44 protein-coding genes are annotated in these 57,671 nt (G+C 60.7%); 17 read left to right on the plus strand and 27 right to left on the minus strand.

What is annotated here, in order from left to right; translation table 11 throughout:
* The 3 genes from BGC09_RS08180 to pyk all read right to left on the minus strand — a co-directional run.
* Nucleotides 1–565 (minus strand): NAD(P)-dependent oxidoreductase (locus BGC09_RS08180; RefSeq protein WP_275935501.1); only part of this gene is annotated, 565 nt, incomplete at its 3' end.
* Between the two features lie 36 nt (nt 566–601).
* Complete coding sequence (locus BGC09_RS08185) at nt 602–1,765, minus strand: pyridoxal-phosphate-dependent aminotransferase family protein (RefSeq protein WP_084658168.1); 1,164 nt, start codon at nt 1,763–1,765, stop codon at nt 602–604.
* Between the two features lie 302 nt (nt 1,766–2,067).
* Nucleotides 2,068–3,573, minus strand: coding sequence for a pyruvate kinase (gene pyk / locus BGC09_RS08190; protein ID WP_069803403.1), 1,506 nt, complete (start codon nt 3,571–3,573; stop codon nt 2,068–2,070).
* Between the two features lie 609 nt (nt 3,574–4,182).
* On the opposite strand from pyk, the gene rpsP reads away from it, so the two are divergent.
* The 3 genes from rpsP (at nt 4,183) to rimM (ending at nt 5,398) form a co-directional block, all read left to right on the plus strand.
* Entirely contained in the window at nt 4,183–4,476 is a 294-nt protein-coding gene (rpsP, locus tag BGC09_RS08195; protein ID WP_069803404.1) for a 30S ribosomal protein S16, read from the plus strand.
* 27 nt (nt 4,477–4,503) lie between these two features.
* Nucleotides 4,504–4,734, plus strand: a complete 231-nt coding sequence (locus BGC09_RS08200; protein ID WP_069803405.1) for a KH domain-containing protein — start codon at nt 4,504–4,506, stop codon at nt 4,732–4,734.
* A gap of 61 nt (nt 4,735–4,795) precedes the next feature.
* On the plus strand, nt 4,796–5,398 hold the full coding sequence (rimM, locus tag BGC09_RS08205; RefSeq protein ID WP_069803406.1) for a ribosome maturation factor RimM: 603 nt from the start codon (nt 4,796–4,798) through the stop codon (nt 5,396–5,398).
* 378 nt (nt 5,399–5,776) lie between these two features.
* Here rimM and BGC09_RS08210 read toward each other — a convergent pair whose 3' ends face one another.
* Nucleotides 5,777–7,591 (minus strand): hypothetical protein, encoded by a 1,815-nt coding sequence (locus tag BGC09_RS08210; RefSeq protein WP_141727693.1) that lies wholly within the window; start codon nt 7,589–7,591, stop codon nt 5,777–5,779.
* Between the two features lie 182 nt (nt 7,592–7,773).
* On the opposite strand from BGC09_RS08210, the gene BGC09_RS08215 reads away from it, so the two are divergent.
* The 6 genes from BGC09_RS08215 (at nt 7,774) to eccCa (ending at nt 15,832) form a co-directional block, all read left to right on the plus strand.
* Entirely contained in the window at nt 7,774–8,523 is a 750-nt protein-coding gene (locus tag BGC09_RS08215; protein ID WP_069803408.1) for a vWA domain-containing protein, read from the plus strand.
* A gap of 33 nt (nt 8,524–8,556) precedes the next feature.
* Nucleotides 8,557–9,435 carry a protein phosphatase 2C domain-containing protein gene (locus BGC09_RS08220; RefSeq protein WP_069803409.1) on the plus strand — a complete coding sequence of 293 codons (879 nt, stop codon included), beginning with the start codon at nt 8,557–8,559 and terminating at the stop codon, nt 9,433–9,435.
* Between the two features lie 128 nt (nt 9,436–9,563).
* Nucleotides 9,564–10,496 (plus strand): serine/threonine-protein kinase, encoded by a 933-nt coding sequence (locus BGC09_RS08225; protein ID WP_069803410.1) that lies wholly within the window; start codon nt 9,564–9,566, stop codon nt 10,494–10,496.
* Between the two features lie 300 nt (nt 10,497–10,796).
* Nucleotides 10,797–11,105, plus strand: coding sequence for a WXG100 family type VII secretion target (locus BGC09_RS08230; protein WP_069803411.1), 309 nt, complete (start codon nt 10,797–10,799; stop codon nt 11,103–11,105).
* A gap of 180 nt (nt 11,106–11,285) precedes the next feature.
* On the plus strand, nt 11,286–11,690 hold the full coding sequence (locus BGC09_RS08235) for an EsaB/YukD family protein (RefSeq protein WP_069803412.1): 405 nt from the start codon (nt 11,286–11,288) through the stop codon (nt 11,688–11,690).
* Between the two features lie 23 nt (nt 11,691–11,713).
* Nucleotides 11,714–15,832 carry a type VII secretion protein EccCa gene (gene eccCa, locus BGC09_RS08240; RefSeq protein WP_084658170.1) on the plus strand — a complete coding sequence of 1,373 codons (4,119 nt, stop codon included), beginning with the start codon at nt 11,714–11,716 and terminating at the stop codon, nt 15,830–15,832.
* Nucleotide 15,833: 1 nt separating this feature from the next.
* Here eccCa and BGC09_RS08245 read toward each other — a convergent pair whose 3' ends face one another.
* The 11 genes from BGC09_RS08245 to rpiA all read right to left on the minus strand — a co-directional run bounded on the left by BGC09_RS08245 (nt 15,834) and on the right by rpiA (nt 28,510).
* On the minus strand, nt 15,834–17,093 hold the full coding sequence (locus tag BGC09_RS08245) for an ROK family protein (protein ID WP_069803413.1): 1,260 nt from the start codon (nt 17,091–17,093) through the stop codon (nt 15,834–15,836).
* 392 nt (nt 17,094–17,485) lie between these two features.
* Nucleotides 17,486–18,967, minus strand: a complete 1,482-nt coding sequence (gene glpK, locus BGC09_RS08250) for a glycerol kinase GlpK (protein ID WP_218103995.1) — start codon at nt 18,965–18,967, stop codon at nt 17,486–17,488.
* A 188-nt stretch (nt 18,968–19,155) separates the two neighbouring features.
* Complete coding sequence (locus tag BGC09_RS08255; protein ID WP_069803414.1) at nt 19,156–20,703, minus strand: amino acid permease; 1,548 nt, start codon at nt 20,701–20,703, stop codon at nt 19,156–19,158.
* A 270-nt stretch (nt 20,704–20,973) separates the two neighbouring features.
* Nucleotides 20,974–21,441, minus strand: coding sequence for an SRPBCC family protein (locus BGC09_RS08260; RefSeq protein ID WP_069803415.1), 468 nt, complete (start codon nt 21,439–21,441; stop codon nt 20,974–20,976).
* Entirely contained in the window at nt 21,438–22,334 is an 897-nt protein-coding gene (locus BGC09_RS08265; RefSeq protein WP_176728877.1) for an NAD(P)/FAD-dependent oxidoreductase, read from the minus strand. The genes BGC09_RS08260 and BGC09_RS08265 overlap by 4 nt, the downstream gene beginning before the upstream one ends.
* An 86-nt stretch (nt 22,335–22,420) precedes the next feature.
* A complete protein-coding gene (locus tag BGC09_RS08270) occupies nt 22,421–23,860 on the minus strand; it encodes an NAD(P)/FAD-dependent oxidoreductase (protein WP_069803475.1) in 1,440 nt (479 codons plus the stop codon).
* Between the two features lie 430 nt (nt 23,861–24,290).
* The gene (locus BGC09_RS08275; RefSeq protein WP_069803417.1) at nt 24,291–25,130 is read right to left on the minus strand and encodes an energy-coupling factor transporter transmembrane component T family protein; all 840 of its coding nucleotides are present in this window, start codon (nt 25,128–25,130) and stop codon (nt 24,291–24,293) included.
* A 22-nt stretch (nt 25,131–25,152) separates the two neighbouring features.
* Nucleotides 25,153–26,037, minus strand: a complete 885-nt coding sequence (locus BGC09_RS08280; protein WP_069803418.1) for an ATP-binding cassette domain-containing protein — start codon at nt 26,035–26,037, stop codon at nt 25,153–25,155.
* On the minus strand, nt 26,022–26,861 hold the full coding sequence (locus BGC09_RS08285; RefSeq protein ID WP_069803419.1) for an ATP-binding cassette domain-containing protein: 840 nt from the start codon (nt 26,859–26,861) through the stop codon (nt 26,022–26,024). Before BGC09_RS08285 ends, BGC09_RS08280 begins: the two co-directional genes overlap by 16 nt.
* Nucleotides 26,862–26,881: 20 nt before the next feature.
* Complete coding sequence (locus tag BGC09_RS08290; protein ID WP_084658174.1) at nt 26,882–27,502, minus strand: ECF transporter S component; 621 nt, start codon at nt 27,500–27,502, stop codon at nt 26,882–26,884.
* Nucleotides 27,503–27,751: 249 nt separating this feature from the next.
* A complete protein-coding gene (rpiA, locus tag BGC09_RS08295) occupies nt 27,752–28,510 on the minus strand; it encodes a ribose-5-phosphate isomerase RpiA (protein WP_069803420.1) in 759 nt (252 codons plus the stop codon).
* A 624-nt stretch (nt 28,511–29,134) separates the two neighbouring features.
* On the opposite strand from rpiA, the gene BGC09_RS08300 reads away from it, so the two are divergent.
* Nucleotides 29,135–31,189, plus strand: a complete 2,055-nt coding sequence (locus BGC09_RS08300; protein ID WP_069803421.1) for a response regulator — start codon at nt 29,135–29,137, stop codon at nt 31,187–31,189.
* A gap of 75 nt (nt 31,190–31,264) precedes the next feature.
* Nucleotides 31,265–31,396: a hypothetical protein gene (locus tag BGC09_RS23395; protein ID WP_275935502.1), complete on the plus strand. Its 132-nt coding sequence runs from the start codon at nt 31,265–31,267 to the stop codon at nt 31,394–31,396.
* A gap of 151 nt (nt 31,397–31,547) precedes the next feature.
* Here the strand turns inward: BGC09_RS23395 and BGC09_RS08305 are convergent, their stop codons facing one another.
* From BGC09_RS08305 to BGC09_RS08330, 6 genes are all read right to left on the minus strand, one after another.
* A complete protein-coding gene (locus BGC09_RS08305; RefSeq protein ID WP_069803422.1) occupies nt 31,548–32,609 on the minus strand; it encodes a PspA/IM30 family protein in 1,062 nt (353 codons plus the stop codon).
* A 239-nt stretch (nt 32,610–32,848) separates the two neighbouring features.
* On the minus strand, nt 32,849–34,411 hold the full coding sequence (locus tag BGC09_RS08310) for a flotillin family protein (RefSeq protein ID WP_069803423.1): 1,563 nt from the start codon (nt 34,409–34,411) through the stop codon (nt 32,849–32,851).
* Between the two features lie 41 nt (nt 34,412–34,452).
* Nucleotides 34,453–35,337, minus strand: a complete 885-nt coding sequence (locus BGC09_RS08315; protein ID WP_069803424.1) for a hypothetical protein — start codon at nt 35,335–35,337, stop codon at nt 34,453–34,455.
* A gap of 214 nt (nt 35,338–35,551) precedes the next feature.
* Complete coding sequence (locus tag BGC09_RS08320) at nt 35,552–35,959, minus strand: helix-turn-helix domain-containing protein (RefSeq protein WP_141727694.1); 408 nt, start codon at nt 35,957–35,959, stop codon at nt 35,552–35,554.
* 227 nt (nt 35,960–36,186) lie between these two features.
* A complete protein-coding gene (locus BGC09_RS08325) occupies nt 36,187–36,834 on the minus strand; it encodes a LysE family translocator (protein ID WP_069803426.1) in 648 nt (215 codons plus the stop codon).
* A gap of 91 nt (nt 36,835–36,925) precedes the next feature.
* Nucleotides 36,926–37,624, minus strand: a complete 699-nt coding sequence (locus BGC09_RS08330; RefSeq protein WP_069803427.1) for a dienelactone hydrolase family protein — start codon at nt 37,622–37,624, stop codon at nt 36,926–36,928.
* Between the two features lie 375 nt (nt 37,625–37,999).
* Here BGC09_RS08330 and BGC09_RS08335 point away from each other — a divergent pair, with 375 nt between their 5' ends.
* Together BGC09_RS08335 and BGC09_RS08340 are read left to right on the plus strand one after the other, a co-directional pair.
* Nucleotides 38,000–39,955, plus strand: a complete 1,956-nt coding sequence (locus BGC09_RS08335; protein WP_069803428.1) for a HEAT repeat domain-containing protein — start codon at nt 38,000–38,002, stop codon at nt 39,953–39,955.
* A gap of 210 nt (nt 39,956–40,165) precedes the next feature.
* Entirely contained in the window at nt 40,166–41,647 is a 1,482-nt protein-coding gene (locus tag BGC09_RS08340; RefSeq protein ID WP_069803429.1) for a serine/threonine protein kinase, read from the plus strand.
* A gap of 173 nt (nt 41,648–41,820) precedes the next feature.
* Here the strand turns inward: BGC09_RS08340 and BGC09_RS08345 are convergent, their stop codons facing one another.
* On the minus strand, nt 41,821–43,587 hold the full coding sequence (locus BGC09_RS08345; RefSeq protein ID WP_069803477.1) for a CocE/NonD family hydrolase: 1,767 nt from the start codon (nt 43,585–43,587) through the stop codon (nt 41,821–41,823).
* Nucleotides 43,588–43,854: 267 nt separating this feature from the next.
* Here BGC09_RS08345 and BGC09_RS08350 point away from each other — a divergent pair, with 267 nt between their 5' ends.
* On the plus strand, nt 43,855–44,640 hold the full coding sequence (locus BGC09_RS08350) for an IclR family transcriptional regulator (protein ID WP_069803430.1): 786 nt from the start codon (nt 43,855–43,857) through the stop codon (nt 44,638–44,640).
* Nucleotides 44,641–45,153: 513 nt separating this feature from the next.
* Complete coding sequence (locus tag BGC09_RS08355; protein WP_069803431.1) at nt 45,154–45,849, plus strand: FHA domain-containing protein; 696 nt, start codon at nt 45,154–45,156, stop codon at nt 45,847–45,849.
* Here the strand turns inward: BGC09_RS08355 and BGC09_RS08360 are convergent.
* The 5 genes from BGC09_RS08360 to BGC09_RS08380 all read right to left on the minus strand — a co-directional run bounded on the left by BGC09_RS08360 (nt 45,821) and on the right by BGC09_RS08380 (nt 53,496).
* The gene (locus BGC09_RS08360; protein ID WP_069803432.1) at nt 45,821–46,645 is read right to left on the minus strand and encodes a hypothetical protein; all 825 of its coding nucleotides are present in this window, start codon (nt 46,643–46,645) and stop codon (nt 45,821–45,823) included. The two genes, BGC09_RS08355 and BGC09_RS08360, sit on opposite strands and share 29 nt — an antisense overlap.
* Nucleotides 46,646–46,872: 227 nt before the next feature.
* Nucleotides 46,873–47,349, minus strand: coding sequence for a DinB family protein (locus BGC09_RS08365; protein WP_069803433.1), 477 nt, complete (start codon nt 47,347–47,349; stop codon nt 46,873–46,875).
* 371 nt (nt 47,350–47,720) lie between these two features.
* On the minus strand, nt 47,721–50,414 hold the full coding sequence (acnA, locus tag BGC09_RS08370) for an aconitate hydratase AcnA (protein WP_069803434.1): 2,694 nt from the start codon (nt 50,412–50,414) through the stop codon (nt 47,721–47,723).
* Nucleotides 50,415–51,205: 791 nt separating this feature from the next.
* Entirely contained in the window at nt 51,206–52,771 is a 1,566-nt protein-coding gene (locus BGC09_RS08375) for a sensor histidine kinase (RefSeq protein ID WP_069803435.1), read from the minus strand.
* Nucleotides 52,772–52,776: 5 nt separating this feature from the next.
* Nucleotides 52,777–53,496: a response regulator gene (locus BGC09_RS08380; RefSeq protein ID WP_069803478.1), complete on the minus strand. Its 720-nt coding sequence runs from the start codon at nt 53,494–53,496 to the stop codon at nt 52,777–52,779.
* A 448-nt stretch (nt 53,497–53,944) separates the two neighbouring features.
* Between BGC09_RS08380 and BGC09_RS08385 the strand changes: the two genes are divergently transcribed.
* Complete coding sequence (locus tag BGC09_RS08385; RefSeq protein WP_069803436.1) at nt 53,945–55,657, plus strand: tetratricopeptide repeat protein; 1,713 nt, start codon at nt 53,945–53,947, stop codon at nt 55,655–55,657.
* Nucleotides 55,658–55,782: 125 nt separating this feature from the next.
* A complete protein-coding gene (locus BGC09_RS08390) occupies nt 55,783–57,582 on the plus strand; it encodes a serine/threonine-protein kinase (protein WP_069803437.1) in 1,800 nt (599 codons plus the stop codon).
* Nucleotides 57,583–57,671: the final 89 nt, after the last annotated feature.

The following is a 57,671-nucleotide window of genomic DNA, read 5'->3' on the forward strand; positions in this document are numbered from 1 at the left end:
CTGTCGAGACGTAGGGATCGAAAGCGATCACTTCCATCTCCAGGCCGCGGGCGCGCTTGGCCACCTCGCTTCCGACCTTGCCGAGACCAATGATCCCGAGCACTTTATTGCGGACCTCGCTGCCCAGAAAGCGGCTCTTCTCCCACTTCCCGGCCTTCATACTCCGGTCGGCAGCGGGAATATGGCGAGCCAGGGCCAGCAGCATGGCGATAGTGTGCTCGGCGGCAGCGATCACGTTGCCCAGCGGGGAATTCACCACCATGATGCCGAGGCGCGTCGCTGTCTCCAGATCGATATTATCCACGCCCACCCCGGCGCGCGCTACAATCTTCAGACGCTGGCCGGCGGTGAGTACCTCGCGTGTCACTTGCGTCTCACTGCGCACGACGAGGGCAGCGTAGTCGTCAATGATCGAACACAGCTCAGCGGGAGAGAGACCGGTGCGCACATCGATCGTGGCCTCTGGCAGATGGGTGCGTAGAAAATCGATGCCCTCCTGAGCCACGCGATCAGCAATCAAAATTTTAACAGTCTCTGTTGGCGCAGGCTGTCTATCCTCAGCCATCACCATAGCCTTGCTCCCCTCTTCCAGCAGCGGCGTTCAGTGGCCTGTGAAGCCGAAAGAGCGCAGGCGCTGCTCCACCTTATCCATTGCCTCGGCCAGATCCTCCTCGCGGAAGTAGCCCAGGTGGCCGACGCGGAAAATCTTGCCCTCCAGGTGCTCCTGGCCGCCGCCCAGCACGACGCCATCCTGCTCGCGTAGGGCCTTCATAAAGGCCTTACCATTGAAGCCCTCTGGCAGACGGACCGCTGTCACCGTATTCGAAGCATAGCGCGGATTAGCGAACAACTCGAGGCCCATCTCGCGAGCGCGGCGGCGCACATAGTCACCGGCCTGGCGATGGCGCTCAAAGATGGCCTCGCGGCCCTCTTCCAGCATCAGCTCCAGAGCGCGATCGAGGGCATAGAAGACGGAGACTGCCGGTGTCGTTGGGTGCTGGCCAACCTCCAGCTTCTTGCGCGAGCTGGCCCAATCGAAGTAGAAGCGCGGCAGTTTGGCGCTCTTATTAGCCTGCCAGGCGCGCTCGCTGGCGGCAATCATCATCACCCCGGGGGGAGACATCCAGCCCTTCTGCGAACCTGTAAAGACAACATCCAGGTCCCACAGATCCATCTCCAACGGGATGCAGCCCAGGGAGCTGACGGCGTCCACGGCGATCAGTGCGTCGGGATTATGCTGTCTGATCAGGGAGGCCAGTGTCTGGATATCGTTGGTCACTCCCGTTGATGTCTCATTATGGGTAACCAGCACGCCGCGGTAGGGGGGCAGCGTCTTCAGGCGGCTCTCTACCACATTCGGGTCGGCTCCCTCACCCCAGGGAAACTCGATACGGCTCACCTGTAGCCCATAGGTCTCGGCGATACGTGCGAAACGATTGCCGAAGGAGCCGATCGTAATCGCCACCACATGGTCGCCCGGGGAAAACAGATTCACAATAGCGCTCTCCTGGCCGCCGGTACCAGAGGCGGGGTACGTCAGAACCGGTGAGCGCGTCTGGAAAAAGTATTGCAGCCGTGCTGTGACACGGCGCAGAATAGCGGCGAATTCCGGCCCGCGGTGGTTGATCATCGGGCGGGCCATCTCTGCCAGGATCTCATCCGGCACCACGGTGGGGCCGGGGATACGGAGATTCTGCTTAGGGATCGGAGCCCGTGGCTCAACCTGGGGAACGGGGATTGAATTCTTTTCCTGCTGAACAGTCATGCACACCTCTTCTTCCTGAAACAGGACTCAAAAGCCGAGCCAGCCAGGCGGTACGTGCCAGCCAATATCTTGCCCCGTTGCAATAAGGCGCGGCGGGATAACATCGCTATTACCCGCCGCAGCCGATGGCGCTGGTCTGATGTTTTCCAGTATAGTCCTATTCAGCGAGGATGTCAAACGAAACGAGCCTCTGTCGACCTGCCGCTGCCCTCCTCAGCTCAACGGCGTCGCGGCGAGGAGGGGAGAGGAGGAAGAGCCCAGAGCAGGCGCTAAGGCGCAGCAACCTTGCTGGCCTGAGTAAGTTAGCTGGAGCGGGAGGTGCGCCCCTCGCCGATGCGATGCAGTTTGACAAAATTCGTGCGTGCGCGACTGGCGACCGGGAGTCCTCCCATGATCACCACGTGCTCACCTTCGCCGAGCAAGTGATCGCTCAAGAGGCGCTGCTCAACAGTGGCGATCAGCTCCTCGGTCGTCCCATGCATCTCGATCAGACGCGGCCAGACGCCCCACCAGAGAGCCAGCTGGCGATAGACGCGCTCCGAGGGAGTGTAAGCCAGGATCGGGCGGCGTGGTCGGTCTTTGGAGATCAGGCGGGCCGAGTTGCCTGAGCGCGTAAAGACCACAATCGCGCGCACACTGGCCTCCTCGGAGAGAGCGCGGGCCGCGTGGCTGACGGCATGCTCCTGAGAGAGGCGTTGGCAATGTGGCGGCTGCGCGGTTCGATCCTCGGCCTCTGTCTCCTGAATAATGCGCACCATCATCGCCACGGCCTCCACCGGATAGGAACCACTGGCTGTCTCGGCGCTCAACATCACGGCGTCAGTGCCATCGAGGAGAGCATTAGAGACATCAGCGACCTCAGCGCGCGTTGGCGTTGGGTTGGTCACCATCGACTCCAGCATTTGCGTAGCCGTAATCACTGGTAGCCCTAGCTGGTTGCACCGAGCGATGACACGCTTCTGGATCAGCGGCACCTTCTCTAAGGACATCTCGACCCCGAGATCGCCGCGGGCCACCATCAAACCATCGGCCACCTCCAGAATCTCGTCGAGACGCGCCACGGCCTCCGGCTTCTCCAGCTTAACAATCAGAGGGATATCGCCCGCGGGCTGCCTCCTACCTGCCTGGGCGGCCATCTCGGCCTGCAGCTTCTGGAGAAAGCGGCGGGCCTCAAGCACATCTTCTGGCCGACGGACGAAGCTCAAGGCCACGTAGTCAATGCCGTGTTGGACGCCGAAACGCAGATCGGCGCGATCCTTCTCACTCAGTGCTGGGGCGCTGACAGCCACACCTGGCAGATTCATGCCTTTGTGCTCCTTGAGCAAACCCCCGTGGACCACCTCGCAGCGCACCGCCTGGCCATCGCTGGCAAGCACCCGTAGCTCCATCAGGCCATCGTCAAGCAGGATGCGATCGCCGGGCTTGACGTCTTGAGCGAGCAGCCCATAGGTGGTAGGAATCACTGTCAGCTCAGTGCTCTGCTCTGAGAGAGGCGTGCCCTCGCCATTGGTGGCCGGTTCGCGCGTCGTGATAATCACCTGCCTGCCAGGCACCAGGCGCAGCGGCTGCCCGCCAGGCAAACTGCCAACACGGATCTTCGGCCCCTGCAGATCCTGCAGGATGGCCACGGGCCAGCCCAGCCGTGCCGAGATGCGTCGGATGCGCTCGATCACAGCGGCGTGCTCCTCGTGGGTGCCGTGAGAGAAATTGAGTCGGGCGACGTTCATCCCTGCCAGCATCAGCTGCTCCAGGCGCTCCTCACTGCTGCTGGCCGGTCCGATAGTACAGACAATCTTAGTACGGCGCATGAACAAACTATGCCCCCTCGTACTCTGCATTCGCGCCCCATTATAGCAGAGAGCTGGCGAGCGGAGTGCTCCCTTTCCTGCCTGCCGGACCCAGGGCTGCCAGCCCACCTTCGTCCCGTTCATTGTCCTCTGTAATCCGGGCCTGATGGTCGGAACGGCCAGTGATAAGCAGAGCAGGCGCGGACCTTTGCCCTGGGCAGACAGGGACGCCTCCATTCCATCTGTTGACAAAATTTTTCGCCCGTGCTATCCTGATGACGCCATTGGGGCCATGCCCTATGCCTTGTTCTGCATCTACTGCGTACGCCACCTAGGCAGCGGCACAGCGTTTGCTCCAGCTCTCTTGCTTCGGCGTTGTCTGTGCATGAAGCGCGCTCTCTGCCTCCGTATCGAACTGGGTAGAGGGGCAGGCGCGTCGTCCCCTGTGCCGGCTGGCTGGAGTGAGTGGAAGGGCAACTTGACGGGCGTGGTTCCGGCATCATATCAATGAGGGTGCTCGCTGGCTCTGTGGGAGCTGGCCACAAGCGTATGGGGCCCGGAGCAAGCTGGCGAGAGAGCAAGTACTGTTGAGGACTTTCTCCCGTTGGGGAGAGGTGAGAAGAGGGAAGCATGGCTGTTAAGATTCGTTTGATGCGTGTGGGTAAGAAGAAGGCGCCCAGCTATCGCATTGTTGTTGCAAACGCTCCTTCGCCGCGGGATGGGCGCATTATTGAAAATATTGGCTGGTACAATCCGTTGCGCGAGCCGGCGGCGGTGCAGATTGATGAGCAGAAGGCGCTGCGCTGGTTGCAGAATGGCGCACAGCCCTCAGATGCCGTGGTCGCGCTCTTCAAGAGCGCTGGAGTGCTGGAGCGCTTTGAGCAGAGCAAGACTGGTTCCGCCTCCACTGGTAAGGCAGAGTAGCTAGCTATGGCCATGAGAAATTCCTCAATGCGCCGCTTGGTGGAGTATATTGCGCAGTCGCTGGTTGATAACCCGGCGGCGGTGCAGGTGCGCGAGGTGCGCAACGACCGTCAGGCGGTGGTCCTTGAGCTGCGGGTGGCGCCCGAGGACTACGGCAAGGTGATCGGGCGAGAGGGCCGTGTGGCCAAGGCCCTGCGTACGCTAATGCGCGCTATGGGCACGCGCGAAGGCCGTCATACCTCCCTGAAGGTCGTCTAGCCTGGTCCCGCTGGCCCTCTTTTTCTCTCGGAAACTCCCAAGAGGAGACAGTGAGCGGGCAATGGCTACCAATTCTATGCAGCGTGATATGGAATGGGCGACCGTGGGACGGGTAATTGCTCCCTTCGGACTGCGCGGCGAGGTCAAGGTCCTGCCGATGAGCGACCTGCCCAATCGCTTTGCGCAGCTGGAGGCTGTCTATTGCGGTTCACCTCCCCGGCGCCATCGCATCGAGCATGTTCGCCCTTACAAAAGCGGCCTCGTCTTGCTGAAGCTGCAGGGCTTCGATTCGCTGACGGCTGCCGAGGCCCTGCGCAACTGCGCGCTACAAATTCCGCTAGCCGAATTACCTCCCCTGCCTCCCGATTCGTATTATCAGCATGATATCCTGAACCTGCGGGTCTTGACCCTCGATGGCCAGGAAGTAGGCTTGATTACTGAGATCTGGCTGACTGGTAGTAACGATGTCTACGCGATCCGCATGCGAGATGGCAGGCAGGTCTTGATCCCTGCCATCAAAGAGGTGATTAAAGAGATCGATCTGGTGCGCCGCACCATGTACATCGATCCCCTGCCAGGCATGCTGGATGATCGTGAGGCCATTATCGATCGTGGCGAATCAGAAGAGGTGGCAAACGAGACAGGCGAAGCGCTTGACCGCTAAGAGCCGCCTGCCTCTTGCTGGTCCCTCTTTCCCTGCCGGGCGCTGACGGCCCTGCTCTTCTGCATCTCGGTCTCTGAAGCTGCGCGTCAGAGTGTTGGCCTCCTGTAGCTCTCCTTCTTTCTCTCCTCTGCATCTGCCTCAGCGAGGGCCAGGCGACGAGCGGATCAAGCAGCCTGCTGTACCGGCTGCCAGATCAGACCTGTCCAGAGCCTCGGCCTGCGCTCCTCTCGACTGATAACCCCAGTTTTGAGGCCGATCTGCTTCTGATAGCTCGAGGAGGCCAGGCGCGCTGCGCTGCCCAGGTAGCGGAGACGAGAGCCGTCGGGCAGCTGTCCCCTGCCAGCTGAGGGTGGCGTTGACCGGATTGGGAGAGAGCTTTTAGACCTTATAAGGTGCCACATTCAGGGCCGCCAGTTCTGGCAAGTGATCGAAAATCCAGACCGCACCGCCGCTACGGAGGCCTGTGGCCGGATTCACCTCACCAATAAATGCCGTACGTGCCTGACTGAGCAAGTCGTCGAGCAGAGGGATGGTCGACGATGCCAGCAGCTGCTTGGGAGCCATATGGACCAGCTGGCGTGCATCCTGGCGTACCTGATCGAGATTAGCCTTCACGCGGTTCAGCTCGCTGTCGATCTGTCCGGCGAGCTGGCGCTGAGTGACCGAGGAATGGGGAGAGCTTGTCAGCGCGATCAGGTCCAGCTCGATATGGCGGATATAGCCGGGCACGGGCAGGGCCTTCTCATCCAGCGTTAGCAAAGGAACGCGCCCCACAGTTGGATCGACCAGGACGGGTGTGCCGCGGGGGACATCGTGGGAGACCAGCTCGGTGCCATCCAGGTAGTCCAGAATCTTCACCAGGGCCTGGTGCATCTCCGTGGCATTGCGCGGAACCCCGGTGCCGCGGGCTGCCGAGGCCCACTCGAAGATCTTGCTCACGTTCTCAAAGAACCAGACGCTGAGCCCTCCGTGGAGCGATAACTGATCCAGCTGAGGCTCGCTGCTAAGCAAGTGTCGCAGATGGTCCAGATTGCTATAGTGGACCATAGTATTGCCGACCGTCTCAGCCTGGGGATCTGGCACCTGGGGGATCTCTGCGTAGTAGCGCCAGTGGGTCAAATCAGCGGTTGGCGAGTCGGGCGTCAAAGCCGCGCTTTCCTCTGTGATCAGAAAGCGACTATAGCTATTCAGGAGATTTTGGTGATTGGGGCTGTTGTAGCGCAGATCGAGGTGGCCATTCACGGGAGTGAACTTCGCTAGCAACAAAGCGCCCCCGAGCTGACTTTTATCGCGCAGCAGCCAGGCGTAGAAACTCTGGCCGCTCTGAGGGGAACGTAGATTCTGCAGATGAATATCGAGTCCATCACAGATCCCGGTCGTATTATCGGCTCCGGTCAGACCAGTATTAAAAAACTCCAGGCGGCCATAGCTGATAGCGGCGGCGCTGCCAGTGGCGGGCGTCTGAGCGGAGTGGGTCAGGAGCAGAGCCATGACGGTGCCGAGAACCAGCGTAGCGACCAGCAAGAAAGAGAGGCCAATGATGGCTCGTCCTCGCTCCGTAGTTCCAAAGTAGAACTCCTGCAGAGGGCTGGCGGAGGAAACGAGCCTGCCAGGGGGGAGAACTGGGCGATCGTAATGAGCTTGAGCCGAAGGGCGGGAAGGAAAAGCTGCGAGCCCGCCTGGAGCGGAGCCAGGCGAAGGGGTAGGCGTCAGGGCCTGAACCGTCTGAGGGGGAGCAAGCAACGGCGCTCGCTCTTTTTCCAGCGTCAACACCAGCTTCTCGATGGCCCGCGGATAATCGTAGGAGCCGTCGAAAGTGGGCAGAGCGGTCCACTCAGAAGGTGTCTCCGTCGACGACCCCTCGGGACTGGCCAGGAAGCGGAGCGCCCCCTGCAAGCGGTGCTGCTCCAGGAGCTTCAAAGCCGTATTGACGGCCATGCGTACCTGATAGGACTGAGCCGTTGTAGAAGTCTGAAATAGGATGAACCACTGGAGATCGGGCAGAGTCTGATTCAAAAAGGAGAGAAAGCCATCGTCGCTGACATGGCTCGGATACACAATGACGGTAGCACCCACCTCCTCAAGCCGCTGGCGCAAACGAGTTAGAATTTGTAATTCCTGATGAGCCTTTGTATCAAGGTCATGACAAATGAAGACGCCAGGCGAACTCATGACGTGCCCTCGCTTTGGCATAGGATATGGCTCTTCTTAACCAGCAAGAATATCTCTGTGAGTATAACATGGTGTGGTATCATATTCAAGCTGAGGGTGTTTTGAGAGGCCGCGTTACTGGCAAAACGGGAGGCTGACGGGTCATAAGCGCAGCGGTCTTCAGCGGCCCGACTAATTTCTGGACCGGAGAGGAGGCAGAGACGATGTACTACACGCAGCCGGCGACCTCCCTCACGCCGGCGCTGGTCATCTACCTGATTGATGCCAGCCACTCCATGAATGACCCCTGTGGCCCCACCACCAAGATGGGGCTGGTCAACCGGGCATTGAAGGAAGCAATCAAAGACATGGTCCGGCGTTCCATTCGCGATGGCATTGTCCAGAGGCGCTACAAAGTAGCGATCTTTGCCTATAGCACAGCAGTTGTCGACGTGCTGGGGGGGGTCCGCGACTTGCCGGAGCTTGTCAAGCACGGCGTGCCAGTCATCAGCGCTGGCGGAGAGACCGACACCGCCGTCGGCTTCGCAGCAGTTGAGAGCCTCCTGCAAAAGCACCTTACCGAATTTGACGCCTGTCCTGCCCCTCTAGTCTGTCATCTGACAGACGCACTCATCACAGCCAGCGATCCCACGCCGATCGTGCGCCGTATTCAAGCGATGGCCGTACGTGATGGGCCGGTGCTCGTTGAAAACGTCTATGTGGCCGATAACATGTTGCGCGCGCCAGTCCGCGACTGGCATCAGTGGGGAGGGGTCACCCGTCCTGGCCAGCTCACGAACGACTATGCGCGCTTTCTCTTCTCCCTCTCCTCACCGATGCCGGAGATCTATCGGCAGAATATCAACAACTACGGCTACAACCTGCAGTCGGGGGCGGCCCTCTTCTTCCCGGGTGTTCACACCGACCTGGTGCGTCTGGCCTTCACCATCTCGACCGCGACCCAGCTGAAATAAGATCGTCTCGCGCCAGAGGAAGGAGCGAGAGCCATGCTATCCGAGGACATCGAGCGGACAGAGCAGCCTGAGCCAACGCATCTACGCTTTGAGACCGATCGAGAGAGCGAGTACTTTACCTCGCACACCATCAATAACCGGGTCGTTTTACGGCTGCTATCGCTGCGCAGCCGCGAAGCCCAGACCCAGGCGCTGGCCAATCAAGACTATGCTCGAGTCGTGGCCAGTCGCGATGGCACAGCCCTCTACTTCTGTGTCTGCGACGGCGTGGGCAGCTCATATCGCGGCGACTTTGCGGCCCGGTATCTGGGCCGCGCCGTGGTTGCCTGGTTACAAGAGCAAGAGGCGCGCACAGGTACGGTCAGGACCATAGCGGCCCGCCTGCGCCAGCGCATGGACGAATGGGCGCGAGCTGCCCAGGAAGAGCTGAGGAGCCTGCCCCTGGCGCCAGAGGCGCCGGCGCTTGTACGCGAGGTGCTGGAAGAGCTGCGGGAGGACTACGGTAGCGAGACCGTCTTTCTGGCTGGACGCATCGCTCTGGCTCCCTGGGAGGCCCAGCTACAGATAGCTCGCCCCACTGAAGCCTTGCTCTGCTGGATGGGCAATGTCGCTGCCCGCCTCTTTGTCTCCGGCGAACACTCCTTTACACTCGGGGGCAGCACCGATGATGAAGGACGCTGGTCAACGGTACGCGGCACGCGCGGCTTGCTCAATGCCTGGAGCGTGGGCCTTTCCACCATTGAGCGCCTGATCGTCTACACCGATGGCCTGCTGCCTCTGGCCTCCTCTCTAAGCGAATTAAACGATCAAGAGCTGCAAGAGCGCGCTCGTGAGCTGCTGCTGCTCCCGGAAAACGACGATATGACCGCGCTCGATCTGCACTGGCTGCCAGCGGGCCACCCGCCCGGGTAAGGCCCTGCGAAAGGCGGGATGACCGTAGAATCAGCAACTCCCTCCTGGTACGCACTGGCCTGCCTCACACCTGGCCTGGTGCCGTTCGCACTGTGAGAGAAGAAGAAGAAGGAGAAGGAGATTGAGCGGTGACACGCTTTCAACCGTTTCCTGGCATGTTTTTGCGGATTGGCTCATCCTATTTCGAATTTCTGCCCCATCCCCTGCTGCCAGCTGACAAAGAAGCCGTATTTGTACTCGAAGGGGGAGAAGCGCTCGTCTATCAGGTGCGCAATCTGGATACGCAGGAACGCTGGGCCCTCAAAGTCTTCAAAGCCTCCTATCGTGGGCCACACCTGATGCGTGTGACGGAGGTGTTGCAGCGCCATGCCCATCTGCCAGGTCTCTATCTGGGCTACCGCATCTGCCTCACACAAGCCCACTATCCAGAAGCGATCGGAGCTTTTCCCGAGTTAGAGTACGCCGTGCTGATGCCCTGGATTGAAGCACGCACCTGGGCTGGTCTCATGCTGGATCAAGCGGCCAGCGTGAATTACAGCTTTGAACAGGCGCGCCAGCTGGCGCTCGCCACAGCTCAGGTACTCTGGAACCTCGAGATTCACAGCCTGGCTCACGGGGACATCGCTGGGAGCAATATCTTGCTCACGCCACAGCTCAGTGGGGTCCAGCTGCTGGACCTGGAGGGCCTCTATGCCCCTGGCCTGCCTCAGCCCAAGAAAGTCAGCTGGGGATCACCGGGCTACCAGCATCGCAATCTACCGCGTCAAGGTCAATGGGGCCCCCACGGGGATCGCTTCGCGGGCGCTGTGCTGCTCACCGAAATGCTTACCTGGTGGGAGCCGCGCGTTCGCGCCTACGTCGCCGACCACGCGGAAACGCTTTTTTCCCCACAGGAATTGCAACAGATTCAGACTCCTCTCTGGCGAGTGGTGCGTGATGTACTGCTCTCTCTCAGTCGAGACTTGCTCTACCTCTTTGATCAAGCCTGGGCATCCTCAAGCCTGATAGAATGCCCTGAACTGGCGACATGGGCCATGACACTCTATTCAATTTTCGTGTAGTCGCATTGCTTTTTCGGAGAATAATCGGTATCATTTTGTCTAAAGCATGTTATACGAATGCTTCTTGAATTGATGTATTGATATGCTTGAGCCGCTGCAAGACAAGGAGGGCTCGCAAGCGGAGAGGCCGGGCAAGGCGCTCTCGCCTGGTAAAAGAGATGGGGGAGACAGGCGGAGCAAGCGAGGTATCTTGGGCGTGAGCTTTGCCGAGCTGACCTCAGCTGTTTTGTGTGCTTCTGGGGGCTGGTCTCAAGCATTCCTGGGTTTGGTTGTCACATTCACAGCGAGGAGGAACCTGCCATGTCCTCACAGGGGGATCTGATTGGTGGTCGTACCCATCAGATGGATGCTGCCGCTCAGCGCTTTCTCACGGAGCTTGCGAACTTTGAGCCGGCTGTCCAGCGCATTACCGCTGCGGTTGCGGACCTGGAAGCCGACTGGTTTGGACGCGGCAGCGTGGCCTATCAGAATGCCATGACTATCTGGAATACGCATATGAGCGCGGTCCTGCGCGATCTTGAGCAGCTCACCAGGGGCTTGCAGGGCAGCTCGACAGCCTTGCAGGATCTGGACCATACGATGGCCTCCCTGTTCAGCGGCTACGAGTGATCGCAGGGAAGCAAAGCAGCACAGTCAGCAGAGACATCCCCTCTCGCAGCCTATTCTCTGGCGGCCTCTGGCTACAGTCGACGGAGGCCGCCAGCACTCTGAGCACCTCAATTTGCAAGAGTGGCAGGGCATCGCAGTCCAATCCCACCGGGTACTGCCGGGGAAAGGGAGGGAGAAGCTATGCGTAACAGAGCACTGGTAACCGTTGTAGGGCCGGACCGTGCTCTCGATCTAGAGCTGCCGACTGATTACACTATCGGTGAACTGCTTCCTTTTCTGTGTGAACTCTGTGCTGCCCCCATGAGCAGGTCGACAGGAGGCGAAGGGGAGGAAGACGGGGAGGCAAGGGCAGAAGAGGAGTGGCTGCTCTTCATCGAAGGGTTCCCTGATCCGCTGGCTTCAGGGCAGACGCTGAGCGAGGCCGAGGTATGCGATGGCATGCGTCTGCTGCTCCGGACTCTTCCTCCCAACAGCGACCAGGTTGCTGCCGCTGACACGCAGGAGCTATTCTTGCCCTCCTTCATTGTCCCAAGCGACAGCACGGGCGGTATTGGAGTAACCTGGGAACAGCTCCCGTTATCCTGAGCTGGCCATGATGAGAAGGTGTTATGCAGAAGCAGGCTACTACCTTTTATCGTCCAGCTCGCGCCTACCCGCCGCGGCTTCCGGACGACGAGATTGTCATTAGCGCCCCACCAACGCTGCAGCCAGCCCAGAGCGGTCCACTCAACTGGCTCCAGTACGTTTTGCCAGTACTGGGCAGCGTGGGATCGGTTCTTTTCATGTTCACCTTCCATACGAACCCGCTGATGATGGTGCTCAGTGGGAGTATGGGAGGTCTCATGATCTGTTCCGGCCTGATCATGGGCTTTGTGCAGCGCTATGCGCTGAAAAAGCAGCAGCAACAGCAGCGCAGCCTCTACCTCGCCTATCTCGAACGGGTGCGCAAGCATCTGCTTGGTCTGGCCAAGGAGCAGCGGCTCATTGAGCAGCGGCTTTATCCTTCCTATGAGGAGCTGGCGGAGCGCGTCGAGAGCCGTCAATACCTGTGGGAGCGGCGCCCCACCGACTTTGACTTCATGATGACCCGTATCGGCTTCGGGCCTGGTCCCCTCTGCTGCCCTCTGCGCGTAGATAGAGGTGATGCCAATTTCATGGTGCAGTATGTACCAGAGCTACGAGCCCAGGCTGAGGCGCTGGTTGCCGAATATAGCTATCTCAACGATATGGCGGCCACCGTCCCTCTGCGCTCCTTTGGCACTCTAGCGATCAGTGGGGACCTCCATGCGGCCCGGGCCTTGGCGCGGGCGATGATCTGCCAGCTCGTGACTTTTCACGCCCCGGAAGATGTGCGCTGTGTGGTCTATTTCCCTGGCGAGCGCGTTGAGGAATGGAGCTGGCTGAAATGGCTGCCCCATGTGCGGCGTCTCCATCAGGTCAAAGCCGAGCGTCGCTATGCGCCCGAGCAGCTCTGTATGCTGGCGACGACTGCCGAGGATCTACGGCGAATTCTGCAACAGCAGATTAAACCAGAGATCGAGAGGCGCACTCGTCTAAGCGAGGAAGCCGGCAACGACCAGCAGCAGCGCAAGCGCGCCGCTCAGGCCTGTCTTCCTCACCTGGTGGTGGTGCTCGATGGCTTTTCCCCCCATCGTCCCATTGGCCAGCTTCCCGAGCTGGAGCAGCTTTTTGTCGAGGCTCCCCGGGCCGGCGCCACGGTACTCTGCCTGGTTGAGGATCGTTCTCAAGAGCCGGCGGCCATTCAAGCGCGACTGGCCCTCTCGGAGGTGGGCGGCCTCCACTTTGAAGAGATCGCCTACGGTGGCCGCCGTCTGGAGGGCCTACTGCCTGATCATGTCGAGCCGACCCTCTGTGAACGCATCGCTCGCAGTCTGGCCCCGCTTACTCTTAGCGAGGCTACCCAGCAGGATCTGGCGCAGGATATCCGCTTACTTGAACTCTTGGGCCTTCCCTCCGCTGATAGCTTCAGTCCTGACGAGTGCTGGCGAACGAGCGAGCGGGAGCACGAGGATTTCTTGCGTGTTCCCATTGGACGCCGTGCCGATGGGTATCCCCTGCTCCTCGACCTGAAGGAGGCCGCCGATAAGGGGATGGGGCCGCACGGCCTGATTGTGGGCGCTACTGGTTCTGGGAAGAGCGAGCTGCTGCGCACGCTGGTCAGCGCTCTGGCTATGACCCACGACCCGCGCTCTCTCAACTTCGTGCTGATCGACTTTAAAGGCGGGGCCTCGTTCAATGATTTCCAGGCCCTTCCTCACGTGGTGGGCGTGGTGACTAACCTGCAAAGCGATCTCGCGCTGGTTGATCGCGTCTATGCGGCTCTGCTCGGCGAGCAGCAGCGACGCCAGCGCATGCTGCGTGACGCAGGTAACCTCGACAATATTAAGCAGTATCGCGCCAAGTGGAAGATGCATCCCGAGCTGGAGCCAATGCCCCATCTGCTGATCATTGTCGATGAGTTCGCCGAATTGATTGCCCAGCGTAGCGATTTCTTGGATCTTTTTGTGACGATGGGGCGTGTCGGGCGTAGCCTTGGCCTCCACCTCCTCTTTGCTACCCAGCGTCTGGAGGAAGGGCGCATCAAGGGATTAGAGAGCCATCTGCGCTATCGGATCTGTCTGCGTACCTACAGCGCGGCAGAGAGCCGGACAGTGCTGGGAACGGCAGATGCCTACTACCTGCCCTCGGTCCCAGGTATGGGCTACTTCAAGGTCGATGTCGAGACCTATGCGCTCTTCAAGTGTGCTCTGATCTCAGTCCCCTATTTGCCATTGAAAGAACAAAATTCGATAGAAAGCAAGATCCGCGTCTTTACTGCTAATGGAAAGCTTCTGCACTACCAGCAAGTGAGAGGCAATGAGCGCGGGCCCTTGGTCTCTCGGGCCGTACCTGGTTCTGCCGAGCTGCATACAGAAATGGATGTCATTATTGAGCGCCTGGCCCAGGCGGTGCCGTCGGCCTTCACGCGGGCCATCCACCAGGTCTGGCTGCCTCCGCTGCCCCATGTTCTCACGCTTGAGGCGGTGCTTGCCCGCACAGAGCAGCCGCGGCTGACGGGGTGCTACGAGAGCGAGATTCCGCCCTTTGGCGATTTGCGTGTGCCGGTTGGCCTGCTTGACAAGCCGCTAGAGCAGGCGCAAGAGCCGCTGTGGCTGGATTTCTCCGGCACTGGTGGTCATCTTTCCATCGTTGGGGCGCCCCAGTCCGGCAAGAGCACCTTTCTACGCACGCTGGTTACGGCTTTTATGCTGACACATACGCCGCGCGATGTCCAGTTCTACTGCATTGACATGGGAGGGGGCCGCCTGCGCATCTTTGAGCAGGCCCCTCACGTGGGCGCTGTCTGCAGCCGGCCCGAGCGCGACAAGATCAGGCGCGTGGTGCGTCAGATGCGGCGAGTGATCGAAGAACGTGAATTCCTGTTCCGTGAGCGCGGCATTGACAGCATGACAACCTTCCGTGCCATGCGCCAGCGCGGCGAGCTGGATGACGTGCCCTTTGGCGATGTCTTTCTGATCATCGATAACTTCGCCCAGTTCCATCAAGACTTCGATCAGCTGGAGCCTGACCTGGTCGAAATTGCCTCTAGCGGCCTGGCCTATGGCGTCCATCTGATCATCGCAACCAGCCGCTGGGCCGAGGTCCGTCCCCGTTTGCGCGACAATATTGGCACGCGCTTAGAGCTGCGCCTCAACGACCCTGTCGATTCGGAGCTAGGGCGAGCGCTAGCGGCGGCCATTCCTGCAGGTGTGCCGGGGCGTGGGGCCAACCGTGAGAAACTCTTCTTTCAGATTTCCTTGCCGCTGCTGATAGATGACAGGCAGGCAGAGATCGAAGATCTCCATCAGCGTGTTCAGCAGTATCTCCTGAGCCTCATTGAGCGCATACGTCAGGGCTGGAAAGGATTAGTGGCCCCGCCGGTCTTGATGCTGCCGCCGCTGGTGCGCTGGGAAGACCTGCCGGAGCCGTTGCCTGGGGAGCCGCCAGGGGTACCGATCGGGCTGGAAGAGTTTCGTCTGAAGCCAATCTATATTGATCTGATTGGGGGTGGTCCCCACTTCCTGATTCTGGGCGACAGTGAGTGTGGCAAGACCACGCTGCTGCGTAGCTGGATACGTGGTCTGGAGAAGCGCTACACGCCTCAGCAGGTCGCCTATGCTATCATCGACTTTCGCAAGCGGCTGCTGGACTTTATCGACAGTCGGTCCTTATTGGTCTATGCCTACAACAGCCAGACCTTAACGAGCTGTGTAGGCAATCTCAAAGTGGACCTGGAGCGACGTCTCAGGAAGGTCTCGGAGGTGCCGTTGAGCGAGCTACGTCGCCCGCGGCAATGGGATGGCAGGCATTACTTTCTCTTCGTTGATGACTATGAGGCAATTGGGGGGATGAGCGGCAGCCCACTGATGCCACTGCAAGAATACCTGATTGTGGGGGGCGATATCGGCTTCCATCTGGTGCTTGTACACCGTGTGGGAGGGGCCTCCCGAGCTCTGTTTGAGCCGATCATGCAGCGTCTCCGCGAGATGGGAACGCCGGGCCTCATCATGAGCGGTGACCCGATGGAGGGGAAGCTCTTACACGGCCAGGCGGCGACGCCCTTGCCACCTGGCCGGGCCTACCTGGTGCAGCCGAAGCATCCACCGATGTTGGTGCAGCTCGCCTTTGCGGCGCCGCAGTGGGAGGAGCCTCAACCCGCGAGTTAGGCTAACGATCGCGACCGTGCAGGCGGCGAGGATTCAGTCGGGGATGGGGAGGCGCTGCGGGACCAAGGTCGTCGGGTAGGTGAGGTCCTGGTAGAAGGGGACGCTCGGCGAGCGAGCGACTGAGATCATCGCTGGTCGGGGGATAGCGATAGGAACGGACATCCCGCCTCTGGGCAGCGGCCAGCTCTTCACGCGCCGGTCCGCCTCCGCCAGCCAGCGCAGAGGGCTGCTGAGAGGGTGGTGCAGGTAAGGCCCCCTCAGCCTGGCTGGCTGGTACAGGAGCCAGAAACGGTACGGCGCTCCCGATGAGAGCGGCATCCCGTCCCAGATACGCCGGAACAATGCTCAGAGCCTGTACACGCTGGCTCTCCTCCACCGTCGGTGGCCCCCCAGATTGTGAGAGCAGCGAGTGGCGCAGATGGCTGAGCAGGAGCTCGTCGGCATTGAGCAGGCCGTTACCCACTACTACCACCTCGGGAGCAAAATGGCGCACATAATGGGCCGCAGCAACTCCAAGCCAATGCCCTACCTCCTGATAGAGAGCGAGCGCCAGCCCATCGCCTCGGGCCGCTTCCTCGGCCAGCAATTGGGCGCTGAATTGCTCACGATTGCTAAGGCGCTGAATCAGACTACTCGGCTCACCCCTACGAGCGGCGCGCTGAATCAGACGCTGGAGCGCCTCTAGCGAGACCAGGGTACTGATGCAGCCGCGACGCCCGCAGCTACAGCGCGGGCCATTATTGGCGACAGGCAGATGACAGACGTGGCCAGTGCAGTCGCGGGCCGTCGGCTCCGGTTGCCCATCGCTGATCAGGGCCGCTCCCACAACCGCTTGAACGGTGAGCAGCAAAGCACGACGTCTGCTCCTGGCGGCGCCAAAGGCATATTCGCCCAGCGCCGCCGCATCCACGTCGCTGTGCAGGCGCACGGGCAGGTGATAGCGCGTTTCCAACAGATCGCTCAGGGGGAAGTGGTTGAGTGAAGGCAGGAGAGGAATGAGAAAAGGACGGCGGTATGTCTGGTCAAGTTTTCCTGGCAAGGCCAGGCCAATGCCACGCAAGGCGTAGCCTGCTCCCGTGGCTCGCTGCAAGGCGGCATCTATCGCTCGTAGATATGGCTCCAACGTGGCCCGTGCTGGACGCCCGCGCAGCGTTCTGGCTTCGAAGCGCTCCCAAACCTGACCGTCGGCAGAAATAATTGCGATCGTTGCCCGACTGCTTCCAATCTCCACCCCGACCGCTGCGCTCAGCTCTCGCACCATATCATGATCCTGCTAGCGGCTTCTGCCCGGGTGCAGCACTCTATCAGAACAAATGTTCTACATGTGGTAGACCCGGGCAACATATGCAGAAACAATAACTACAGTTTATGCAATTCAAAGTATACTCACTGTTGAGAACATTTGTCAAGAGCATCTGTTCGTCTCGGGGGTGCCCTGGCACTGCCGGAGCAGGCCGGCGGACGGCGAGCGAATCGAGCGCGTGGAAGGGGCGAGTTCTGGCGAGGCCGATGGCCTGGGGTTAGCAGAGGAGGCGGAGCAAGCAAAGGAGCCACCTCGCTGATTCGGCGAGGTGGCTTCCTGCTCCCGCTGGCAGACGGGTGGTAGTGAACAAACAAAAGAAAGCGCAGGCTGCGGGCAAAGCGAAAGCAGGCTCAAGCGATAGCGGCCCAACCACGCGCGCGCTCCACCGCATTAAACCAGCGCCGATAGAGTGCCTCGATCGAACCATTGCCCCGCGGGCGGTAGACCTTTGCCTCGTGCCAGAGGCGGGCTGTTTCCGTCTCATCGCGCCAGAGGCCGGCTCCAATCCCTGCCAAGAGAGCGGCACCCAGCGCTGTTGTTTCCTGGACGGCGGCGATATGCACCTCGACTCCAGTAATATCGGCCAGCGCCTGCATCAGGAAGCTATTTGCCGAGGCGCCCCCGTCGACCTTCAAGCTACCGATTGGGCGTCCCGTATCCTGGACCATTGCCTGCAGCACGTCGCGCGTACTGAAGGCAATCCCCTCCAGGGTAGCCCGCACCAGGTGAGCGCGTGTTGTCCCGCGAGTCAGGCCGATGATCGTGCCGCGGGCGTAGCTATCCCAATAGGGGGCGGCCAGGCCGGCCAGAGCTGGCACAAAGAAGACGCCGCCGCTATCGGGGACGGAGAGGGCCAGCTCCAGCGTCTCCTCGGGGCTATGGACGAGGCCGATATCGCGCAGCCACTGGATGGCGGCCCCGGCCACATAGATGCCGCCGTCGAGGGCGTAGACGATCTCCTCGCCGCGTGACCAGGCAACCGTTGGAAGCAGGCCGTGGCGCGAAGTCGGCAGCGTCTGGCCGGCGTTGAGCAAGATAAAGGCGCCAGTACCGTAGGTTACCTTCACGTCGTTGGGGGCGTAGCATGCCTGGCCAAAGAGGGCCGCCTGTTGGTCCACCAACGAAGCGGTCAGTGGCAAAGGGCAGCCGAAGCGCTCCGCCGAGATCGTCCCAAAGAGCGAACAAGATGGTTGAATTTCGGGCAAGATCGAGCGAGGGATCTCCAGCAATGCCAGGATCTCCTCGTCCCAATCGCGCGCGCGAGGATTGTAGAGCATCGTCCGTGAGGCTGTTGTCTCATCGGTGCGATGCTCGCCCAGCAGGCACCACATGAGCCAGGAGTCGGTGGTACCCGCCAGTAGCTCGCCACGAGAGGCCAGTTCGCGTGCCCCGGGCACATTATCCAGAATCCAGCGGATCTTCGTCGCTGAAAAATAGGGATCGAGCGGCAGCCCGGTGCGCTCGCGGATCAAGCGTTCGGCCCCCTCGCGGCGCAGCTGCTCGCACAGCAAATCGGTGCGGCGGTCCTGCCAGCTAATCGCATTGTAGAGTGGTTGCCCGCTGCGCCGGTGCCAGACCACTACCGTCTCGCCCTGATTCGCCAGGCCGCAGGCCAGCAAAGAGACCTCGCCGGCGGCCTGTAGAGCAGCGCGGGCATTCGCGATCACGCTCTCCAGCAAGTCAGCGGGATTCTGTTCCACCCAGCCCGGTTGTGGATAAGTCAGTGGCACCTCGCTCGCTGCCTGGGCCAGACAACGAGCTTCGGAATCAAAGATGAGCGCTTTGGTGCGGGTGGTTCCCTGATCGATAGCGAGTATTGCGGGTACCATCATCCTTGCTCTCCTCCTCCTGTACTGATGCCCTTCCCAACGCAGCATGACCGATGGTATCTCATCGCCTCTGGTCTTGCTCGTACCCGATTGGCTCCTGGCTCGCAGGCAGGGAGCCAGAGGTGGCAGACGCACGAGCAAGACCAGGGGAGCAAGCAGGTTGGGTCGGTCGGCTAGAGTGCGCTCCTCTGCTACGTCGTTGACGAGCCTGAGATCTCGGCGGAAGGTGAGGAGTTGCCCAGGGCGCGAACGGTCTCCTCGATCGGCACCGTCTTCAAGACTTCCGGTCGAGCGATGAGCAGCCAGACGAAGTAGATCAGGCCGAGGGCGAACATTCCCAGAGTATAGAGCCAGGGAACAGCAAACTGCCCATCGCGGAAGATTAGCAGTTCGAAGACGAGCCAGACGAGGGCCAGGATAATCACCGGCCACTCAAAGAGACCCAGATTGAAGCCGCCGGGGATGGAGGGCAGGCGTCGCCGAGCGACCACATAGTAGATCACAGTCAACAAGTAGATAATCGCGGGCAAGAGCGTGGCCGCTGAGAAGAGATTGCTGAGGGTTGTCGTCTGGTTCAGCGCCAGGCCGATGCCGGCGAAGAGGGCCAGGACCAGCTCGCACAGGACAAAGGAGAGCACGGTTGACGGAACGGGTGTGCCCGTATTGGGATTGACCTGGCGCAGCCAGTGCGAAGCAGGAAAGCGCTCATCGCGTGACATTGCCCAGATCAGGCGTGTCAGGGTGATAAAGATCACCAGGCCGCAGGCAAAGATTGAGAAGGTCACCAGCACCAGGAAAATATCGCCCACGATCGGCCCGAGGACATGAGTAATGATATCGGCCACCGGTGTCGCGGAGCCAGCCAGGGCCTGCAAGTTGTCCGAAGCCAGGTTGAGAGCGATCAGAAAGGCGAAGCCAACGACGCCGCTCAGCAGGACTGAAGACCACATAGCAAACGGCACTGTGCGGTGCGCCTCATGCGTCTCTTCAGCCAGATTCGCGGCGGCCTCGAAGCCAACGATCGTGAAGGCCCCCAGTAAGAAGGAGAGCATAAAGGGGCCGCTGGAGAAGAGGCCACCAAGACTGAAGTAGTTAGCTGTTGACACGCTGCCTGTGCTGAAGAGATGATCAGGATGCAACAGGCCGCGGACACCGCCGACGATCAGCAGGAGCAAAGTCAGGCCCACGATGCCGACCACCTCCGTCCCGACGGCAGTGTTGTTGATGCGCGTCGCCCAGACAGTAGAAAAGAGCACGAGCAGCGTCTGGATGAGGATCACTGCGGCGGTGGCGATCCAGGCATTGACTGGCGTCTCTGTATAGCCAAAGAGCGTTGGCAGAACTGTCTGCGCCACCGCGTAGTCGACCGCCACAACATCAACCACCAGGAAGGTGAAGGAGATCCAGCCTGTGAGCCAGCCAATCTTCGGGTTAATCAACCGCGAGGCCCACTGATACGAGTAGCCGGCCAGTGGAATGCGCGAGGCCAGGGCCCCAAAGACGAGCGCCACCAGAAGCTGACCAACGATGACCAGTGGCCAGGTCCAGATACCAAGAGGCCCGCCCCAGTTCAGCACTGAGCCGTAGGTGGTGAAGATACCTGTCGTGATCGAGATAAAGGAGAAACCCACGGCGAAGGAAGCAAAGCGCTTCAATTCGCGGCGGAACTCCTGCCGGTAACCAAACTGTTCGACAAGCTGCTCTTCTGAGACCAGCTGTGGTTGCTCGCTGAGCGACATAGAAGGTGCTCCTTTCTTCTGCAGGGCAAACAACTGCGCATCCTTGAGGAACTACTGGCTGAGGGTCAGCTGCAACTCACCCCAGCCCGGTGGGCGCTACGCTAGCTTGCTAGCCGGGCTGAGGCGGTCCTCAGCTCGGGCCTCATGGGCGCGCTCCCCTGCGCAGCAGACCATGTGATAGCTTCATCCCGATGGGGAATGAAGGAAGGAGTAGCGGACCTGAGCCTGCCCGTTCCGGCGCTGGGCAGACCAGGCGAGCAATGGCCAACTCTAACGTTGACCAGGTTCCTGGGCCTGGGCAGAGAAGAGCTGAGCAACATTGGCGGCGAACTGTGACGCCAGCCGATTCGCTGTTGCCCGGATGATAGCCTCGCCCAGGCTGGCCAGGCGCCCCAGCATCGAAAGCTCGATCGTGTAACGTACCTCCGTTCCTCCCGCGATGGGGATCAGGTCAACCACCAGGTGGGCACGGAAAGCCCCGGCCATTGCCAGCGGCTCGCCGACCATCTCAGCGACCAGATGATCAGGCTCACGCGCCTCCAGCAAGGCACCGTGGGCGCGGGCGCGGATGGTCATGAATTGAATCTTGACCGCCAGCTGCGCCTCATAGTGGGTATCGTCCAAACGCTGTGCCTGCTCACAGCCGGGGACGACTCGACAGAGCTGGGCCGGGTCCATAAAGATCTGCCAGACCTCTTCCCGAGGCGCGCTGACACTGACCGCTCCGTTGAGCTTCATGATACACCTCCTGGCAGCCTGGCTGCCACCTCTTTCCCCATGAGCAAGGAAGACTCATGATCGATCTCAGGTCTGACCACTGTGCCGATAGCATAGATGCCCGGAATATTGGTGCGATAATGGGCATCAACAGCGATCGCGCCGGTGGCGGTGAGTTCGATCCCGCTGCCTTTCAGCCAGTGCGTGCCTGCCAGCAGGCCAGCGGCGTAGATCAGGGTATCAACCTCGACCTCCACCGACTGCTGATCATCAGAGAGCAAGCGCACGGCGGAGAGACGAGGGAAACCGCAGATCTCCTGTATGGTTCCGCAGAGCCTGACAGCGCGACCGTTACTGCTGGGGGGGGCTGCCGTGATCACCTCCAGACCCGCCTCCACCAGACGCCTGGCCGTGGCCAGAGCATAGCGCGAATCCCCGTATACCAGGGCGCGCCGCCCCGGCAGATAGCCACGGGCCAGCAGCTGCAGAGCCAGTACGGGGGTCATGACGCCCGCCGGGCGCGTTCCCGGAATGGCATCATGCTCGCGGGGGCGCTCCACGCCGCCGCAGGCAATCACCACCTGGCGAGCACGCAGCTGCGCCGTCCCCTGGCGCCGCCGGACGACCAGCGTATGGCTCGACTCAGCATCGCTGCCAGGCAACAGCCCCACCGCTGTCGTTTGCAGGAGCAGCCTCACCCCCGCTGGAAGCTGAAAATGCTCTAGCAGCTCCCATTCTGCTCCAAAGCCGTCGGCTGGCAACAGGTAGCGCAGCAGACCACCCACCTGCTCCTGATACTCGAGCACCACCGTGCGCCCGAGAGCCGCGACCCCGCTGTGCAGCAAGCTCAAGGCGCTCAAACCAGCTCCGACAATGGCCACATCATAAACCTCTCCCTCATGCAAGTCTTCCATCAGAGGTATGTCCTCCAAGGTATGTACTGACATCTGCTCCTTCCTCATCTACATCCTTTGTTCCTGTTCCAACCGCAACCGCCCTTTCAGCTCCTGCCCGTTGTTCTCACCTGGGCCGCTCGCCGCTGCGGGCGCTCGACCAGCAAGCGCGAGCCTGGGGCATGCTTCTCCAGAGACAAAGGATCGCGTCCCAGCTCCTGCTGGAACAATTCGATCAGGCGAGGGAGACAGAGATTGCCCTGGCACTCGCCCAACATCGCGCCCGTCCGTCGCTTCAGGCCATCCAGGGTCTGCGGAGGGAGAGGTGAACGCAGAGCGGCCAGAATCTCGCCGCGAGTAATCGAACGACAGAGACAGATCACCTCGCCATCTTCATGTGCGGCTTCACTCAACGGCTCCGGCAGCCCTTCGCGGTAGCTTGTACGCAGGCGCAGCCCCAACGTCTTCCCGACCAGCGTGCCAACATAGCGCCCGATAGCCGGTGAAGCCGACAGGCCAGTAGAACGAATGCCAGCTACATGAAGCAGACGCTCGCTGACGGTTGATGGGCGAATGATATAGTCGCCAGTGCTGCTCACAGCACGCAAGCCAGCGAACTGGCGCACAGTGGAGGCCGTGGCCATTGCCGGCACCAGCCTCCCCACTCCTTGGCGAATGCGCTGCTGTCCCTCTGTGGTTGTTGCCAGGTCTCGCTTATCGCTGACATCCTCCGCCGTTGGCCCAAGCAGCACGCCGCCAAAAACAATCGGCGTCACCAAAATGCCTTTGGAGACCTCGCTTGGGACCGGCAAAATAATCTGCGCTACACCGTGATCTTCCTCGGTGATCAGAAACTCACCCTTGCGCGGTGTGAGGCTGAAGGAATGATCACCCGCCAGACCTGCGATCTCATCGGCCCACAGTCCAGCGGCATTGACGACGAGGGCCGCTGAGAAGGTCTTGCCGCTAGCCGTATGCACCCGAAGCCGTTCTGGTGCTACCTCAACGGCGTTCACGCGCTCGCCTAGGAAGAGGCGGGCCCCATTGAGGATGGCATGCTCGCAATAGGCGCGCGTCGTCCAAAAAGGATCGATCACTCCTTCGCCTTCAACCAGGACGCCGCCGACGATCCGCTCGTTCACGTAAGGGGCTGCCTCCAAAATCTCCGCCCGGCTCAATGGCTGCAGCGTGACCCCATTGGCTTCGGCTTTCGGCACGATCTCCCTGGCAATGGTAGCCTGCTCCTGCTCGTTGAGGGCCACCATCAAGGCCCCCGTCTGCAGATAGGGAATGTGCAGACGCGCGATGACCTCCGGCCACAGCTGGCGCGCTTCGGCCAGCAGGCGCGCCTCCAGGGTGCCGGGCCGGGCATCAAAGCCAGTATGAACAATAGCACTGTTGGCCTTGCTGGTTCCCTCACAGACGTCGGGGTACTGCTCCAGCAAAGCAACGCTGGCATCATAACGCGCAAGCTCACGCAGAATCGCGCAACCAACAACACCCCCACCGATCACAAGAATATCAACATCAAAATCTCTGCTGGACATCTCCATATACCTGCCTGATTACCTTCCTCGCTGGCACTGTCCGCCTCGCCCGGCCTCGCTGAGCACACACTCTCGCAACGACGACCTGCGCAGGCCCTAAGCCCTTCTGTTCCCTCCCTTCCTCCCTCTCGCTTCTATCCAGATGGATGTGATAACTTATGATATAAGTTTACGGATTAGACGATGATTTGTCAACATTTTCTCTCGTATCATTGACACGAGGCCGCCAGGCGAAGGACGAGGATGGCTAAAGTCGGGGGGATAAGATGCTAACCGTAAAGCAAGCAACGTCGAGAGGAGAGGCTGCCTTCTGGAAAGAGATCGCTGACTCAAGCGAAGGGGCGATTGATCAGCAGCGGCCTCTCAAGTTCAGTCCGCGCTGGGGGGCAGTGGCGCCGGCAGAGCAAAATCGCTGATGTGCCGGCGCCAGCTAGAAAGGACTAACGAGGTTCAGAGCCACCAACAGCCCGCAGAGCAGCAGACAGCAGGCCAACGCCAGACTATCGGAGCCAGTCCACTGCAGCGCGTGCAACTTACTCCGACGCCAGCCGCGGTAGCCGGCGCGATAGCAACGGGCCTCCATTGCTGTGCTCAGCATCTCCACGCGCTGCAGCCCGCTCATAAAGAGGGGCACAATGATCCCACTCAGCGCGCGAATACGCTGCACAGGATTACCCCGTCCGAAGCGCACGCCGCGCGTTGCCTGGGCGATGCTCAAGCGCTCCACCTCGGTGATAAGGAGCGGCACGAACTTCAGAGCAATCACAAAGACCATGACCAACTCGTGAACTGGCAGCCCGAGACGACGGAGTGGACGCAGCAAAGCCTCAGCCCCGTCAGCCAGGTCGACCAGCGAAGTCGTCAGCATCAGGAGCGAGGTCAAATAGTACAGGAAAATCACCCGCAGATCGACTTGGGTGCTATGAATGAGGCCCTCCCAAGAGATCGTCAACGGACCCCAGTGCCAGATGATGCTGTTTGCCTGTGTGCTTGAGGTATAGAACAGGACCTGAAAAGCATAGAGCACCAGCAGAAAGCTAATGAACATGCGCATACCCTGCAGCACGTAGCGCAGCGGCAGACGAGAGAGCCATTGAAGAAAGAGGCAGAAAACGAGGCAGAACGTCAGAGCGGCGAACTGGCTAATATAGGTAAAAGCCGCCACGGTCAAGGCAAAACACAGAATCTTGGCCCGCGGATCAAGGCGTGTCAGCCAGGAGCCGTTATCGACGTATTGACCAAAGGAGATATGGCGCGAGATCTCGATCATAGTGACCACCTGCTGGCAAGTCTCAAGAAGAGGAGAGCTGAGGCTTCTGGCTGGCGGCCTGCGGAAGAAAGCGAACCAGCTCCTCTTCAAGCTCGGCTAAGGTCAGCACATCGCAGCGGAGAGCGGGCCAGAGTGAGCGCAGGCCCAGAGCGATCTGTGTCGTCTCAGGCAAAGTAATGTCGAGCGCCAGCAGCTCCTCTGCGTGAGCCAGCACCTCGCGCGAGCTACCACTCAAGATCACCCGTCCCTCGTGGAGGACGATCACCTGATCAGCCAGCGCTGCCACGTCGGCCAGGCTGCTAGAGGTGAGCACAATCGTCAGCTGGCGTTCCGTCTTTAAGCGCTGCAGCAAAGCCAGCAGCTCCTGCCGGCCCTGGGGATCGAGACCTGCCATCGGCTCATCGAAGAGAAGAGCCTCCGGCTCTAGTGCCAGCACCCCGGCGATTGCCACGCGGCGCTTCTGTCCGCCGCTCAGGGAAGCAACATAGCGCGTACGAAACTCCTCATAGGGAAGTCCTACCGCCTCCAGCGACTCCTGAACCAGGCGCCGCGACTGCGCCGGCGAGAGCTTTTTCCGACGAGGCCCGAAAGAGACATCCTTGCCCACCGTCTCCTCAAAGAGCTGGGCCTCCGGCGACTGGAAGACGATTCCGACGCGCAAGCGCAGGGCCTCAAGATCGAAAGTAGCCTGGTGGATATCCTGGCCGCGGAAGAGAACCGAGCCGCGACTCGGTCGCACCAGGCCCAGCAACGTCAGCAACAGCGTTGACTTCCCGGCCTGCGTTGGCCCCACAATGGCGGTAATCTTCCCCTCGGGGATCGTCAGACTGCAGCCCTTGAGGGCCTCGACCGCAAAGGGAGTTCCGCGCATGCGGGTATAGAAGACATCCTTTACTTCAAAGAGCATAAAGCCGCCTTCAGATCCTCCAGAGTCAGAATCACCTCTGGGAGCTGCGACCAGCCTCTGGCGCGCAAACGTTGGCCGAGCCGTGTAATCAGTGGCAGGCCCAGACCAGCGCGCTCCAGCTCCTCCCGATGGCGCAGAACATTGGCCGGTGTCCCATCCAGCAAGACATGCCCCCGGTCCATGACAATGACGCGATCGAAATCGACCAACTCGTACATATGATGGGTAATATGGAGCACGGTAATGCCTCGCTCACGTGCCAGGCGGCGTACCGTCTCGAGCAGCTGCTCGGCAGTGCGTCCGGGGATCATCGTCGTCGGCTCATCGAGAATCAGGTAGCGGGGGCGCATGGCCAGGACGCCAGCCACGGCCAGACGCTGCTTTTGGCCCTGAGAGAGATCGCTCACCGCGTGTCTGGCGTATGGTCGCAGATCCAGCAGATCGAGCATCTCCTCAACGCGCTCCTCAATCTCGAAGCGCGGCAGGCCCAGATTTTCCGGTCCAAAAGCGATCTCATCGATCACCGTATTAGCGACCAGCTGATCATCGGGGTTCTGGAAGACAAGGCCCACAGACTGACGGATCTGCCAAAGGCTCTCGCCGCCGGCGTCCGTGCGCAGACCATCGACGATCACGCTTCCCCGCTGCGGCAGCAAGATCGCCGCCAGCAGCCGGGCCAGTGTGCTCTTGCCCGAGCCATTGTGACCGATGAGGGCGATAGTCTCGCCCTCACCGATCCGTAGCGTAACCTCTTCCAGGGCTGGTGCGATCCCTTCTTCGGCTTCGCCACTATAGCGGAACGTAACGTTGTTGACTTCGATCATGGCTCAGCGCGCCTGGCTCCTTAGTACGGCAGGGTATCGCGTGGCCTGGTCTCGCGTGCGCGCGCCAGCCGGCCCCGCACCGCCTCGTAGGAGCGCACGATCAAAGTGATCACGATCGCTGCCGCGATCGCCTCCACCACGGCCTGGGGAATAATCAGCACAATAAAGCCCCAGGTCAGATAACCGCGCAGAAAACCAAGGCCGAGCACAAAGACCGTATTGGTGGCCGAGCCAACGGCGCCCGCCAGGGCCGAGGCCGCAGTGCGATTCGCGCGCTGCAGAGCGGCGAAAGCCAGCCACGAGGTTAGGCCAATCAGGATGCGCGGCAGGAAAGCGATCAGCGGATCTTTGAACAGAGGGCTGCCGGCGCGCAGGAAGCTGGTCAGGCCGAAAAAGAAACCCGTGATCATACCGACCAACGGGCCTTCAAGAACAGAACCAACGATCACCGGCAGATGCTCCGTAGTGGCGGCCCCTGCCGGTGTTGGCAGAGGAATATAGCCGACGAAAGGAATGTAGGCCATTAAGATGGTCAGGCCGGCCAGCACACCGGCAGTGACGATGCGTCTCGTCGAGAGTGACCAGGGAGATTCCTTCGGAGGCGTGAATTTGCCCTGCGGGCTAAACGTATCATTGCTCAACGCTGGTACTCCTTTGGTCCAGAAGCACTAGCTAGCTGCGGCAGTGCATTGCCTCATCTGCCAGCGCCGGCGGACACGAGAGCACAGCAGGCCAAAGCCAGCGCTGGCCAGGATGCAGCAATGAATCCATCCGCGATGCAAGAAGAAATAGCCGGACTACAAAAAAACCTCCTCTCCTCTTGCGAGAAAGAAGTCGAAGGAGGTTTTTAAATATCTTAAAAAGATTATAATGACAAAGCAAGTGAGCTGTCAAGGAAGAGCGGGGCCTGCCGTGGTGCTGCTATCGGCCTCGGAGTGGCGGACCAGGTGGGTGATGCCGGCTGGTCCTGCGATCAGAGCCTCAGTAGCCATATGCAGGAAGAGGCCGGTTTCAACCACGCCGACGATGCGCCGCAGACGGTTCTCCAACTCCCCCGGGTCAGCGATGCCGTTGGGGAAGTAACAATCGAGAATGAGATTGCCATTGTCTGTATAGAAAGGCTGGCCGTCGCGCTGACGCAGGCGAGCCTCAGCTCCGAGGGCCTCGAGGTGGCGTCTGACCGGGGTCAAAGCGAAGGGCACGGTTTCGATAGGCAGAGGGACATGGAGGCCGAGCAGCGGCACTTGCTTAGTGACGTCGGCGATCACGATGAAGCGGCGCGAAGCTGAGGCCACGACCTTTTCGCGGAGCAAGGCGCCTCCGCCGCCTTTAATGAGGTGGAGATGAGGATCGATTTCATCGGTGCCGTCGATATCGAGGTCCAGCTCAGGGTAATGATCGAGGTCCGTCAGGGGGATACCCACATCGCGCGCTACGGCTTCGGTCCGTTCCGAAGTAGGCACGGCTCCTGCGATCCGCAAGCCTTCCTGTTGGAGCCGGCGCCCCAGAGCGCGGATCATCCACTCGGCGGTCGAGCCACTGCCCAGGCCGATGACCATGCCCGTTTCGACCAGAGCGGCGGCAGCCTCGCCCACCGCCCGCTTCCAGGCTTCTTTCTCTGGCAATTGTGCGCTTGCGCTTTCCTTCATGCTCTTTGTCCTCGCTAGTTGCTCGCATGGGTTGAGAGAGAAAAGCCAGAGGCAAGAGCGTCGAGGCTTCTCTCTTCTCCTATAGCATATCTCAAAGACGGGCAGTCTGCACACGCGCTGGTTTGCTGCCTCCCCTACCTCTTGGCTCCAGAGGAGCGAGCGGTGCAAGCGACGGCGACCGACCAATCAGCCAGGCTGCCTGTGGCGATGGGGGTAGAAAGGGGAAGAGAGTCGGCGGCAGCCTCGCTGTTCCTTGGGAGTGGGAGAGTAACCTCTCTTGGGGAGAATCTTTTCAAAATTGGCCCCTTTCCAGTACTATCTACTTAAGAGCAGCAGGCGTAGTCGCCCTTTTCTGTCTGCTTTCCAGCCTGCCACCCCTGAAGGGCAAGAGTCAGCCTCTGCAGTGCTTGATTGAGGTGGAAAGGCTTGTCCGCTTGTCATCCCAGCCCTGGCGTGGTATCATCGTGCCGTAGCGAGAGGAGAGAGCGTGCGCTGTGTGGTAGGGAGGAGCAGCCGCACGAGGTGCCGAAAGCAAGCGAAGCATGAGGATACCGAAAGTGAGCTGTGCGCCGGCTTCTCAAGAATGTGATGCAGAGATAGTCAACCCTCACGAGGATGCTGAAAATGTCGGAGCAGTCGCGCATTCTGGTAGTCACTGATGATGCAGAAGAGGGCCGGGCCATGCTCACGGCCCTGCGCGCCGATGGGTATCTGGTTCAGGGGGTAAGCGGAACTGCCGAGGCTCTTCGCGTGCTCTGGCGCGAGATGCATCATCTTGTGATTGCTGAGCTGAGGCTGGCCAGCGCCGATGATTTTGAGCTGGTGCGCTGGTTGCGCCTCTACTATCCACGCACTGCGGTGCTCTTATTGACTCCGCCCGAGGCAGGCGAGGAACGAACGCAGGCCCTTGAGCGCGGCGTGGCCGCCCTTGTTGATAAGCCCCTCAATCTGGAGCGGCTACGAGCCGAGGTGCGGCGCCTGCTCACCCAACCGGGCTTTTCCGCCAGCCTGGACTCGTTTGATCTCCTTGACGTCATTCAGATTGTCACGCTGAGCCGTAAGAAAATCGCCCTCGTTGTCAGCACGGACCAGGGCGAGCGTGGCGTGTTACGCTTCCAGAATGGAGAGCTGGTCTGGGCTGAGTATGGAGTGCTGCGTGGCGAAGAGGCTTTTTTCGCCCTGGCTGCCCACCGCAATGGGACGGTCTCCTATCAGTCTTGGGACGGAGAGATTGCTCCGAATGTGGCTCAACCGCTCTCGCGCCTGATTTTGCAGGCGCTGCAGTATCGAGCAAAGCACGGCGCTGAGGTGGGAAGCGGTACCCTGCCGGCATTTGGGCCGCAGGCCAGTAACGCCAAGCCGGAGCAGAGGCAGCTCTCGTTAGAGGAGATTGACGATACGCCCTTTGGTCTATTGGGGGAGGAAGTGCAGGTCTCAACAACGCGAGGGGAGGCCATGCCGAGCCGCGGCGTAGCCGCCCAGGAAGGAGGGAGTGAGGACGGAAGCCGCGAGTGGTGGATGGCGACGGGCTATATGCCCAGGCTGGCTGGCAACGAGCCGCGGCGAGAGGCTGATCCGGCTCAGAACAGCGAAAGTGGAGCGCTACCAGTGACCGGCCATCTGGCCGCTACCCCTGCCTCGGCCCCTGGCGCCAGCGTCGGGAGCACCGGCAAGATGCCAACCCCCAACCGCTTACAGCGCCTGCCCGCCTCTGATTCCGTAGAACTGCCCTCCTGGTTAACGGAGCAGCCGACGCACGCCGAACTCCCGCCGGTCATGCCTTCTGCCCGGTCCCCTTTGACTACCGGGCAGCTACCGGTCTTACCGACCCAAAGACAGGGAATGGCCTTCGGAGAAGGGCGCTCTCCCGCACCTGCCTCTCAAAGCTCTGCCGATCCTGAGCAGCCCCTGCATCGTCCTCTGTCGACTGATACAGGCATTCGACTGCGACGCATTGGGGGCAGCGAGGGTCAGCCTCCCCTGGCCTTCTCCAATCCAGCGAGTACCGCCCCCAGTAGCGGACCATTGCAGAGCCTCCTGTCACTTGGGCGAGCGAGTGGACCCTTGTCGCTCTCGCCCTCCGTGTCCTCCGCGTCTCCTGGCGCACATCAGGATGGTCCCACTTCGCCCGACACTGGTGCCCTGACTGGCCAACGCCCGACGGTGGGACCTGCCGCATCTGGTGCCTCACCGACGGGTGGTCTGCTGGGTGGAGGATTCGGGCCGCGCAGTGGACCTTTACCTGCCAGCCCAGCTAGCCCGACTGGCCCGGCCAGCGGCCAGAGTGGGCCCTTGCCACGTGCCACCCGGCGCAACATTAGCGCCATTGTAGCAGCCTTACAGACGTTGGGCTATGCCATTCCTGGTTTTGTGGCCACGGCGGTCCTGAGCATGGAGGGTCAACCGATTGCTCAGGTCTCGGTTGACGATCTTGACCTCTCTCCGGTGGGTGGCCATCTCAAAGCGGTCATTCAGGGTATGCTGCGCTCGCTAGAGCTAGGTGGCTGGGGAGCCTATGAGGACCTGGTGGTGACAAGCTCCGACCATCGCTTACTCCTGCGTCTTATCGAAGGCGGAAGCGCCGCCTTTCATGTCCTGGTCACCACGCGCGAGGCCGACCTCAAAGAAAGCATGGAAGTCATGGCTAATGTTGAGGGAGCGATTGCCGCTGCGCTATAATCCAAGATAAGAAAGCCGCCGTCCCTGCCATGAGCACGTTGACGGGTGAAAGTCCGACTGGAGAGAGATACAGCGATGAGTGAAGAAAGCCGGGGCAAATCGCCAAAGACTGAAGAGCAGCGCCGGAGAGACCAATACTCCTTCATCATTGGCATGATCATCGGGATGGTCATCCTCATAGCCTTTACTCTGCTCTTTAGTCACTAGCTAATCGTCGGGCTGCTCTGGAGCCGGACGAAGCGGAGAATGCAACACAACACACCGTCCACTGCGCGCGTGACAGTTTGGGTGCCCTATGGGACTCTGTGTCGTCTCGCGTGACCAGCGAGCGACGGGACCCGCCAGCGGCTGAGCGTTCTCATTCGGGCAGATCGTCCTGGTGGCGATGGCCTGACTGCAGCGTCTCCAGCAGGAGAGAGAGATCGGTGAGCGTTGTCCGATCCAGGGCATCAGTTGTGCGCGTTGGAGCTTTGTCGGTAGCTTTGCGCGCACCCAAGCGGGTCCTTCCAGAGACAGAGGGGGCTGCTCTCTTTCCTGCCTCCTCCTCGTCGCCGCCCGCAGGGTCACGGCTGCTGGTTTCCTCGGCTGAGGAAGCCTCACTGGCTGGATTGCTGCGAGCGTGTAACTTGTGAAACTCCTTGGCGATGGCTAGCAGACCACTGCTCTCATGCAGTGCCTGAGCCGGCTCCCGTGAGGAGAGAGAAGAAGCAAGCGCCTCAGTGATCGGGGTCGGCTGCGGCTCCAGGGCTGCTTCCGGTACGGGAGCATGGGCAGATGAAGAAGCCTGTTCTCGCGCAGCTTTTCCCGGCTGATGCCGGGGCTGCGCACCAGATGTCTGCTGCTGGCGCTGTTGCCGGCGTCGGTTGATCTCCTGTTGAAGCCGTTCTTGCTCGTTGAGAAGGCGCTGTTGGAGCTGTGTCTGCTGTTGATCGAGGTCCCACTGACGTCGCTGTCTCTCGTTGAGAACGTGTTGTTGAATACGCTCCTGACGCTGCTTCATCTCTAGCAAATCGCTGGTGGTCTCCAATTCGCGCAGACGAGCTTCAAGCTGCTGGAGGGCATCGCGCATAGTACGGGCAAGGTGCTCCTGGGCTTGACGCTGTTGCTCATAGCGGAGAGCGAGGCGATTGACCTCATTGTACTGCAAGAGAGCAGCGCGGGCGGCCTCTTCATTCCCCTGTCGAAGAGCCTGCTCGGCCTTCTGGAGCCAGGCCGTGGCCTCCTCATGTTTCTCGCGTGCCCGGCGCTGGAGCTGGTGGGCAGTAGCGATGGCCGTTGCCACCTGAGTTTTCACCTGGACCAGCTGGTTGCGCATATCAAGCTGCAGCTGACGAAGAGACGACTGAGGGTCAGGGGCCTTTTCAATGAAGGCATCGATGTTGATGCGCAGCAGCGTAAGGACACGTTCCAACAGGTTCATTGCTCATCCCTTTCCAAAGAGGCGTAGCGAATCCTACGATCAGCGGTTCGGTTCCCATAGCAGGTAAGGGAAAGCGTAACAGGAAGCAGCAGGAGCTTCCCGACGCCTTCCCTTCAGAGGGGGGCGAGCACTGTGCTAACGAGCAAGGAGAACCCGACAGGGACTCGCCCGGCCTCGCTTATAGAAACGGTGCGTTGCAGCACTTGACAACGGATGCTGATGCGCCGAAGGCATTCACCTCAAGCCTGATGGTTACTGACTCCGGAGCGATCGACTCCGGCCTCCGCCTCACTGGCTCGCTCGTCGCTGCTGGCAACCTGCTGATCAGTCTGGCCTTTAAGGGTAGGAACACGTGCCATCAGCTCATTAATATGTACACCACTCAGCAGCTCAAAGAGAGCCGGAATCTGAGCTGCCATATTCATGATATCACCTGTGAGGCGGCTGGCGCCCACACCATTAGCGCTATTGCCGGTAGAAACAATGGTCACCTTATCGACCTTGCTGAGCGGCTCAGCGATCGCACGTACGATCTCAGGCATATTAGTCAGCAGCTTATCCAACACAGCGGCCTGATTGTACTCGTGGTAAGCGGCGGCCTTTACCTTCATAGCCTCGGCTTCTGCTTCGCCCTTTGCGCGGATGACCTCGGCCTCGGCCAGGCCCTTTGCGCGGATGACCTCGGCCTCAGCCATACCGCGGGCCCGTGCGGCCTCCGCCTCACCTGTCCCGCGCATGCGAGCCGCATCTGCCTGACCTTGGGCTTCGAGGATCAGGCGCTGCCGCTCGGCTTCAGCGACAGTCTCGATACGGCGGCGCTCGGCCTCAGCGGCCTTCTGAACGGTCGCCTGCAGCTCCAACTCGCGGCGCTGGATTTCAGCCTCCTGGACGCGGATCTGGGCATGCTTCTCGACCTCAGTGACCTTGATGGCCTCCTCGACGACCTGCTGCTGCATGATATTGGCCTGGATATCGTAAGCCTTATCGGCAGCCGCCTGCTGCTTCTTGACCTCAGCATCAAAGGCCGCCTTCTTCAAGAGCAGGTCGCGCTGGTACTCTGCCTGCTTGGCCTGTGACTCGGCCTCGGCCTTGGCGCGCTCCTGATCGGCGAGCGAGCGAGCAATGGCCGCTTCCCGAGCCGCCTGAGCCTGCTGGATTTGGGTATCGCGAGCTGCCAGGGCGGCGGCGATATCGGCCTGCTTGCGGATCTCCGCGATCTGCGGGCGCCCCATATTAGCGATATAGTCATTCTTGTCGCGCACGTCCTTGATGGTAAAAGAGATGACCTCCAGGCCCATCTTCTCCATGTCGGCGCTGACCGTCTTGAGCATTTTGGCGCTCACGCTCTCCGGGTCCTTGACCAGGTCCTCGACCGTCAACTGGCCCACGATCCCGCGCAGGTGCCCTTCCATTACCAGGCGGATCAGATTCTCGCGCTCCTGTTGGCTCTTGCTCAGGAACTGCTCCGCCGCCGTCTTGATGCTCTCCTTATCGGAGCGCACCTTGATCTGAGTGACCGCCTCGACATTGACGGCCACGCCCTGGGAGGTGTAGAGATCCTGGGCTGGCGCAACATCGAACGACATCAATTCAAGAGGAAACTCCTGAGCGCGGCTGATCAGAGGGAAGACGAACTTGGCGCCACCGGTGACCACATCGGTGCCGCCAGCGCCGTAGATAATCAAGGCCCGGTTAGGTCCCACCTTGCGCAGCATGCTGGCCCAGAGGGCGATAGCGATGATGACCAGCACCACAAGCAGCAAGACGCCGCCGACAACCAGCCCGAGAACGCCTTCGAACATGACAGACACTCCTTACTTGCGAGGATAGCTTTTCCTGTGTCTCAGAGGAGATCTTTGCCAGTCAGCAACTCGGAGCGATCATTGCCGTCCTGGTCCTGAAGGAGCGTGCGCAACTGCTCCAGCTCTGCTTCAGTTGGCGTACGCAGAGGCTGCTGTCCCGGTTCGCCTTCAAAGAACCGTTCCCAGGTCTCCACCTCAGCGATACCGTGTTCGTAGTGGAGGATAATCACCTCCTGTCCGCGGTCGATAGGCTGACCATCGACGCTACGGGCGGGCACGCTCTTATGCAAGCCGCCGGGCGAGACGTAGATGACCTCGCCGATGCTATTCTGCCGGATCGGCAGGCTAACCTTGCCGATCAAGCCCGTACGGTCCGAGACATCCTGGATGGTCTCGGCCTCGCTATCGCCGAAGATGCGGAACAGTAGCGCCAGCACCAGCCCGGCCAGCAACAAACCCGTGATGAGGGCGAGCAGTAGCGAGAAGAGGACATCCAGATGGGTAGCGTTATGGAAAACATAGCCAAAGAAGCCGAATCCGAGGAGGAAGAAGATCACGCTCCAGGGATTGACAAAGATGAGTAACTGAGAGACCCACGAAGAGGATAGTCCTTGAGCGGGCTGATCCTGGCCGTGGGAAAAGGTCCCATGTCCATGTCCCTGAGCGGCCTGACCGCTGTGGCTGGCATGGGCCAGGTCGGTCCCCGTATGGGCATGGAGGGCTGCCGAGCCTGGATGAACGTGGGGCAAGTGCAGGTGTTGGGCAAGACCGTGCGGGCTGGTGGAGGCATGGAAGGCACTGCCACCGGCATGGTGAGCCAGGCCATGCCCCAGGCCCCCGAGTAGCGCCGAGATGACCAAGAAAAAGGTCCCGAACAGGAAGCAACCAATAAAGACGAGCGAAAGCGGATCAGTGGCAATGACCATAACCCGGCTCCTTTGCTGCTGCTGGTGCGCCTCTGCCCCCAGCTCGCACGAGAGCATCGTCGCACCCTCTTCCTTCAGATCCACTGTGTATAGACGCTTTACCTTGGCAGGTATACAACGCCATGACCCTTTTCCTGTTGTGTTCTGCCCCGAGGGAGGAGGGGCTGGCCCAACCTCGCAAGGGGGGGTAGTCCTCGGGCTGGTCCAGGCTCAACTAAGGGGTCAGCTCCTGCTCTGTGGCGCCCGAGCCAGACGCCGCCAAGGCACGCACAAGCTGCTCTAGCTCGGCCAGGGGCAGGGCCAGCAGCTCGCTGAGGAGTGCCAGATAACGACGTGGGTCCGTGGTTCGCGCCAGAGCTGTGAAAAAGCCGGCCACCTCTGGCTCTGTCTGCCATTCTTCTGCGCTGGCCTCCAGCCAGGTGGAGAGGCGATCGCTCTCTTCAGCCACGTCGGTCAACAGATCAGTGCTGAAGTCGGGCGGGTCGCTCACCAAATAGCCAGGGTGCACCTTGAAGAAGCGTGCCAGCAGATCGCGGGTGAAGGCTGTCAGATGGACGCGCTTCCCGCTTTCCAGTTGCGACAGATAGGCCTGGCTGATGGTCTCACCGAGTTCCTTCTCCATAGCGGCGACAACTTCCGTCTGCGTCATGGGTCGATTGAGACCGCGTAGCTCTCCTTCCACCTTCCGTAAATGCCTGAGTTTCTCAGCGAGATCCATAGTGCCTCACATAGCTATTTGCTAAATCATCTTTTCTACTATAGCGATCTGCTATCAGCATGTCAAGAAAGAAAGGACAGCAAGCACCTTCAGCCGTTGTGTTTTCCTGAGCCAGCCAGCCGTGCCTGATTTTACAGCAAGCTACTCAGTCCTTCGACCAGGAGCCAGAGACCAAGGGCTACCAGCAGCAAAGCGCTCAGGAAGAGCATCCGGTGATAGAGTGGCCCCTGGAGCCAGTGCCGGCTCCGGTTGACAGCGAACGCAACAGCGAGCTTGGTGCCAACCAGGAAAGCATAGAAGCCGAGCAGCAGCAAGATGGGACCGCCGGCCCCCTGTTCCTCATAGTTACGGATCAGCAGCTGGGCCCCCACTGTGCCCCAAAAGAGATAGGGATGGGGGTTGAGGGCATTGGTCAGGACGGCGCGCCAGAGGACGGTACCGCTGGCAGCAGTGGCGGAGACTGAGGGCGAGAGGGCCTGTGAGGAAGAAGCGCTCTGAGCGTAGCGGTAGGCAGTCAAGGCCGTCTCGCCGCCCAGATAGAGCACAAACAGTCCGCCGGCCACCGCCAGCCAGCCAAGGGCGCTGGGTGGCAGCTGGCTGATCAGCAGAACAGCGAGCACGACGATCGGCAGGTCCGTGATGAGTGGGGCCAGCGCCACAAGATTGCCGGCGCGCCAGCCACGCTGCAGCGTCTGCGTGATCACCAGGCCAAGCATTGGGCCCGGGCTGATACCGGCGGTGAAGCCGTAGGAGATACCCAAAAAGAGAGCAGTTAACATCGGTGGCACACTGATTCTCATTCTGTTCCCCGTCCGGCTGGCCTGCTGGCCGCTGGCCGGTCCGGGGAATAGCAATCGGCCTGCTGCCTTACTAGCTGAGCTTCTCTTTGAGGAAGCGCACAGCCAGAGGCCAGGCCTCGGCGGCGGCCTTCTCGTTGCCCATGCCATGCATCGGGTTCAGGAAGGCATGGCCCGCATCGTAGACTTTGACGGTGATATCCTTGCTGGCCTCCTTGTAGACCCGCTCGACCTTCTCGACCTGCTCCATTGGGATGCTCTCGTCGTAGCGCCCATAGATCGCCAGAATGGGAGCGGTCACGTGGGCCACATTCTCAGGCTGGGGATCATAGCCGCCGGCGTAGAAGGGTACAGCCGCCGCCAGGTCGGCGTAGCGCTCAGCTACCTTATAGGTCAGCAAACCACCGACGCAGAAGCCGATCAGGCCGAGCTTCTTCGGCTCCACCGAGGGCATAGCCTTCAGGGTCTCCAACGCCCCGGTGATCTCCTTGATGGCGCGATCCATCTTCTCATGGATCATCGTCATCATCATCTTGAGCGCATCATTTGGCTCCGTTGCAATTTTCCCGTGGTAGAGATCGGGCACAGCCACGATGAAACCCTCAGTGGCCAACTTCTGCGCCAGATCCTGAATATGGGGTTCAATTCCCCACCATTCCTGAATCATCACCACTCCAGGGTGCTTCTGGTCATCGTCCGGCTGAGCCAGGAAGGCATAGGCACCGTTGCCATTGACTTTGAGATCTACCAGCGAGGTACGTATGACTGCCATTGCTCCGACTCCTTAAGAAAATAGTGCGTTGCTGGCCTGTGATCCTCTTGGCGGTAGGCGTTGCATGCAAGGGTTACCCTTATAATTATATACTAGACTGGCTGCCCTGGCGCTGGCACTGCCTGAGACGGCGAGCTCCCTGAAGAGACTGGGAGGCCGGGATGGGCTGAGAATAGAGAAGGCTGCTTGTCCCAACCAATCTTGACGGTAGAAAGCGAAAGCGCGTACAATAGCGAAAAGCCTGGCTGACCGCTGGGGCCGCCGGCAGGAGGCCATGCACTCCAGTCGATCCGCATTCGGGTACTGAACGCAAGAGGATACTCAAACGGCGATACTGCGAAAAAAAGAACGCAAGAGGATAGTGAAAGGAAGAACATGGCAGACGTCTATCGTGATCAGCCAGAGCCTGCAGTGTCGGCCTCGGGGCAGGAGGCCAAAGCGGCGCCGGCCTCGGACGAGGAGACGCCCAGTGTCGAGATGAAGCAAGAGGCGGCCTCACCGGAGGAGGAAGAGGGCGCAGCTCTGTCAAAGGAAGAGAGCGCCGCGCCGGAGCCCCTGTCTGGCGAGGCGGTGGAGCAACCTGGCGAGACGGCAGCGGTGGCGACTGGAGAGGAGCGAAGAAGGCCGGCAGAGTATGCGGCCACTCTGGAGCATCTGCTAGCGCGTCAGCCGCAGCCTCCCCTGGATGCGGAGTCGCTGGCGGTCAGGGAACGTCTGAGCCGACTCCGTACCGATGTCACGACGTTGCTCACCGATTGGCGCTGGGGAGCGCTCAGTCGAGAGGAGGCGGCCAGCCGCCTGGTGCCTCTGCTCGACTTCAGTCCGCTCTCGCAGTGGGCCTCTTTGGTCGCTGCTCATCTCTATGAAATCGACCGTGCTGGTAGCCTGATACCGGTCTGGCAGGCCCTGATCGCGCGCGGTGACCTCCAAGACCAGAAGCAGGAGCAAAGGCCACGGCAAGACAGTAACCCGGCGGAGACCCCGCTGGGAAAGGCTCGCCGTCTTGCAGTACTGATGCTCGGCTGCTACAAAGAAGCGGAGCTGACAAACCTGCTTGGGCGCCTGGCGCTTGATCCCCAGCTTTCCCTGTATGCCGCGCAGGCCCTGCTGCGACAGAATACGCTGTTGGCTCGTCAGACCCTCATGCGAGCTGTAAAAGAAGCTCAAGGCTGGGCGCGTATCGACCTCATCGATACCTGTCTGAAGCTGAAGCAGCCGGGTTTCTTCGACCTCTTGCTCGCCCTTGGCCTGGAGGGCGTTCCGGGTCTTGAAGCCTATGTCGCCCCCTCGCTCTATCGAACCATTCCTTTAGAGGTCTATCTTAATCCGCCCCCAGAGGTGACGGTACCATCCAGGCTGATCCAGCACGCAGCTCTGGTCTGTTACTATGTCTGTCTAGAAAGCATTCAGAGCGCCAGTGTTCAGCCTGAGCAGCCGCCGCTCGTCTTTGAACGCGAGCTACTGCCTTTAGTGGAGGCCCTCTTTAGCAGTGCACGCCGTTATGGAAGCTGGCCGCAGGTGGTAGCATTGCATCAGTTTGCCCTGCTCCTGGGGCGCTATTGGAGTGGCATCGCACGTGGCCTCATCCGCGAGCCACGTGTCATCCAGTCCGTCACAGGCTGTCTGCCTCTCATGCCCGAAATCGAGCGTTGGATGAATGGACCGGCGCGCGATATTTTGTTGGTGGCCCTCAGTGAGCGAGACGAGCGGGCCTGGTCGCCAGTCGTGAGGACGCTACTGGATCTACGCGAACTGCGATTATGTGCGCCTCTGCTGAACCACCTGGAGAGCGTTGATCGGCTGGAAAGCACTCAAGAGGCTCAGCGCCTTGGTCTAGCCTGCGAAGCTCTGGCGGCTCTTGGAGAAAGGCGAGCGCTGGAGGTCTTTCGGCGCCTTCTCACAGAGGTTGTGGCCCTGCCAGAACGCACTGCCCTTGCTCAGCGCGCCGACCCCTTGCTGCCTGAAGATGAGCATGTGCCGGGCAGTGTCCTCGCTGTGAACGTGCTGCGGGCCCTGGCTCTGCTTGGGGTTTCTGAGAGCCTCGATCTTGTAGTGCAGGCTTGCCGTGACTTTGATCCGGTTGTGCGAGAGGCGGCTTTTGAGGCTCTGATGAAACTGGATGCCAGCGGCGAGCAATGGAACAGCCGTATGGCTATGCGTGAAGCGCTCAGTGACCCGGCCCCGGCGGTAACGGCTTTGGCCTGCCGTCTGGCGGCTCAGTATCGCGATCGCGAATCGCTGCCGGCCTTGCGCTACTTACTCCAGTCGCGCCCATCGGTGCGTGAGGCTGCTGCGGCAGCGCTTGCCCAGCTAGAGCAGGCCGTGGCCTAGCCAGCCCAGGCCCGGCCAAGCCTGCTGGCTGGGAGGATGAAAGTGCCTTCCCCTCTTTCTCCTGCTATCTTGTTTCATAGCCCCTCTGTATACTATACAATAGGAACCAGAAAACTCTATTTGCCCGTCAGGGAGAACTACTAAACCTCTCTCGCGACTCCTTCCTGGCGAGCTTTCTCTCTGTTATCCAGGTAGTGAGGGTCAAACGGAATGAATATGTTGGTGGGGAAGACGCTCGGTGGATATCGTCTCTTACGGCTCCTCGAAAGTGGTGGGATGGGGGATATCTATCTTGCCCAGCATGAACGGATTGGGCGCAAGGTTGCTATTAAGGTCATCTGTAGCGATCTCCGCTCTGCTCCTCTCTCTCCCGAAGGTATTCAGGCTGCTCGCCGCTTTATCCGCGAAGCGCGGGCTGTCGCTGAGCTTGAACATGAGCATATTTTGCCCCTGTATCATTTTGGTGAAGAGACACTTGAGCCGGACTCAACGGTTATTACCTATCTGGTTATGCCCTATCTTTCTGAAGGCTCGCTCTGGAAGTGGTTGCAGCGACGGACGCAGCAGTACGGCTTTAGCTGGCCTATCTCGGCGGAGGAAGCCGGTTACTATCTGCTTCAGGCGGCCTCAGCTCTCCAGTGTGCCCATGATCATGGCATCGTCCACCGTGATATCAAGCCAACGAATTTTTTGATCCGCGTCGATCGCGGCCCGCTCAGTCCTACAGTAGACTCCGAGCGGGCGGCTTTGCTGAATCGCATCTTTCCGCATGGCCGGCCTCATCTGCTACTGGCCGACTTTGGTCTGGCGACCTTTTACCGCCAGGGCCGTTCGTTTCATCGCTCTGTTGGGACGCCGCTCTATATGGCGCCCGAGCAGTTTGATGATCCTGCTCAGGCTGATGCGGTGGCCGTTGGTCCTCCCGCCGACCAGTACGCGCTCGCGGTCATGATCTATCAGCTTGTCACTGGCCGGGCGGTCTTTGAGGGGACCGCCAGCCAGCTGCTGCATCATCACCATCATACTCCTCCGACGCCTCCCAGCGTCTATAATTCCTCGTTACCGCGAGAGTTGGATGAGGTCTTTCTGCGAGCATTAGCCAAGAAGCCTGAGCAGCGCTTCCCAACGATTCTGGCGTTTGCCCAGGCCTACGATGCCGTGATCCAGGCCAGGTTGCAGACGAGTGCCCAGCTTCATCAGCAGCGCAGCGAGGTGCGAGCGCTGGCGGTGGCGGCCAATCACCCCGCTTGTCTGGCCTTGCCTGAGCCAGTGGAGGAGCGGCTGGTGACGCCGAGGCGCACGCCCCAGCCGGAAGAGGCGCCGCTCAAGGCGGCGGCCCAGCTTAGACGGGCGCAAGAGGAGCGAGAACGGCACCAGCGGCAGAGGCAGACCCCAACTCCTGCCACTATGAAGCAGGTGGGGCAGGAGGCAGTTGCACCAGAGAACGAACCAGCCCCTGCCCCAGAGCCGCAGAGCGAGGGCGAGCGTGGCGTGCAGGGCCAGATCAGCGCTGCTGAACGTTCACGAGAGTCGCAGCCGCTCTTACTCACAAGCCGCTTGCTTGTGCTAACGCTGACGCTTCTGGCCGTAGTGGTTCTCCTCGGCGGCCTCCTGCTTTTTTTACTGCTGCTAGCGAGTCATCTCGGCGTTTTCTCCTACGTCATGCCGCCTGGTGAGCGTCTCTGGTACTGACCGGGCTGTGCTGGGGACCACAGCGGCCTGACTTTCGCTCTTTGACTACCACCGCAAAACGCTACTGACGCGGTGTGGTCAGCTGTGCCAGGCCCAGCAAGCGCGCGATCTGATCAGCGCGGGTGCCGCGTACTGGCTGGCGGCCAGGGAGGCTGAACCGCTGCCTGGCTCCACTAGTGAGGCACGATCGGCAGAACAACATAGGAAGGGTGCTCGCGATTATGGAGAATCGTCTGCTGAGCGGGGATCATCTCGGCGCTAGCCCCCAGTGGCTGGCCAGTATTCGGGTTGCGGTCCCAGCGGGGGAAATTGCTGCTGGTGATATCCAGGCGGATGCGGTGGCCTGCTTTAAAGAGATTGCTGGTCGACCACAGATCGATGACATATTCATACGCTTTGCCAGGCTCGATCAGCGAGGGGTCGCCGCCTCGTGGCGCATGGCGGTAGCGGGCCCGAATGATGCCGTCGGTCAGATTCTGAGCGTAGCCATCGGGATGGACATCGACCAGGCGTGCGACAAAGTCGGTATCGGGAGCGCTGGAGGCAGCCCACAAGTGGACGCGGATGGGGCCGGTGACCTCCAGGTCCTCCTGCAGGGGGGCGCTGGTATAGACCAGGACATCGTGGCGGCTCTCTGTGGGTCGCTGGTCGAAGGGGCCAGCGGGGTACTCGGGAGCCATCAGCAAAGCGCCGCCGCGCGTGATGACCGGGTGAGCTGGGTCGTAGGTATACTGATCGGCGCTCTCGTCCTCTGGCGGCTCAGTAGAGAGGGTGCCATCACCGTCAAGGGTATTAGCGTGGCCCTGGCTGTGCAGGTAGTAGCGTGTCTCGACGGCGCGGGCCAGGGGCCACTCCTGCTCATCGCGCCAGACATTGGCCCCCATCACGAAGATCTTGAGCGGGGCCTCCTGGGCGATACCATTCTCGATACCCTTGAGCCAATAGTCGAACCAGCGCAGCTGATAGGTCATGAAATCCTGCTGCAGATTAATAAAAGCGGTAGTCGAAGCGAAGCCGAAAGTCTGCTCGCCGATCAGGGTTCCTTGCGAGGTATGAGCCCAGGGACCGATCAGCAGCTTACTCTGGCGGGCCTGGGGGGTAGCACCGCGCTGACGCATCGCGGTGAAGTGCTCCAGTGTATCCTGCAAGAAGATATCGTACCAGCCGCCGCCACTGAAAGCTGGTGCGGTCACCCGGTCGTGCTTCCCGCTGATATTCATATATTCGGCGGCGGCGCGCTGCATTGGAAACTCCAGGGCCAGGAAGAAGGCAGGTGCAATCTCCTGGGTTTTCAGCGGGCGAAAATCCTTGAGGGGCAACGACCAATAGCCTTCCTTGCCCAGGGCGTCCATCTCCTTCGTCCAGAGGGCGATGGCCCGTCCCAGGGCCTGGGGATCGTTGCGGTACCGGCGCATCAGCACGTCCATCCCCATCTGCAGCTGCCAATGGGCCATTGTGCCCAGCTCCAAGGCGCCGCCCCGGAAGACCACCCCATTAAAGGGATCGCTCCAGGTGAAGAGCGGGATCATCGTCTTCAGGGCTGGGGGCTGCTCGACCGCTGCCGACCACTGAGTGAAACCGAAATAGGAAGCGCCGTATGTCCCTACCTGGCCATTGCTATAGGGCAGGCGCGCTGCCCATTCGATTGTATCGAAGCCGTCGCGGGCCTCGTTGGCCATCGGCACCCAGTCGCCTTCGGAAGTGAAGCGTCCGCGTGTATCCTGCACGATGACCACGTAGCCGCGCCTGGCGGCCTGGGTGGGGTCCAGGATTGCGCTTGCCAGCGGCAGATCCTTGCCGTAAGGCAGGCGTGTCAGCAGCACCGGCCACTGTCCTTCGCCAGCCGGTCGGTAGATATTCGCGCGCAGCGTCGTCCCATCGCGCATGCGGGCGGGGACATCATAGTCTACGATGACTTGCTGACCCGGTTGCGTTGTCATAGATGCTGAAACTCCTTCCTGCAGATGCCTACCTACCTTTGTGGCTGTGGCCGCCTGGCCGGCCAGAGGCGACCAGGCCAGGTCGAACCAGAGCTGACGAGGCCCCACACGCAGGGCCTGAGTGATCATGGTGTATGATACAACGCCTCACGAGGAGAATGCCAGTCTTGACACTCCCTCAGCCGTCTGACTATACTGCCACTCATCAATTGTGGGACACTCTATTCCGGCAGGCGAACCAGGCAGGCCGGTATAAGGGGGAGACGTATGCGGCATGGAGCGCCCCTGGATGGCGAAAAGACTGTCCAGATTGTCCATCGGATCGCCAGTGTGCTGCGCGCCTTTCATAGTCGCCGTTTGCTAGGGATCACTGACCTGGCCCAGGCGACGGGCCTGCCCAAGTCGACGACCCATCGTTTGGTGACAGCCCTGGTGAATGAGGGTTTACTGATTCAGGATGAAGATACGCATAAGTACGGTTTGAGCTTGCATGTTACCGCCCTGAGCGCGAGCGTCCTGAGTTCTCATGCAGTACGTAAAGTGGCCCGGCCCATCCTGATGGAGTTGCGTGACCAGACGCGCGAATCGGTCCATCTGGCCGTGCTTGAAGGGGTGGAGGTGGTCATTATCGATACAGAGGATTCTTATTTCTTTGTGCGCGTCGTGAATGTGCCAGGCCAGCATCTACCAGCACATGCGGTGTCGACCGGCAAGGTGTTGTTGGCCTATCAGTGGGAGCATCGCCTCAGCGAGCTGATTGGGCAGATCAAGCTGGAGCGCTACACGGAGCGGACGATCACCGATCCTCGACGCTTTATCGAGGAGCTGCGTCGGGTGCGGATGCAGGGCTATGCGGTCTCAAGTGGCGAGCTGGAGGAAGGCGTCGATGCGGTGGCTGCGCCCATTTTTGACCATCTTGGGGCAGCCGTAGCTGCCGTCTCGATTGGGGGACCAAGCGAGCGCTTTCATCCACGTCTCTCCGACTTTATTGAGGCGGCCGTGCACGCGGGCCAACGCATCACTCAGGCCCTGCGCTATGTGGGCTGGAACTAGGAAGGAAGCGGCTGACAGCTACGAGCGGCGGAGCAGCAGGGCTGCCAGCCGTCGTGTCTCTCTCTTTCTGCTGGAGGGCCTACAAAGGCTGGCGATGGGCGCGTTGTCTCCAGGCGGCAGATCGGAATATCCTACGGTGTCTGTGGGATTGTGGTATGCTACAATCAGTGTGGGAGGGAAGAGGAAAGCGCACTCTATTCGTCCAGTGCCTGTGCCTGATCCACCTCGCCTCTTACCTGGTCTCAGCCTCTGCCACGGCCCGAAGCGCGCCCGGCTGTCCTGCCCGCGAGCTGCCCATGTGGGGGAGCCTGGGTGAGGTTGTACTGGTTTGTGGGTGAGCGAGTCAGTCAGGCTTGGGCGGAGTCAGGGGCGGCGCCTTGCCCACTTGTCTGCCTGCTTACCCTGCAAGCAAGAGCGGAGCGAGAACGGAGAACTGGATGCTGGTCCATGCGGAATGTGTTTTGGTTGATGCGTACTCGGGAACACAGACGCCTCAGCGAGGAGTGCCGCCAGATGTTGCGAGAGTCTTCAGAGCAGCCAGGGGTCGCCTATTTGGTGATTCATCGCGAGCCGTTGCCGAACAAGCGTGTTGAGCTGTGGAATGAGTGTACCACTATAGGTCGCAGCCGTGACTGCGATATTTTCCTGGAGGATGTCAGCGTCCATCGCCGGCAGGCGAGCATTCTGTACACACCTCAAGGTTACCTGCTGCGCGATGATCATGGAAGTGGCGATAGCTTTGTAAATGGACGTCCCGTCAAGCAGGTACTCCTGCATGATGGAGACGAGCTGCGTTTTGGCAATACTCGTCTGACCTTTTATGCCCATGAAGGTACCCGCCCCTTCCAGCTGGCCTCTTCGCGAGGGAAAGAGCTGCATTTGACCAGGCAGCCCGATCCTGCAACCAGTGTGATTGCGCGTCTGGAACTGGGCAGCGTCAGGGGAGTCCCACGGACCTTTGAGCTGTTGCCCGAGATGACAATTGGCCGTAGTCGCGATTGCGATCTCTTCTTGGAAGATCTGACAGTCAGTCGTCTGCATGCCACGGTCCGCCAGTTGCCAGATGGCCAGTACGAGCTGGAAGATCGACGTTCAGCCACAGGCACTTTTGTCAATGGTCAGCGCATCTCGCGCTGTATCCTCAAAGATGGGGATGTTATCCAGATCGGCAATCATCGCATCATTTTTCGCCTGGTACCTCCTTCCTGAGCACGGCTGCAACAGCTCGCAAGTGTTCCTCGTAGGGGTCAGGCGCACCTGGGGCTGCTGGCGCCTCGTAGGCGTGAGTCTCCCGAACGAAGCGCAGGACCTCTGAGGGGACCTCGTGGGCGTGGGCTGCCGGATTCTGACGCACACGGGTCGAGGAGATGTCTCGATAGGCCGGGTCGAAGGGCAGGGCCTGGACCGCGTCGGCGAATTGGCGATTCTCGGGCCGCGCCAGGAGCGCACGTAGCTCCTCTTCGCCATTGCTCCCTCGCGGAGCCACCAGCAGATGCGCCAGACGGAACAGCTCATGCAGGGCCGCATCGCGATCGCGATAGTAGCGCGCATCAAAAATCTGTACAATCTTGTCAAAGCCGACCAGGAAGGTGAGACGACTGACCCCCGGAAAGCTACGGTGTACTGCCTCTGCCTGCTCGACGTAGAGGCCGCGATTAAACAGCAGCAGACCCACGCCCGGCAGCTCGTGCTGCAGAAGCTGTTGCAGTAATACCAGGCGATCCAGCAGGGTAGGGCGCTCGACATGCTCCTTATCGACGATCTGCTTGCTGAGAGCCGCGTAGACCAAAACGTCGGCACCACCGTGCTCCTGGGCCTTGTGCAGCAAAGCCAGGTGAGCTGTTGTCGGAGGATTGAAGGAGGCAGGGAAGACAATGATATGGCCTTGTGGCTCTGCCGAAGGGGGTACAACGATCACTGTCGGCGGCTCGTGTGGATCAAGTTGCTCTAGCAAAGCCTGGAGAGCGCGGTACTGCTCCTGTAGCTCAACAGCTATCTGTCCCATGCGCTGCTTGCTCCTCGTCACTATCTGCCTGACACCGCTTGGTGAGGGTACTGCTAGCGAGCCAGGGTACGGCTGCTTCTTTAAGCATAGCACATGCCAGGGAGGGTGAGGAGAGGAAGCCTGGCCCAAGAGGGCGCAGCCTGATCTTCGGGGGCAGTCGCGAACTGGCAGAAGCTGGTAGGAGGCCAGTCGGAGCGTGTCCTGCGAAGCAGTTAGCTTCTTCCTGGCTAGCGGAGCCGATCGCGGAAGGCGGCGATCTGCGCGCTATGTTCGCGCTTGTGGCCGTAGTACATATACACGATCAGGTCATCGAGCGAGTAGGGGTCACCATACCAGGGCAAGGTGCCCGCCTGGCGGCAGGTTTCCGCCGGGATGCGCGTGATCAGCTCCATAGTGCGCTCATGCGCTGAGACATACTCCTGGAGCACCTCGGCAAAACTGGATGTCCGGCGCATTGCCACCTCGGTCTCGTTAAACTGCGGTCCCAGCTCGGTAAAGCGCCCCAGATAGGGAGTAGGATCGTCTTCGAGGAAAGAGATCAGGACATCGACCAGCACCAATTCATACGAGGCAAGGTGAGCGATGAGATCTTTGACGGACCAGACTCCGCAGGCTCCACTCTGCTCACGTGCCGACTCGGGAAAGCCTTCCAGAGTCTTCATGACGGTCAAATGGCCGTATTTTAAGACATCGCTCGCGTTCATTGTTTCTTCCTCCTCTGCACGCTGGCCAGAGACAACCGCTGGTGACCCGCTAGGGAAGTGATAGTCTTTCTCCCTTCCAGCCTTGCAACCGGGATCTGCCCACCGCATCGCAACGACCTCATAAGCCTAACCGACAGCGTCCCACCTTGTAAACCACAGAAGTACTGGCGGCTGAAAAGGAAAAGTCCCCAAAGCCAGAGGCCGTCTTCTCAGCAAGGGCATGAGCAGCCAGCGGCCTCGCCGGGCCGCGCACCCAAAGCGAGGCGTCCCTGGCTGCTCTCCAGGTCTGCGGGTATCCCCCAGCAGAAGATGCCTTTGAGCCTGCAGAGGCTGGTCACCCTGGTTGGGGGCTGGCAGGACCGCGGGCTGGCCTAATCCTGGATCAGGCGGCGCAGAACGGTCGGCAGAATGCCCCCATTCTTATAGTATGTAACATCGACCTTGCTATCCAGGCGCGCGATCGTCTGGAATGTAAAGGTAGAGCCATCCTCACGGGTCACGCGCACCGTGACCTCCTGGTGTGGTTGCAGATCGTGCTCGATGTCCAGAATATCGTAGCGCTCGCGTCCCGTCAGGCCCAGAGACTCCTTGCTCTCGCCCGGGCGGAACTGCAGTGGCAAGATGCCCATACCGACCAGGTTGCTGCGATGGATGCGCTCAAAGCTCTCAGCGATGACCGCACGAATTCCCAGCAGGAGTGGCCCTTTCGCGGCCCAGTCGCGTGACGAGCCTGAGCCATATTCCTTGCCGGCGATCACCAGCAGCGGGACGCCCTCCTCCTGGTAACGCATGGCCGCGTCGTAGATGGTCATCTCCTGGCCATCGGGCAAGTGGAGGGTAAAGTAACCCTCTTTGCCGCCCACCAGGCGATTGCGCAGGCGGATATTGGCGAAGGTGCCGCGTACCATGACCTCGTGATTGCCGCGGCGCGCCCCGTAGGTATTGAAATCGCGCCGCTCCACACCGCGGGCCAGCAGGTACTTGCCGGCGGGACTATCGGGTGAGAAGCTGCCGGCGGGTGAGATATGGTCGGTCGTAATGGAGTCGTCCAGCATCACCAGTACCCTGGCCCCCTCAATGGGCTGCAGAGGAGGAGGCTCAAGGGCCATGTCCTTGAAGAAAGGCGGCTCCTGAATATAGGTCGAATTGGGGTCCCAGTTGAACAGAGGCCCTGTTGCATTGCTGAGCGAGCGCCAGTGTTCGTCGCCCTCGAAAACGTGGCTATAGTTCTTCTTAAACAGCTCCGGAGAGACCGCGCGGCTCACCACCGCATTGATCTCCTCCTGGCTGGGCCAGATCTCGCGCAGATAGACCGGGGCGCCGTTCGCATCGTAGCCGATGGGGTCTTTCGTCAGATCGATATCGACTGTACCGGCCAGCGCGTAGGCCACCACCAGCGGTGGCGAAGCCAGGAAGCTTGCGCGCACCTGGGGGTGGATACGGCCCTCAAAGTTGCGGTTACCCGAGAGGACCGCGGCCACAACCAGGTCATTAGCCTGGACGGCCTCCGCCACCGGCTCCGGCAACGGCCCGCTATTTCCGATACAGGTTGTGCAACCGAAGCCCACCAGATGGAAGCGCAGCGCCTCCAGATAGGGGAGGAGGTCGGCGCTCTCCAGGTAGTCGATCACGGCCCGCGAGCCAGGGGCGAGGCTGGTTTTCACCGTTGGCTTCACGGTCAGGCCCCGCTCTACAGCGTGCTTCGCCAGCAGGCCGGCGGCGATCATCACCGAAGGATTGGAAGTATTCGTACAGCTCGTAATCGCGGCGATAGCGACCGCCCCATCGCTAAGCGTCGTCTGGGTATCGCCGAGATGCACAGTCGCACTGCGCCGATGGCCATTGCTGCCGATGCGGTCGGCGTAGGTCTCGCGGAAGACCTGTCCCACGCGCGCCAGCGGCACGCGGTCCTGTGGACGGCGCGGGCCGGCCAGGCTGGGCTCGATCGTGGCCAGGTCCAGCTCCAGGAGATCGTCGAAGAGCGGCTCGGGGGCATCGTCGCTGCGGAAGAGGCCCTGAGCGCGAGTATAGTCTGCAACGAGCTGGACCAGCTCGGGATCACGCCCAGTGCTGCGGAGATAGCGCAGCGTCTCCTCATCGACGGGGAAGAGTGTTGCCGTGGCTCCGAACTCTGGCGACATATTGGCGATTGTGGCCCGATCGGCCAGAGAGAGATAGCGCAGGCCGGGGCCAGTAAACTCCACAAACTTGCCCACCACGCCGCGCTTGCGGAGCAGCTGAGTCACCGTCAGTACCAGATCGGTAGCGGTAGACCCTTCTGGCAATGCCCCGAAGATACGCACCCCGATCACCTCGGGCGTCAGCAGATAGAGCGGTTGACCCAGCAGCACAGCCTCGGCCTCGATGCCGCCAACGCCCCAGCCAAGCACGCCCAACCCATTGACCATTGTCGTATGTGAATCGGTGCCCACCAGCGTATCGGGGAAGGCCAGGCGTTCCCCCTGGACCTCCTTCGTCATCACAACCGAAGCCAGGTACTCCAGGTTCACCTGATGCACAATGCCCGTGCCTGGGGGCACTACTCGGAAATTGCGGAACGCCTGCTGGGCCCAGCGCAGCAGGGCGTAGCGTTCGCTGTTGCGTTCGTACTCGCGCTCGACATTGCGCTGGAAGGCCAGCGTTGAGCCGAAGACATCGACCTGTACCGAGTGGTCAATGACCAGATCGGCGGGAACCAGCGGATTAATCTTTTGAGGGTCGCCGCCCATACGGGCGACAGCGGAACGCATTGCGGCCAGATCGGCAACAGCAGGAACGCCGGTGAAATCCTGAAGCAGCACGCGCGCTGGCATAAAAGGGAACTCCTCATCGCTACTGGCGGCCTTGCCCGGCTGCCAGCGCGCCAAAGCCAGCACGGTCTCCTCAGTGATCAGCTCGCCATCGGAGTGGCGCAGCAGATTCTCCAGCAAGATTTTCACCGTGAAGGGGAGGCGCTCCAGGTGCACGCCGTGTCTGGCCAGCGCCTCAAGACGGTAGTACGTAACAGTGCCATAGTCCCCGCTCAGCCTTGAGCGGGCACCGAAGGCGTCGCTGTAAGTAGCCATGCTCTTCTGTCCTCTATCCTCTCATAGGTTCGCGATCTTGGGGAAAATCAGGACTGGTATGGTCGCTAGGGGAGTGAAGCTGAGAGAGAAGCGCAATCGGTAGCAAGTGCGTAGAGTCCACTGTATCAGGACTGGGGCCACCGCATCTAAGGAACTCCCCTACGCCACTCGGGTTTCCTGTCCGCCAGCGTAGCGATGGGTGACGGCTACAACAGTATCCAGCTTCATTAATTATAATGGATGAGCAAGAGCCACGGCAAGCGTGCGGGAACTCCTAACCTGTATCGTACCGTCTCACAGCCGCAGGAGACCGGGGGTGGGCCAGCGCTGCTGGAGGAGATAGGAAGAGAGAGCTAGTGGAGAGAGGAGAGAGGCAGAAAAGAGGTGGGGGTCCGAGAGTGCCAGCGTGTCCGATAGAAGCTTACACAACGAAGAGTGAACACCGCACGGAGAGACAAAGATGCTACTCGTTTCAAAACCCGCAACGGGCACAAAGACCGTTCCGAGCACCGGCGATGAGCCGTCGATAATCTTGGCCCCCGTAGCCAGGTCCCGGTCCCTGGCTAGAGCTTACCGTCGACCCATCGAACCGCAGTAAGCTTCCATGAACACTGGCAGCTTCCCGGACCCCACCCAGTTATTACTATGCGTCATTGCCTGGCAAAACGCATCAGCAGATGTACCTAATCGTCTTCGAGCAGCAATGTGGGAAGCGCTTTCTGCTGGGAGAGAGGGGCAAATGGTCTGACCTGTCCGGGTCTGGCCTAGTGGGGGGAGCGATGAGAGGGACGCTAGTGCGGTGAGTGAGGGCTCTGCTGTTCAGGAGGCAAGGGCAGCGAGAGGCGGATGGTGCAGCCCTGACCGGGGGCTGACTCGATTGCCAGCGTTGCGCCGATCAAAGCTGCGCGTTCGCGCATCCCGAGCAGTCCCAGGCCTCCCTGGGAGCCGTGTTCGCGTCCCGTGTCGACCTGCTCAGGGGAGAAGCCACGGCCATTATCGCTCACAGCCACTGTCAAGCAATTGGGGAGGTAGGCCACATGCAGCCAGGCCTGGCTGGCCTGTGAGTGGCGCCAGACGTTTGAGAGCGCCTCCTGAACGATGCGAAAGACAGCGATCTCTGCCTCTGAAGAAGTCGGGCGAGGCTCGCCCGAGCAACTGAAGGCACAGGGAACGCCGCGTTCGGCAGAGCTGTCGCTGAGCCACTCCAGAGCTGCATGCAGACCCAGGTCATCCAGCACTGAGGGGCGCAGATCGCGGCAGGCGCGGCGCACGCCCTCCAGTGTACGATCGGCCAGATTCTGCAGGCTGGCATGCCACTCCAGATCTTTCTCTGGCAGCTGGAGCTGGCGCATAGCGCGCCCCAACCCATCCAGGCCGAGAGAGAGGGCGATCAGGGCCTGAGCCGTATCGTCATGCAGCTCGCGGGCCAGGCGGCGGCGCTCCTCCTCCTGTACGCGCGTAATCAGAGAAGCGTAGTCGCGTAGCTCATCCTGGCGCCGACGGGCGCTGCGCAGGTCTTCGAGCGCGCGCTGCAGCTCATTGGTCTGGATGCTCAAGCGCGTACTCACCAGGGCCAGGTAGTAAATAGCGAAGAGCGGCACCAAGAAGAAGAGCCAGGCCAGCTCGGCGGCCGCATCGTCGAAGATGTCGACCACAGGCAAGAGCGGGCCGACGCTCAGCACCAGAGCCTGAAAGCGCAGAAAAGGAGAAGCCAGGTAAGCGCGCCAGGCGGCCCCGGCGGGTCGTCCGGACCAACGGAACATTACCGGCAGGGCGATCAGAGCGATGAGGATCATCATCACCACAGCGGCCAGCACGCTGCCGAGCAGCTCATTGGTTTCGGCCAGGCGTCCACTGTGCTGGAGAGGCAGATGCGTGCTGCCGGCCATCCAGACATAGACCGAGCCGGCCAGGAAGACGATCAAGCCTGTACTGGCCAGGCGATAGCAAGCCTCGCTCCATGAGATGAAGCCGCGTGCCAGCGTATAGCCCTGGAGGACCAGCTGGGTGATGAGGGCTGTCAAGACGGCGGCGGGCACACTAATCAGCACGCTGGCGGCCAGATAGAAGGGGGCAGTGATGTCGAAGAGAAAGAGCGGGCGCCAGGTATCCAAGACCTGCTGCTGGGTATTTTTGGGATCGGCCAGTTCGGAGCGCAGCAGACGGAGCAACGAGTAGCGTCCCAGCAGGGCCAGCAGGGAGGTCAGGGCGACCAGGCTATAGATCGCACGTGGGCCGTAAAAATTGGGAACTGGTCGGTAGTTGTGGATAGACCAGAGCAGCAGAGGCAAAACAATGGCCAGAGAGAGCGCGATCACCAGCAGCCGTAGTGGTGAGAACTGTGCCTGCTTGAGCATGGTTCTCATTGACTATCGTAGGTATCCTGGAGTGAGATCATTCCCTGGCGGAGGGCCTGGAGCACGGCCTCGGTGCGCGAGCCAACCTGCATTTTCTGGAAGATATTGGCCAGGTGGCTATGGACAGTACGGATACTCAGACCCAGGCGGCGCGCGATCTCTTTATTAGGCAGGCCACGGGCGGCCAGACGCAGGACGTCAAACTCGCGCTCGCTGAGCAGGTCCGAAGAGCGCTGAGCTGGGTGACTGCTGCGGTTCGTCAGGCGGCGCATCATCTTCTCTGTCAGCGATGGCTGCAGCACCGACTCGCCGCGGGCCACAGCGCGGATCGCATTCACCAGCTCCTGGCCGTGGACATTCTTCAGCAGGAAGCCGGCGGCTCCCGCCTCCAGCAGGGCGATCAAGTACTGCTCATCGTCGTAGGCGGAGAGCACCAGGACAGCCGTTTTAGGACAGTGGGCCTTGATCTGGCGAGTGGCCTCGATTCCTCCCATGCCGGGCATAGCGATGTCCATGATGGCAATATCGGGATTCAGGCGCCGAGCGGCCTCTACCGCCTCCTCGCCACTCGCCGCCTCAGCTACCACTGAGACATCGCTCTCTGCCTCAAGCAAGCGCCGTGTTCCCTCGCGCACCAGGGCGTGGTCGTCGGCGAGCAGCACGCGGATCACCCGCTGCTCCTCATGCTCGCCGTTGACTGCGCCGGGAGCGGTCTGTGTTGTCATGATGCTATCGTCCTGCTCTCGTAGCTCGCTGAACACTGTCAAAACCCTCCTGCGGAGCAACTTCCTCGCCGCCAGCCAGCACCAGCCAGTGTGAGACCGTCACAGCGTTTTACTCTTACTATAGAGGATCTCCGCCGGAGAGGACTACAGCAAATTTGCCGAAATCCTTGTCTTTTCATTATGGCACCGCCTGAGATGGAAGGCAAGCCCTTCTGTGGGGGGCAGAACAGGCGAAAATGGCCGCTGGGCAGCGCCCTGGCCGCACTTTGTGGTATCATGAGAAAAGCATGCTGGAACGTTCTCTTGACAGAGGAGGACCCTTTCGTTAGAGTAGGTCCCGGGTCCCTATATGCTTGCATGCTGCTGTTCCACCGTTTCTGCGATGTCTACGTGTTTGTATGTATGAGGGAACGTTGTTAAAACGATGTGCTGAGCAGGGAGGAGGCCCATGGGGGGCTGTTTGGACGCCGAAGGATGTGGTTATCAGAATCCCGATAAAGTGCGTTTTTGCGCCCAATGTGGAATTCCGACCAGAGGCTCATTCCTGCTGGGGCGCTATGAAATTATGGATCTGCTTTCTCGCGACCGCCAGACGGTGACGCTGCAGGCTCTCGATCACCATCGCGGGCTGCCCGTGACGGTGCGTGTGCTGCGCCCGCGCGAGACAACGGAGCAGGAGCGGGAAGAGTTCCTGCAAGATGCGGAGCTGGCCATGTCGCTCTCCAGCCGGGTCAATGAGCCGGGGAGCATTCGCGTGACCGATTATGGCCAGGATGGTCCGGTTGCCTTTCTGGTCAAGACAGAATTCGATCCGGCGCGCCAGCCCGCCCGTCAGTTTCGTCCCCATATGACGGTCCGTGTGGGCAGCGACCTCTTGTGGTCGGAGGCCGAGGCGACGGTCCAGGCCGCGGCTGGGGTGAAGGAGGAGGAGGGAGGAGCGGAGGATGAGGTCAGTACTGAGCGCTATCCCGCGCTGCCCCGCCGGTCCATCTCGCAGCAGCGCCAGACGACTCCAACGGGCGTGCGTGACTGGCTGGCGGAGGCCAATGCGCTCTATGAGCAGCAGCGCTATGAGGAGGCGCTGGCGGCCTACGAGGTGGCTATTCGCTCCCAGGGGAACCCGGTGGAGGCCTGGATCGGCAAGGGGGCTACCCTGATGCTCCTTGGGCGCCCGGAGGAGGCGCTGGCGGCCTACGATTATGCCTTGCGTCTGCGCCCGGACGATCCTGAGCTGTGGAACTCGCGCGCCAGTGTCTTGCATGAGCTGGGCCGCTACGATGAGGAGATGTATTGCTACGATCAGGCGCTGGCCCTCGATCCGAATTCGGCCTTCGCCTGGAGTGGCCGTGGCATGGCGCTGGCCGAGCAGAATCGCCCGGAGGAGGCCCTGCTGGCTTTCGATCGGGCCCTGGTGCTTGATCCCAATCAGAGCGTCATCTGGCAGGCCATGAGCGATACGCTCTATAGCTTGCAGCGCTATGAGGAGGCACTCATTGCGGTCGATCGGGCCCTGGAGCTGGAGAGCCAGCGCGCTTCTTTGTGGGATATTAAGGGCAATATTTTGCGCCGCCTCAAGCAGCCCGATCAGGCCCTCCCGCTCCATGAGCGCGCGCTGCAGTTGGAGCCGCAGAATGCCCTCTACTCTTTTGATAAGGCCAACGATCTGCGCGATCTGCGGCGCTATGCGGAGGCGCTTGCAGCCTACGATGAAGCCTTAGAACTTGATCCTACCCTGGCCGGCGCATGGTATAATCGAGGAAACGTCCTGGCTGCCCTCCACATGTATGAGGATGCCCTGGAATCCTATAATCAGGCGCTCCGCTACGATGATGGCCTGATCTCCGCCTGGTATAACAAGGGCAGCCTCCTCCATGAGCTGGGACGCTATGAGGAGGCCCTGGAGGCTTTCGATCGCGCTTTGGCCCTCGATGCCCACTATATCGCTGCCTGGAACAATAAGGGATTGTCGCTCTTCGCTCTGGGCCGTCTGGAGGAGGCCCTGGCGGCCCTGGATCAGGCGACGGCCTTCGCTCCCGAGGAACCCGATGCCTGGCATAATAAGGCGGTCGTGCTCGAACGCCTGGGACGCAGCGAGGAAGCCCGCTCCTGTCAGGAGTGGGTGCGCTCTCTGGAGCAGCAGGCGGCGTTGCGCAAGACCTGACAGAGACACTGGCTGGATACCCCGGGTGGCTACGCTCTCTCGTGAGCTGAGCCGAGCTGAGCCGCGCCTGGTTGGTGTCGATGGCGCCACGGAGAGACTGTGAGAGACTGAAAGAGGAGGAGGGCATGCGACGCTGCGCCGACCTGGATGACTGCGGATACGAGAATCGTGAGTCTGATCTCTTTTGCCGGGCCTGCGCTCTCCCTCTATTGGGGACAGCGCTCGCCGGTCGCTATGTCGTTGAGGCTTTGATTAGTAAGGGGGGCTATGCCGCGGTCTTCCGTGGAATCGATCGCCATTTGTCTCGCCATGTGGCGATCAAGCTGCTCCTGCCAAGCAGGACAACCACGGCTGAACGCGAGCATTTTTTGCGTGAGGCCCGGATTGCCGCGGCCCTGGATCATCCCAATATTGCCCCGGTGCTGGACTATGGCCGCGATGGCCCGAGTGTCTTTTTGATTATGCCCCTCTATACCGCGGGTTCACTGCGGACGCGCCTGGCCAATGCAGCTGGCCCTCTGCCCTTCTGGGAGACGGTTCAGCATTTTCATCAGTTGGTGTCGGCCCTGCATTATGCTCATACGCGCCCTCGCCCGGTGATTCATCGCGATATTAAGCCCGAGAATCTCTTGATCCATCAGGAAGATCATCGCCTGGTGATCACCGACTTCGGCATCGCCCGCGCTCTGGAGCCGGGGGCCCGCGTAGGGATGACGGTGACGGTGCGCGGTACGGTCGGCTATATGGCCCCCGAGCAGGCTCACGGCATTGTCGATCCCCGCAGCGATCAATACGGTTGTGCGGTCGTCCTCTACGAAATGCTCACCGGTTATCATCCCCATGATCCGCTCAGTGGCGTGATTGTGCCTCCTTCCTCGCTGAATCGCGAGCTGACTCCAGAACTGGATGAGGTGCTGCTGCGGGCCCTGGCTGCGCGCCCGGAGGAGCGCTATAGCGATATGTTGGAGTTTCAGTATGACTTTGATCGCGCCTTGCAGCCCGGCCAGGGAGCGCGGGCCCTGGTGGTGCGCTCGCGCGAGGTAGGGCGTCTGCCCCCGACGGCAGGATCGCGGCGGGCCTTGCCTGCTCAGGCTCAGGCCCCGGCGGCCCTCCAGAGCGAGGCTGAGAGCAACGGGGTGGAGGCGCGGGTCAGCGCTGCCCTGCCGGTTCAGCAGCAGACGCGGATTTCGTCGCGCATCAGCAGCAGCGTGCGTGAGAAGTGTCAGGAGGGGGACCAGCTCTTGCGCCAGCAACACTATGCGCAGGCACTGCGAGCCTATGAGGAGGCGCTCCAGCTCTCTCCCCGCAATTTCCATGCCTGGAATGGCAAGGGGACAGCCCTCTACAATCAGGGGAATTATCGCAAGGCCTATGAGGCTTTTCAGCGTGCGACGGAGATCGATCCCGAGAGCGCGGTGGTCTGGGTGAGCGCTGGCCTGGCTCTCCATCGGCTGCAGCGCTATCAGCAGGCCCTGGTCCACTTTGAGCGGGCCCTGGCTCTCGATCCTCATTATGTGGCGGCCTGGAATGGGAAGGCCGATGCTCAGCTGGATATGGGCCTGACCAGTGAGGCGCTGGCTTCCTATGAGCAGGCCCTGGCCTGCGATCCCCATAGTTTTCATGCCTGGAATGGCCTGGGCAATGCCCGCTCGGCGCTCCACGATTTTGCCGGGGCGGTCGAAGCCTATACGCGGGCCCTCCTGATTAATCCGCGCAGCGCGGTGGCCTGGTGCAATAAGGCGGAGGCTCTTTTGCGCCTCGGCCATCATCGCGCCGCTCTCGATGCGCTCAATGAGGCCACCGAGCTTGATCGTAGCTATGCCCGCGCCTGGATGTTGAAGGCGGAGATCTACGAGTTGCTCGGCCAGTATCAGGAGGCTCAAAAGGCTCGCCGCCGCATGCGACCCTGGGGACCGCTGAGCTGAGCTGCGCTCTTTCTCCTCGCAGCCCCGCTCCGATCTGCTCTCTTGTTCTTGTCTCCTCTCTCCTCGATTTCCTTGTCTCCTCTTCTTCC

The sequence above is a fragment of the Thermogemmatispora onikobensis genome (assembly GCF_001748285.1).
GTDB lineage: Bacteria > Chloroflexota > Ktedonobacteria > Ktedonobacterales > Ktedonobacteraceae > Thermogemmatispora > Thermogemmatispora onikobensis.

Excerpts from the sequence above, each read along its gene's own strand:
- BGC09_RS08185 (WP_084658168.1), bottom strand. The coding sequence starts at position 1,765 with ATGACTGTTCAGCAGGAAAAGAATTCAATCCCCGTTCCCCAGGTTGAG.
- pyk (WP_069803403.1), bottom strand. The coding sequence starts at position 3,573 with ATGCGCCGTACTAAGATTGTCTGTACTATCGGACCGGCCAGCAGCAGT.
- rpsP (WP_069803404.1), top strand. The coding sequence starts at position 4,183 with ATGGCTGTTAAGATTCGTTTGATGCGTGTGGGTAAGAAGAAGGCGCCC.
- BGC09_RS08200 (WP_069803405.1), top strand. The coding sequence starts at position 4,504 with ATGCGCCGCTTGGTGGAGTATATTGCGCAGTCGCTGGTTGATAACCCG.
- rimM (WP_069803406.1), top strand. The coding sequence starts at position 4,796 with ATGGCTACCAATTCTATGCAGCGTGATATGGAATGGGCGACCGTGGGA.
- BGC09_RS08210 (WP_141727693.1), bottom strand. The coding sequence starts at position 7,591 with ATGCCAAAGCGAGGGCACGTCATGAGTTCGCCTGGCGTCTTCATTTGT.
- BGC09_RS08215 (WP_069803408.1), top strand. The coding sequence starts at position 7,774 with ATGTACTACACGCAGCCGGCGACCTCCCTCACGCCGGCGCTGGTCATC.
- BGC09_RS08220 (WP_069803409.1), top strand. The coding sequence starts at position 8,557 with ATGCTATCCGAGGACATCGAGCGGACAGAGCAGCCTGAGCCAACGCAT.
- BGC09_RS08230 (WP_069803411.1), top strand. The coding sequence starts at position 10,797 with ATGTCCTCACAGGGGGATCTGATTGGTGGTCGTACCCATCAGATGGAT.
- BGC09_RS08235 (WP_069803412.1), top strand. The coding sequence starts at position 11,286 with ATGCGTAACAGAGCACTGGTAACCGTTGTAGGGCCGGACCGTGCTCTC.
- eccCa (WP_084658170.1), top strand. The coding sequence starts at position 11,714 with ATGCAGAAGCAGGCTACTACCTTTTATCGTCCAGCTCGCGCCTACCCG.
- BGC09_RS08245 (WP_069803413.1), bottom strand. The coding sequence starts at position 17,093 with ATGGTGCGAGAGCTGAGCGCAGCGGTCGGGGTGGAGATTGGAAGCAGT.
- glpK (WP_218103995.1), bottom strand. The coding sequence starts at position 18,967 with ATGATGGTACCCGCAATACTCGCTATCGATCAGGGAACCACCCGCACC.
- BGC09_RS08255 (WP_069803414.1), bottom strand. The coding sequence starts at position 20,703 with ATGTCGCTCAGCGAGCAACCACAGCTGGTCTCAGAAGAGCAGCTTGTC.
- BGC09_RS08260 (WP_069803415.1), bottom strand. The coding sequence starts at position 21,441 with ATGAAGCTCAACGGAGCGGTCAGTGTCAGCGCGCCTCGGGAAGAGGTC.
- BGC09_RS08265 (WP_176728877.1), bottom strand. The coding sequence starts at position 22,334 with ATGGAAGACTTGCATGAGGGAGAGGTTTATGATGTGGCCATTGTCGGA.
- BGC09_RS08270 (WP_069803475.1), bottom strand. The coding sequence starts at position 23,860 with ATGTCCAGCAGAGATTTTGATGTTGATATTCTTGTGATCGGTGGGGGT.
- BGC09_RS08275 (WP_069803417.1), bottom strand. The coding sequence starts at position 25,130 with ATGATCGAGATCTCGCGCCATATCTCCTTTGGTCAATACGTCGATAAC.
- BGC09_RS08280 (WP_069803418.1), bottom strand. The coding sequence starts at position 26,037 with ATGCTCTTTGAAGTAAAGGATGTCTTCTATACCCGCATGCGCGGAACT.
- BGC09_RS08285 (WP_069803419.1), bottom strand. The coding sequence starts at position 26,861 with ATGATCGAAGTCAACAACGTTACGTTCCGCTATAGTGGCGAAGCCGAA.
- rpiA (WP_069803420.1), bottom strand. The coding sequence starts at position 28,510 with ATGAAGGAAAGCGCAAGCGCACAATTGCCAGAGAAAGAAGCCTGGAAG.
- BGC09_RS08300 (WP_069803421.1), top strand. The coding sequence starts at position 29,135 with ATGTCGGAGCAGTCGCGCATTCTGGTAGTCACTGATGATGCAGAAGAG.
- BGC09_RS23395 (WP_275935502.1), top strand. The coding sequence starts at position 31,265 with ATGAGTGAAGAAAGCCGGGGCAAATCGCCAAAGACTGAAGAGCAGCGC.
- BGC09_RS08305 (WP_069803422.1), bottom strand. The coding sequence starts at position 32,609 with ATGAACCTGTTGGAACGTGTCCTTACGCTGCTGCGCATCAACATCGAT.
- BGC09_RS08310 (WP_069803423.1), bottom strand. The coding sequence starts at position 34,411 with ATGTTCGAAGGCGTTCTCGGGCTGGTTGTCGGCGGCGTCTTGCTGCTT.
- BGC09_RS08315 (WP_069803424.1), bottom strand. The coding sequence starts at position 35,337 with ATGGTCATTGCCACTGATCCGCTTTCGCTCGTCTTTATTGGTTGCTTC.
- BGC09_RS08320 (WP_141727694.1), bottom strand. The coding sequence starts at position 35,959 with ATGGAGAAGGAACTCGGTGAGACCATCAGCCAGGCCTATCTGTCGCAA.
- BGC09_RS08325 (WP_069803426.1), bottom strand. The coding sequence starts at position 36,834 with ATGTTAACTGCTCTCTTTTTGGGTATCTCCTACGGCTTCACCGCCGGT.
- BGC09_RS08330 (WP_069803427.1), bottom strand. The coding sequence starts at position 37,624 with ATGGCAGTCATACGTACCTCGCTGGTAGATCTCAAAGTCAATGGCAAC.
- BGC09_RS08335 (WP_069803428.1), top strand. The coding sequence starts at position 38,000 with ATGGCAGACGTCTATCGTGATCAGCCAGAGCCTGCAGTGTCGGCCTCG.
- BGC09_RS08340 (WP_069803429.1), top strand. The coding sequence starts at position 40,166 with ATGAATATGTTGGTGGGGAAGACGCTCGGTGGATATCGTCTCTTACGG.
- BGC09_RS08345 (WP_069803477.1), bottom strand. The coding sequence starts at position 43,587 with ATGACAACGCAACCGGGTCAGCAAGTCATCGTAGACTATGATGTCCCC.
- BGC09_RS08350 (WP_069803430.1), top strand. The coding sequence starts at position 43,855 with ATGCGGCATGGAGCGCCCCTGGATGGCGAAAAGACTGTCCAGATTGTC.
- BGC09_RS08355 (WP_069803431.1), top strand. The coding sequence starts at position 45,154 with ATGTTGCGAGAGTCTTCAGAGCAGCCAGGGGTCGCCTATTTGGTGATT.
- BGC09_RS08360 (WP_069803432.1), bottom strand. The coding sequence starts at position 46,645 with ATGGGACAGATAGCTGTTGAGCTACAGGAGCAGTACCGCGCTCTCCAG.
- BGC09_RS08365 (WP_069803433.1), bottom strand. The coding sequence starts at position 47,349 with ATGAACGCGAGCGATGTCTTAAAATACGGCCATTTGACCGTCATGAAG.
- acnA (WP_069803434.1), bottom strand. The coding sequence starts at position 50,414 with ATGGCTACTTACAGCGACGCCTTCGGTGCCCGCTCAAGGCTGAGCGGG.
- BGC09_RS08375 (WP_069803435.1), bottom strand. The coding sequence starts at position 52,771 with ATGCTCAAGCAGGCACAGTTCTCACCACTACGGCTGCTGGTGATCGCG.
- BGC09_RS08380 (WP_069803478.1), bottom strand. The coding sequence starts at position 53,496 with ATGACAACACAGACCGCTCCCGGCGCAGTCAACGGCGAGCATGAGGAG.
- BGC09_RS08385 (WP_069803436.1), top strand. The coding sequence starts at position 53,945 with ATGGGGGGCTGTTTGGACGCCGAAGGATGTGGTTATCAGAATCCCGAT.
- BGC09_RS08390 (WP_069803437.1), top strand. The coding sequence starts at position 55,783 with ATGCGACGCTGCGCCGACCTGGATGACTGCGGATACGAGAATCGTGAG.